The sequence below is a fragment of the Blautia sp. Marseille-P2398 genome, assembly GCF_964240315.1.
GTDB classification, from domain to species: domain Bacteria; phylum Bacillota; class Clostridia; order Lachnospirales; family Lachnospiraceae; genus Blautia_A; species Blautia_A wexlerae.
In genome coordinates this window covers 1-57671 of sequence record NZ_CAXSTD010000005.1, presented here as the reverse complement: position 1 = coordinate 57671, position 57671 = coordinate 1, and the positions used below count along the sequence as shown (strand labels likewise).

Below are 57671 nucleotides of genomic sequence, written 5' to 3'. Positions count from 1 at the left end.
CACCCCAAATACAACACCTTCGGCACCCATTTTCCTGAAATCTTCCACTGCATGCTTTATCATGGAAAATTCTGCATCTGTATAGCAGAAATCTCCAAAACGCGGACGGATCAAAGCATGGATCCTGATATCCGAACGCTTTCTTATTTCATCAAAAAGCCACGGTCCCGGAGTGGTTCCGCCGATGATCAGGTTACCGCAAAGTTCCAGTCTGTCTGCGCCTCCTTCAACCGCTGCCATAGCAGATTCTACAGAATCTACACAGGCTTCCAAAATATATTCTTTCACGTACTTGCCTCCATCTTTTTTCATTTAAGCCAGACAGATCATCCTTTCTGCTGACTGATTTAACCAGATCAGATAAGTCCCCCGAAGACTTACCTGCATCAGAACAATTTCACCCCGGCTCTCTCCAGTGTACTCACGATCGTATCATCTGGAAATTCATCCGTAACAATTCCGCTGATATCATCAAAGTATGCATATTTATAAGAATCATTGAAATAGAATTTATCCCTTTCCATAACAACATATTTATGTCTGCTGCTGTGCACGGCTGCTTTCTTTGTCAATCCGTCCTCTACCCCCAATGTAGTAATTGCACAATCAGTCATATCCACACCGCAGCTTCCTATAAATGCACGGTCAAAGCTATACTGTTTGATCACTTCTATCGTTGCAGCTCCCATAAATCCGTTTACTGTCTGATACATTGTTCCCCCTGTACCGATTGCAGTAATGGACGGATTTGTGGCAAGGATCTGCAGGATATCTATCATATTGCTCACCACTACCACACGCATATTTGACGCAGCAAGAAGCTTTGCCAGCTCGATATTTGTGGTAGAAATATCAAGGAAAATCGTTTCGTTATTCTTAATCAGTTTAAATGCTTTGGCTGCAATTGTTCTCTTTTTGTCAAGGTTAAACTGGCGTCTGTCTACTACGTCTCTTTTCAGCGGATAATCCTGTGAAAGGATTGCGCCGCCGTAGGTTCTCTTTAACTTACCGGCGTTTTCAAGAATCTTAAGATCTTTTCGGATACAGTCTTCTGTGACCTGAAACATTTCACTCAATTCCTTAACCTTGACTTTTCCGTTTTCACGAAGACATTTCTCTATTGCGCTCTGTCTTTCCTCAGTAAACATAGCCCCCTCTTTCCTCATCCATTCATGATAACCTGTATCTTTCAGTGAATCCTGTTTTCTTCACTGTTCATCTTCAGGTGTAATATTGTTATTTCGGAATTCCTATTCTGTAAGTTTTGGATAATGACATTTTACAATATGACCCGGTGCAATTTCAACAGGTGTCGGCACCTGTGTCTTACATTTTTCTGTACAATGTGGGCAGCGTGTATGGAACAGACATCCGCTTGGCGGATTACTCGGACTTGGAAGATCACCTTTTAATGTAATACGCTCTTTCTTCACTTCCGGATCCGGGATCGGAACTGCGGAAAGAAGTGCTCTTGTATATGGATGTCTCGGGTTTGCATACAGTTCTTTCTTTGGAGCTGTCTCTACGATCGTACCCAGATACATAACACCGATCCTGTCCGAAATCATCTCAACGACACTCAGGTCATGGGAAATGAACAGATAGGTAAGATTAAAGTCTTTCTGTAACTGCTGCAGAAGATTTAATACCTGCGCCTGGATAGAAACATCAAGGGCAGATACCGGTTCATCTGCAATGATCAGCTTTGGCTGCACTGTCAGTGCTCTGGCAATTCCGATACGCTGGCGCTGACCACCGGAGAATTCATGTGGATAACGCTCTCCATGAGACGGACTTAATCCTACAGTGCCGAGAAGTTCATGTACTTTCTTAAGACGCTCTCCTGCGCTCATGTTTGTGTGGATCAGAAGTGGCTCACCGATGAGATCCTGAACTTTCATTCTCGGATTCAGGGAACCGTACGGATCCTGGAAAACCATCTGAATATCAGAACGCAGCGGACGCATTTCTTTCTCGGAAAGTCTGGAGATTTCTTTTCCTTCAAACCAGATCTCACCGGAATCCGGTGTGATCAGATGATCGATCAGTTTACCTGTAGTAGATTTCCCGCATCCGGACTCACCTACCAGAGAGAAAGTTTCACCCGGATAGATATCGAATGATACATCATTTACAGCATGGACAAATTTCTTTTTGCTGAACATTCCTCCGTTTGCCTGGAATGTTTTCTTCATATTCTTTACTGATAATAACGGCTCGCTCACAGGTTACGCCTCCTTTCCAGTTTTGTTGAGCAGATGACATCTGCATTTTCTGGTGCCTGCTTCGTTGATATCTGCAAGCTCCGGCTCCTGCTGATGACAGATATCCATTGCATATTTACATCTCGGTGCAAACTTACATCCTTTCGGCATTACGGACAGATCCGGTACGCTTCCCGGAATGGACGGAAGAGATTCCACACCACTTCCAAGTTTCGGTACAGAACCGATCAGCCCCTGTGTATATGGATGTTTCGGATCTGCAAAAAGTTCCTGCACAGGCGCTTCTTCTACAATTCGGCCGGCATACATAACAACAACTCTGGAACACATTTCAGCAACAACACCAAGGTCATGTGTAATCATCAGAATACCTGTATTCTTCTTTGCCCTGATGTCCTCCATCAGCTCCAGGATCTGTGCCTGAATGGTAACGTCAAGGGCTGTAGTCGGCTCATCTGCGATGAGAAGCTCCGGCTCACAGGACATTGCCATAGCGATCATAACACGCTGACACATACCTCCTGAAAGCTGGTGCGGATAACTCTTTAATGTCATATCCGGTTCAGGGATACCTACTGATCTCAGTACTTCGAATGCTCTGTTGTGCGCTTCTTCTTTTGAGAAATTGTTATGGAGCAGGATTGCTTCTGTCATCTGTTTCTCAATTCTCATACATGGGTTCAGAGAGTTCATCGGCTCCTGGAAGATCATGGCAACTTCACGTCCTCTGATCTTTCTCATGCCTTTTTTATCTTCTTTGAGAAGATCCTTGCCATTAAGCAGGATCTCACCGTTAGAAATCTTACTGTTACGCGCCAGAAGTTTCATAATGGAAAGGGAAGTTACGGATTTACCGCATCCGGACTCTCCTACCAGACCAAGAATCTCACCCGGCTGAATGGAGAAACTTACATTATTAACTGCTGTCACCCATGTTTTATCTCTTTTAAACTCCGTACGGAGATTCTTTACTTCTAATAATTTTTCTGCCATGGTTTCTTCCTCCTAGTTCATCTTTGGATCCAGGGTATCTCTGAGACCGTCGCCCAGCAGGTTGAATGCCAGAACTGTAAGGAAAATCAGAATACCAGGGAACAGTACCATGTGAGGAGCTGTATTCAGATAGTTACGTCCTGTGGAAAGCATGGAACCCCAGTCAGGCTCTGTAACGTTTGCACCGAATCCCAGGAAGCTTAAGGATGATGCAGCAAGGATTGCAGTACCTACACGCATGGTAAAGTTAACGATCATAGACTGGATCGTACCAGGGAAAATATGTACAAACAGGATTCTTGTGTTTGAACATCCCAGGGAACGGGCAACCTCTACATAAGGAGCCTGCTTTACGGAAATCGTCGCGCTTCGTATGATTCGTGCGAAGGACGGCACTGTAAATACCGCAACTGCGATCATAACGTTTACCATACCCTGTCCGATGATGGCAACAACTGCGATAGCCAGCAGGATATCAGGGAAAGCGAAAAGTACATCACAGCATCTCATAATCAGGGAATCGATAATTCCGCCGTAGAAACCTGCGATCAGTCCAAGAACAACACCGATAGCCGTACCAATGATCGTCGCTGTCAGCGCGCATGTAAGAGAAAGTCTGGTACCAACCATCAGACGGGAGAAAACATCCTGTCCGTATTCATTGGTTCCCCAGATGTGGGCTGCGCTTGGCCCCTGCATCATAGCTGTGTAATCCGGTGCCTGTGGATCATACGGAACTACATATGGTCCGATGATTGCCATTAAGATAATAAATACTATAAATGCCAGAGAAATCACTGCTGTTTTTCTCTTCATGAATTTCTTGACAAATTCTTTGAACTTGCTCTGTGCCTTAGGGAGTTCTTCGGCAGCAGCAAGGTTAATGTTTGATGTTGTGTTCTTATCTGCCATCTTCTCTCCTCCTCTACTCATAACGTACTCTTGGGTTAATCACGCCATAAAGAACATCTACGATCAGGTTGATCAGGATATATTCTGTAGCAAAGAACAGAAGTAATGCCTGAACAACTTTGTAATCTCTCATCTGGATGGAGTCTACCAGAAGACGTCCAAGTCCGGGAATGGAGAATACTGTCTCTGCCATAACAGATCCGGAAAGGAGACCACCGATCTGAAGTCCGGCTACTGTTACGATCTCGATCAGAGAGTTCTTAAATGCATGGCGCATAACAACCAGTGATTCAGAAAGACCTTTGGCACGTGCGGTACGCACATAGTCCTCACGCATGGTCTCAAGCATGGAAGACCTGGAGAATCTGGCAAGTACAGCCATGATTCCTGCTCCCATTGTAAGTGATGGAAGAATATAGCTCTTCCAGGTTTCCAGTCCACTGGTCGGAAGCCATCCCAGGCTTACTGAGAAAAGCTGGATTAATTCCAGACCTAACCAGAAACTTGGAACAGATATACCTGCGATTGCTATGATCATACCTACATAATCAAGAATTCTGCCATGAAATACGGCAGCGATAATACCGATTGCAATACCGATGATCGCAGCCCATATCATGGATGAAAATGTCAGCATGATAGTTGGTTTCAGTCTTGGTGCGATTGTCTCTGCTACGGTTTTACCGTTTTTGATAGAGCTTCCCAGATCTCCTGTAAAAAGACCTTTCATATATTTACCATACTGTACAAGTAATGGCTCATCCAGTCCCAGCTGTTCACGTACAACTGCCACATCTTCCTTTGTTGCATCCTGACCGGCTACCAGTCTTGCCGGATCACCTGGAATCATATGGATAAACATAAATACTACGAATGAGATAACCAGAAGCAGCGGGATCGTGCTTGCCAAACGTTTACCTAAATAACGTCCCATATTTTTCCTCCTTATCATTTTCTTACCTGTTGTTTATATTTGATGCTTTATAGTCAGAGAACTGCCATAGTAAATCTTATGGCAGTTCTCCGGTTTGAACATCTTTGTCCTGTATTCACACTGCTGTATCGGCAGTATTTTTATGGAATTGCTGCAATTTCAGATCAGGCAGCCAGATTTATGTTCTTCGCAGCCTGTTCTCAAACAAATTACTACTGTGCTAAAGTTGCATTTGCGAAGTTAAATGCTCCATCCGGAGATACATATACGCCAGACAGATAAGATTTTGTAGAATAGATGATCTGGTCATTGCCAAGGAATAACCATGGGCATGCTTCCCATGCGATCTTCTGAGCATCGCCGTAGTATTTAGCCTGCTCTTCTTCGTTAGCTGTTGCAAGACCTTCGTCCATATCTTTATCAAAATCAGCATCGTTGAAGTATGCTGTATTTGCACTTGTAGGAGGGCACATTGTGCTGTAAAGCAGGGAACGTAAAGAACCATCCATTGTGAAGTCAGATGCAGACCAGTTTACATACCACATATTGATCTCGGCATCTTCTTTGTCAACATAAATCTTGTCACTTACAGTTGCAGGCTCCATTGGCTGAACGTCAACTTCGATACCGATCTGAGCAAGCTGCTGGGAAATAAATGTCATACCTTTGATTTCCTGTGTTGTGTTATCACCCCACAGAGTAAGTTTGAATCCGTCTTCGTATCCGGCTTCTTTCATAAGTTCTTTTGCTTTGTCTACATCATATGTGTAAGCTTCCTGCTCTTCATATCCGCCGATGATAGATGGAACTACAGATGTAGCCGGTTTTCCGTATCCGGAATACATTAACTGGATGTATGCATCTTTGTCGATCGCATAGTTCATAGCCTGACGTACTTTTACATCAGAAAGCTGTTCCAGATCCATGTTCAGAGTTACATATCTCATGATGTTGGAGTCTGTTGTAAGGATATTTACATCGTCTGTTCCTTTGATTGCTTCGATCTGGTCAGACGGTGTAGGATAGATGAAATCTGCTTCACCTGTCTGAAGCATAGCTGTACGTGCACCTGCTTCCGGAACCTCTTTGATTGTTACAGTGTCAACGCCCGGTTTGTCTCCCCAGTAATCATCATTGCGCTTAAAGCTTGTGTGGTCTCCCTCTTCCCATTCTGTACATACATATGGGCCGGTTCCGCATGGATGGTTCATGATATCATTGCCATACTCTTCAAGAGCTGCAGGGCTGATGATACAGAACTGTGTCAGACGGTTGATAAATGGTGCCCATGCCTGTGTCAGTTTGATAACCAGTGTGTAATCATCCGGTGTTTCAATGCTGTCTACACGAGGTGTTTCAGATCCGTCTTCGTTAGTTACGATAAATGTTCTTCTCTGACGAAGATTGTTGTCTTTGTTAACTACACGATCGTAGTTTGCTTTAACTGCTGCTGCATTGAAGTCTGTTCCGTCCTGGAATTTAACGCCCTGACGAAGTTTGAAAGTATAAGTAAGAGAGTCATCGGAAACTTCCCATGATTCAGCAAGTTTGCCTGTTAATTCCTGGTTCTCGTCAAAAGAAACCAGTGTCTCGTATACACCACGTGTAGCAGAGATTGCGTTTGTATCCGGAATGTTTGCCGGGTCCATGGAGCTTACGCTTCCTTCGATTGCGATCACCAGATCATTGTCGGATGATTTGGAATCTTCATTTGTGGCTTTGAGAATATAGCCGTCATCATCTGCTGCAAATGCTGTAGCGGACATGGAAACTGTCATTACTCCTGCAAGAGCTGCTGCCATAACTTTTTTGTACATTTTCATAGTTTTCTCTCCTTTTCTTTCTGTACATTGTTACTTAGTTACAATCACGAAGTTAATTTTGGGTACAAAAAAAGTGTTTTTATATTTTTGCGTCTTTGCAATGTATAAAAATCGTGTAGCAATCCATTTACTTACATGCGCCTTTGCATCTTCATAAAAACACTTTGTTGTTTAACTTGACTCCAGTATAGCAATCTATTGTCGCATTGTCAATTATTTTATCGTATTTTATATTATTTTAGTGGTATTATACCAATATTCGACAATGAAATTGGTATAAATCACTATGAATCAAAGATTATTTATTCTTGTTTGGTATTATTTGGCTATAATCTGTACAAACAATAAGTCCTCTAAACCTTATAGTTGGTTCAGAGGGCTTATGTTGTTATCATATCTGTTTCTTCACATGAACCTGCAGCTGATTGTACGGGATTTCAATTCCGTTTGCATCAAACGCTTCTTTGATCAGTTCATTAAGCCGCCACCTGGCAGGCCAGTATTTCTCCGTAGCCACCCACACACGCAGGCCCATGACCACTGCGCTCTCTCCAAGCTCATCTACAAACACCACCATTCCCTGGTCGTCTTTCGTATCTTCATCATTATGAAGAATTTCTTCCAGGATTGCTTTTGCTTTCTTAATGTCTGAATCATAAGAAATTCCTACTTTGATCTCCAGCTTACGAAGATCTCTGGCAGTTACGTTTGTAATAATGCTGCCGGACAGCGTTCCATTTGGGATTACAATATGTTTGTTATCTATGGAAATCAGAGTTGTATAACAGATTTCTATTTTGTATACAGTTCCTTCGCACCCATTCTGCTGTGCAATAATGATATAATCCCCAACCTGAAATGGTTTGAAGATCAGAAGCATGATCCCGCCTGCGATATTTGCAAGACCGCCCTGCAATGCAAGACCTACCGTTACACCGGCAGTACCAAGCAGTGCTGCAATAGAGGATTCCTTTACACCAAAATGAGTGGCAATGCTAAATACCAGCAAAATGTAAAGTACAATTCTCAACAGCGACCCTGTAAACTGGATCACACCTTTGTCTACAGACGCACGCTCCATGGACTTCTTTATGAAAGAAACAAACCACTGGATCACTTTGCGCCCGCCCACAAATACCAGCAATGCCATTACTACTTTCAACCCCAGTTTCGTCAAAGCCGGAAGATAGTCTGAAAAATACTGCTTATAGCTGTAATATAAACTTTTTGCCTCCTGAATTTCCTGTTCCAATATTTTTCACCTGCTCTCTTATATTTTTGTCATGTATTATTTTTCTGCCCTTCTTTCATTTAACAGGCAGCTTTTCATATAATATCAGGGTTAAAAGATGTCTTTCCCCTGACTTGGTATCTACGAATTACTCCGCTACTTTGCAGATCCCGCAATTCTCATATAAGAGTAGCATAACATACCTCATTCTCTGTAACAATCAATTTTATTCGGGCAAAAAAAGAAAGCGGACAATATATCCGCTTTACTGACACAGGATTTCACGCTCTGATGAGCTAAAATCAATATGCGTTATTTATAAGAATTGCTATAAGCGCAGAATAATCCCCTCATTTCCCGAAAACAGAAAATAAATAATTAGTTGAATAATCAGTATCGCCGGAACTCCTGTCTTAAATTTCGGCTTTCTTGTTTTATGATGAAATACCTTCATACCGGCCAGAGCTCCCACCGACCCTCCGATCACCGCCAGAAATATCAGCTGCGCTTCCGGTATGCGCCACTGTCCGGCTTTTGCCCTGCTTTTATCCAAGCCATAGATAAAAAATGTGACTACATTAATGATAATCACATAAATATATAGAAGATTTGTAGATGTCATCTGCACCTGCGAATTCCTTTCTTTAATCTTAACATGCCAGACCTGCGATCACTGATTCAAAATCCTCATCATAACCATCATATTTAAGTTCCAGAGGTTCTTCCACATCAAGGCTTAATACTCCGAGAATAGATTTGGCATCAATAAAAATTTTTCCTTTAGATACAATGTCAATATCAAATGGACATCTGACTGCCGCACAGACCAGTTTCTTTGCTGCCTCTACGTCATTAATCTTAATTGTCTTATTTGCTGTTGTCATATTCGGTAATCTCCCTTCCCTTTTGGTCTCCGTCCTATTGTCAGGACTTTTATATTGATTTTTTGACCCAGTCGTATTATACTGATTCACACATTGATATACAAACGTTATTTTTCTATATCAGATATTCTATTTTTATATAGCATAAGGAGCCGACTGTATCATGATTCTTGATTATTATCGTATTTTTTACTATGTTGCCCAGTATAAGAGTTTTTCCAAAGCAGCCGACGTTATGGGAAACAATCAGCCTAACATTACCCGGTGTATGAATATTCTGGAGAATGAGCTGGGATGTAAACTTTTTATCCGTTCCAATCGCGGAGTACAGCTGACCATTGAAGGAGAAAGACTTTTTGAACATGTATCAATTGCAATAGAACAGCTTGTATCAGGAGAAAATGAACTTCTCAAAGATAAAGGTCTGGAAAGCGGACTTGTAAATATTGGTGCCAGTGAAATCGCACTGCGTTTATTCCTGCTGAACGAACTGGAAGTCTTTCATCACCGTTATCCACATGTGAAGCTGAGGATTTCTAATCATTCCACACCACAGGCAGTTCAGGCACTGGAAAACGGTCTGGTAGACTTTGCAGTAGTTACCACACCTGTCGCTCTGAAAAAACCACTTCAGAGAATTCCCCTCTATTCTTTCCGCGAGATCCTTATAGGTGGAGAGGAATATGCGGAAACAGCTTCCAACAAACACTGTCTTCAGGATCTGCAGGATATCCCTCTGATCGGGATTGCTCCCGGAAGCAGTACAAGAGAATTATATACACAGTATTTTATGCGCCATAACCTTCCCTTCTCACCTGATATGGAAGTGGCAACTACTGACCAGATCTTCCCTATGGTGCAGCACAACCTGGGAATCGGATTCTTCCCTGAAGAGCTTGCTGCTGAACATATTGCTCAGGGGAAAATCGTCCAGATTCCCATTGAAGAGCCTCTTCCTGAACGAAAGATCTGTCTGATCCGCAATGTAAAAAGGCCACAGAGCATTGCAGCACGCAGCCTTGAAGAACACCTCACATCACACCGGGAAACAGAATAACTGTTACTGCAGACAGCAGTACCCCCAAAAACAGGGATCACTCCTGCAGATATCCGGTCTGCAGTGGTAATCCCTGTTTTATTGATGTTATTTATTTAATCCTTTCATGGATAAGCTGATACGTTTTTTCTTCATATCAACTCCGATTACTCTTACATCTACGATATCCCCTACACTCACCGCTTCCAGAGGATGTTTGATAAATCTCTCTGTCATCTCGGAAATGTGCACCAGACCGTCCTGATGTACACCGATATCTACAAATGCACCGAAATCAATAACATTACGGACAGTTCCCTTCAGCACCATTCCTTCTTTCAGATCTTTCATTTCAAGAACGTCTGAACGAAGGATCGGTTTCGGCATGTCATCACGAGGATCTCTTGCCGGTTTCTCCAGTTCCTTTACAATATCACGAAGTGTGATCTCACCGATTCCCAGTTCTGCTGCCATCTTCTTATAGTCTTTTACCTGCAGGGAAAGTCCAAGGAGATTTCCTGCCACAACATCATTTGGCTTATATCCAAGTTTTGAAAGAAGTGCAGATGCTGCTTCATAGCTCTCAGGATGTACACTTGTTGCATCCAGAGGATTCTTTCCACCGGAAATACGCATGAAACCTGCACACTGTTCAAATGCCTTCGGTCCTAATTTCGCTACTTTGAGAAGTTCTTTTCTGTCTGTAAACTGACCGTTCTCTTCTCTGTAAGCTACGATATTTTTGGCAATTGCTTTGCTGATACCGGAAATATACTCAAGCAGAGATGCAGATGCTGTATTTAAATCTACACCAACTTTATTTACGCTGTCTTCTACAACGCCGCTTAATGCTTCATCCAGTTTCTTCTGGTTCATATCATGCTGATACTGACCCACACCGATAGATTTCGGATCGATCTTAACCAGTTCTGCAAGCGGATCCTGTACACGTCTTGCAATGGAAGCCGCACTTCTCTGTCCTACATCAAAATTCGGGAATTCCTCTGTAGCCAGTTTGCTTGCAGAATACACAGATGCTCCTGCCTCATTTGTGATAACATACTGCACCTTTTTTTCCGGGATTTCTTTGAGCATATCTACGATCACCTGCTCGGATTCACGACATGCTGTACCGTTTCCTACTGAAATAAGGGATACACCGTATTTTTCGATCATACCTTCCACTGTATCCTTGGCAGCACGGATCTTTTTCTCAGTAGTCGGAGCTGTGGGATAAACAACTGTTGTATCCAGAACTTTACCTGTTGCATCTACAACTGCCAGCTTACAGCCTGTACGGAACGCAGGGTCCCATCCAAGTACGACTTTGCCTGCGATTGGAGGCTGCATCAGAAGCTGTTCCAGATTCTTGCCGAATACATGGATCGCGCCGTCTTCTGCCTTATCAGTAAGATCACTGCGGATTTCTCGCTCGATAGCCGGTCCGATCAGACGTTTGTAACTGTCTTCTACAACTGCTTTCAGAATCGGAGTTGTATTCGGGTTGTCTTTTTTGATCACTCTCTTATTTAAATAACGAAGGATGTCTTCCTCCGGTGCATTTACTTTAACAGTGATAAATTTCTCTTTCTCACCACGGTTTAACGCAAGAATACGGTGTCCTGCCAATTTCCTGACCGGCTCCTCAAATTCATAATACATCTCATATACAGACTGAGTTTCCGCATTCTTTGCTGTGGAAGAAATACTTCCGTTCTTTGTTGTCAGGTTACGGATGTAGATACGATAGTCTGCTTCATCGGAAATACGCTCTGCAATAATATCTTTAGCTCCGTTCAATGCTTCTGCAACATTCTTAACACCCTTTTCTTCGGAGACATACGCCCTGGCTTCCTCTTCTACCGGCTTGTCTGTCATCTGCAGAAGAATGATATCTGCCAGTGGTTCCAGCCCTTTCTCTTTGGCAATTGTCGCACGGGTACGACGTTTCGGGCGATATGGTCTGTATAAGTCCTCTACTACAACCAGTGTCTGGGCATCCAGAATCTGTTTCTTCAGTTCCTCAGTCAGCTTGCCCTGGTCTTCGATGCTCTTTAATACCTGATTCTTCTTATCTTCCAGATTTCTCAGATACGTCAGTCTCTCAAAGAGTGTACGAAGCTGCTCATCATTAAGGGAACCTGTTGCTTCTTTTCTGTATCGGGAAATGAATGGGATGGTGTTGCCTTCGTCAATTAATTTGACTGCGGCTTCTACCTGCCATTTCTCCACTTTCAATTCCTGTGTGATTACCTGAATAATATCCATTAATTTTTTATCTCCTCTTGTTGCTTTTCAGAATGCAGATACGTGTAATCGACCCTTGCATCCACATTGTTTTTCTTCTATAGCATAAAAAACGCTCTTGTGATAGGGTATCAATCTGGCGTTCATTTGTCAAGTGTGGGATTGATTCTGCCAATATGATACATACTGCCGGAATAACATTAGCCAAAATATTCATCCAGTTGTCTGATAAACTCTTCCGGCACTTTCCGTTCAAACGGAAAAATTTCGATGTTTCCCAGTCTGTCCGCGATATGCCCCAGTAAAATCGCGCTTCTCTCCAACGACCAGTCCGACAGCAGTGCAATGGTATCATGACGTGTATGCATGCCAAATCCATCCCTGTTTAATGTCATAGCCGGAATACCTTTCCACGCAAAGGTGTTAGAATCGCTTCCCCAGATCTGATTCTTTGTAGACATGCCGATTCCTGTCTCATGAGCCATATATGTGATCATATTGCAGATTGACGCATCACCTGTCACTCCTACAACCGTTCCGCCCACAAGCTGTCCTGCGAGGTCTACATTCATATTGAAACGATGAGCCGGAAGTTCTGTTTCATGTTCTTTAATATAGTTCCGACTTCCAAGCAGACCTTTCTCTTCTGCACCAAACCATACGAATTCCATTGTTCTGCGTGGTCTGTGTTCTTTGAAATATCTGCAAAGTTCCATGATGATCGCGGCACCGGACATATTATCGTAAGCACCAGGTCCCTCCGGTACTGAATCATAGTGTGCAGTAAGAGTCAGGATCTCCTCTGCTTTATCTGTTCCTTTGATTCGTGCCACTACATTTCGGGATGTACGTGTCACTGTCTCCTGTTCTACGGACAGGCAAGCCTTAGCTGCCCCTCTTGTCACTAGTTCGACAGCATCTTTATAATGAATGCTTACACCCGGAATTCTGTTATCGTAATTTGCCGCTTCTATCCCGGCTGCTTTTTTCTCTTCACCTGGCAGATTCTTCGGTAAGCTGTATGCACGCGGTGTCAAATCTACGCCCTCGTCCAATGGGGAACCGGCAATACTGATAAAACCGGCTACACCTGCTTTCACCAGTTTCTGGTACAGTTCCTTTCTTACCGGGTCATTTACCATAACAATTTTTCCTCTGGCATTTGCGAGGCTGATCTCATCAGCATTCTCCACATACAAAAAAGATTCATTCCGTCCATTCTCATCTGTATTGGCACATCTTCCATATCCGGTTACGATGTATTCTTTTGCATATGGTTCCGTTATCGTAAGCTTCGCCTTTTTTACCTGAAAAGTTTCAAAACAAAACTCTTCCAGATGGTTCTCCACACCAAAACTATTCAATGTTTCCTGAATAATCGTTGCTGCTTTTTCCTCTCCTACAGTTCCTGCCTCTCTGATATAATCAAACTCCGCCAGAAACTCCATCTGACGTTTTCCACTGATTTCATTTGTGTTCATAATTGTAAAAACCTTCCTCAAATATATTTATGCTACCAGCAATTATTCCTATTATACCATTTACGTATAAGCTTTTTCCACCATTATAAATGAGAAAATTCAGTAAAACCAAATTAATAAAAATAAAAAAGACCTTTATCAACATTTTTACATTGTGTCAGTTAAAGGTCTTTCATATTATGATTTTATTTCAAGCTATTGAAGTATTCATCCCATGGTTTTGGTTCGTTATCTTCTTCCTCTTCCGGAATTGTCTGACTCTGCAGGCCGTCCTGTACTTCTTTACTCTCTGAAGAATCATATGGGTTATCCTGTGTCGTTCTATTATTTTCCACAGAACCATACAAACTATCCTGGGTATTCTCACTTGCTGCATTATTCTGCACTTCTTTGTTCTCATCCGAAGCCACTGATGAATCACCTGTCACACTCCAGAACTGCTGCGGATGCGTCTGATCTTCCTGTGGCTGTTCGTTCTGTGAATAGCTGTCAAACATGGGATTCACATAGTCTCGTGCCACACGTTCTTCTTCCTCTTTCTGCACTTTAAGCTCCCCTGTCAGATCACGATAGAACATTACTTCTGTCATAGCCATATATGGAAATATCCACAAGAGTGCAATATAGAACGTAAAAACAGAAAGAAACATCAATGGGATAAAGCTTATCTTCAGCATCAGATATCTTCCGAAGTTTCCATGCATCATCTCCAGACTCTCCTTCATAGCCTCTGTACTTTTCAATTCCGGCTTATCTGCCAGAATATAATAAGTCATCTCCAGAGGAATGACCAGAATCTGATAAACAATCATTCCTACGATCATCAGAACAGCACCTGTATACAGCCAGGTGATCAGCACCTCCACAGAAGCATCTTCACCCGGAAGATTCGCATTACTGTAAATCGTATAGGGCAGCATGGTAAGCAGATTCAGTACTGCCATAAAAAATCCGGCAACGATCACTCTGTCCGGGTGATGTCTGTAAAAATAAAACAGATCATTTAATGAGTATGCTTTCCCTCTGGCAATATTCAGATACATATAATTCATACCTGCCGCTACCACATTGATCAGCAGAGTCAGAATAAATGTAAATGCATACGACAACACAATATCAATTGTTTCCTCTCCCGGAAATAAAGCCGAGGATATCATGCTGCTGATCAGAGCCAGTGCCTGAACTGCAACAAATGCCAAGATTAGTATCCCATATTTTCCTGACATGGCCTGCTTCGCATAGTTTTTTAATTCACGTCTCGATGTCATGTAATTCTCCTAAATCAGTCTGCCAGACCAAAGGCATCATGTACTGCATTCATTGCGCGCACGCCGTCCTTTTCATTGATCAGAACTGTCACACGAATCTCGGATGTAGAAATCATGTTGATGTTTACGCCCTCATTATAGAGGCTCTCAAACATCTTTGCAGCTACTCCGGGATTACTCATCATTCCTGCACCTACGATGGAAAGCTTCGCAATATTTCTCTCAGAATGAAGCTCTGCAAATCCAAGTCTTGCCTGATTTGCATCCAGAACTGCAACTGCATCATCCAGATCATTTCCATCTACTGTGAAGGAAATGTCCTTTCTGCCCGCACGTCCGATAGACTGCAGGATCACATCTACATTAATATTCTTCTTCGCAAGGGTATCAAATAATTTAAAAGCTACACCCGGCTCATCCTTTAATCCGATTACCGCAATTCTCACTGCATCTGTATCCAGCGCAACACCGCTGATCAACATTCTCTCCACTGTAACTTCCTCCTTTACCACAGTTCCTTCACTGTTGTTTAAACTTGAACGTACCACAAGCGGCACGCCATATTTCTTCGCCATCTCCACAGAACGGTTGTGAAGCACACCTGCCCCGAGAGTCGCAAGGTCAAGCATTTCATCGTAAGTGATCTCTTTGAGCTTTCTTGCTTTCGGAACCTTACGCGGATCTGCTGTGTAAACACCATCTACATCTGTATAGATTTCACAGGCATCTGCATGAAGAGCAGCCGCAAGAGCAACCGCTGTTGTGTCAGAACCGCCTCTTCCAAGAGTCGTATAATCATCATACTTGTCAACTCCCTGAAAGCCGGTAACTATTACAATCTTTTTGCTGTCCAGCTCTCTTCTGATACGCTCTGTATCAATTCTTTTTAAACGTGCATTTCCATGACTGCTTGTCGTATGCATGGAAACCTGAAAAGCATTCAGGGAAACCGCAGGAACTCCCAGTTTATCCATCGCCATTGCCATCAGTGCAACAGACATCTGTTCTCCAATGGTAAAGAGCATATCCATCTCTCTTTTCGGCGGTTTCTCATTGACATCCCTTGCCATAGTGATCAGTTCATCCGTATATTTCCCCATTGCGGACAGAACGACAACCACGTCATTTCCTTTTCTGTACTCTTCTATACAGCGGTTGGCAACATTAAAGATACGTTCTTTATTTGCAACCGATGTACCGCCAAATTTCTTGACAATCAACATTGTTTTACTTCCTCCATAATAAGTTTACAGGAAAGAGAAGATTCTCATATCTTCCCTTTCCTGTTCTGTTTACAGTAATCACTGTACAAATATTTATCTGAAGTATTGTATCAGTGTCCACCTTATCAGGCACACTATATGATACACGAAATCTGTCAGTTTATCAATCTTTAACTCGAATCTTTGCAAGTACCTGATCTCCGATCTGAGCCAGTTTCTCTTCAAATGCTCCCTGTGTCATTTCATCAGTGATAAATGCACATTCCTGTGGAAGCTGTCCCAGGCTGATGATCTCAACATCACCAAATACCTTCTTCGCTTCTTCTGCTGCTTCTTTTTTAATTCTCACAAAAAATCTTCCTGTCACTTCATCCAGTGGTTTCAGTACTGCCGGAGTGCTGTTCCAGTTTGTCACAATGTTAACATGGAGATGTTTTGCGGCATCCACAATATCACCAACTACAGCACTTGCTGTAGGCAGTTTACCTGCACCGCTTCCATAGAACATGGCATCTCCAAGCATATTTCCATGTACAAATACTGCATTAAACACATCATTTACACTGTAAAGAGGGCTGTTCTGGCCGAGCATAAACGGTGCTACCATTGCATAACAGGTTCCGTCTGCCAGTCTGCGGCTGGTTCCAAGAAGTTTGATGGTTCTGCCAAGCTTCGCAGCATACTCCATATCTTCAGGTGTGATCTTTGTAATTCCCTCTGTATAAATATCTTCAAAATCAAAATATCTCTCATAAGCAAGAGAGGAAAGGATTGCGATCTTACGGCATGCATCGTATCCTGCCACGTCGGCGGTAGGATCTGCCTCTGCATAACCCTTCTGCTGTGCTTCCTTTAATACAGTGTCAAATTCACAGCCTTCTGTGCTCATCTTATAAAGCATGTAGTTGGTAGTTCCGTTCAGGATACCGGTTACTTCGTCAATCTCATCTCCTGTAAGGGAAGAATTGATGACACGAATGATCGGGATTCCGCCGCCACAGCTTGCTTCAAATAAGAAGTTAATGCTCTTTTCCTTTGCAATATCCATCAGCTCGCGGCCATGCTTTGCAACCAGAGCCTTATTGGAAGTGCAGACATTTTTTCCTGCCAGAAGTGCCTTCTTTACAAAAGTATAAGCAGGCTCCACACCGCCCATAACCTCTACTACAATATCTACTTCCGGATCACTGACGATCTGTTCATAATCATGGACCAGAACCTTCTCTACCGGCTGTCCCGGAAAATCACGAAGATCCAGAACATATTTTACATGAAGTTCCTGTCCGGCACGTCTGGAAATGCTCTCTTTATTTTCATTTAATACTTCAAATACACCGCTTCCAACTGTGCCATATCCTAAAATTGCTACATTGATCATTTTCTTTTACTCCCTGCCTAATATTTTCAGATAATGAATTCCTTCATTCTGTTCAATCGTCTCTACCATTGCTTCTGCATCCCCCTCGCCCGGAAGAATGTCCACACTCAGAGTAAGTGTGGCAACCCCATTGATAGGAATACTCTGATGAATGGTGAGAATGTTTCCATGAAACCGTGCAATCGTCTGCAGGACAACCGACAAAAGCCCCGGTTCATCGTCCATCTGGATAATAAAGGTGATCGTCTTTCCCCTTGTCTCTTCATGAAATGGAAAAATATCATCTTTGTATTTGTAGAAAGAGCTTCTGCTGATTCCTGTGCGCTCTGCTGCATCCTGTACAGTGTCCACTTTGCCGGAGTCCAGAAGCTTCTTTGCCTCCACAACCTTCAGCAGGACTTCCGGAACCGCACGTTCCCTCACTACAAAATATTTCTTTTTCTCTGTTACTGGTTTCTGCATATCAATTTACCTGTCCGTTCTTTAAAGACATTTGTTTTTACACACTGGATATATTATCACACCACACAAAAATACGCAAGAAATATATTCTGCTGAATCATTGTGTAAAATCATTATGCCTCAACACGAAAAAGGCTGTCCTGATTTCAGACAGCCTTTTTTATTCTTTTATTTCTTCAGTGCAATCCATTTCAGATATGCATTGATGAAAATATCAATTCCTCCGTCAAGTACTGCATCCACATTTCCGGTCTCCTCGTTTGTACGATGATCCTTTACCATGGTATATGGCTGCATAACATAAGAACGGATCTGATTTCCCCATCCGATATCTGTCACCTCACCGCGGATACCGGAGAGTTTTTCCTCTGCCTCCTGCTGCTTGAGAAGATACAGCTTGGCTTTCAGCATCTGCATGGCTTTATCTTTATTCATGTGCTGAGAACGTTCATTCTGACACTGTACCACGATTCCGGTAGGATAATGTGTGATACGGATGGCAGATGATGTCTTGTTGATATGCTGACCGCCGGCACCACTGCTTCGATAAGTATCAATACGGATCTCATCGTCATTGATCTCTACATCCAGATCCTTCTTGATATCCGGCATAACATCACAGGATACAAAAGATGTCTGTCGCTTACCTGCTGCATTGAAAGGAGAAATACGCACCAGACGGTGAACTCCCTTCTCTGATTTCAGATAACCGTAAGCATTTGTTCCGTTTACCTGGAAAGTAACAGATTTGATACCTGCCTCATCGCCGTCCAGATAATCCAGCACTTCCAGGGTAAATCCTTTCTTATCTGCCCAGCGGCTGTACATACGGTAAAGCATACCGCACCAGTCACAGGCCTCTGTTCCGCCTGCTCCTGCATTCAGCTTAATGATAGCATTCTCACTGTCATATTCTCCAGAAAGAAGTGTCTTGATACGGATATTGTCAAAATCCTTCTGAAACTCATCCAGCATTTCCTGAATCTCAGGAATCAGTGCAGGATCGTTCTCCTCATATCCCATCTCGATCATGGTTTCCATATCTTCCATCTGTGTAACCAGATTCTGATAGGTCTCCATATCATCTTTCATGTCTTTTAATTCTTTCATTTTCTTCTGGGAAACTTCTGCATCATCCCAGAAATCAGGCGCTTCCATTTCGCGCTCTAATTCTTCGACCTTCTGCTCTTTATTAGCCAGGTCAAAGTGAATCCCTCACTTCCACTAATGGTTCTGTATAAGTCGCAAGAATGCTCTTGAACTGGTCTAATTCAACCACAGCTTCACCCACTTTCTTATTATAAATATTCTCTGTCGGACTCCCTGTGGATAACCGACTGAATTGCTATAGATTATAGCAGTCCTAGTAAATAATTCGTTTAAAATAATACCATATCTTTAAGCAAATTACAAACAAAGAATTACCCACAGTGTGAAATGATCATTTATCGTTACATTTCACACTGTGGGTAATCATACTTTACACTGAATTGCGCATAAAGCCTGTATAATTTACGAGAAGAAGCTCTCTGCAACACTGATATCTGCAATATATCCCACTGTTCCTGTCATATAGATAGTTCCGTCCTCTTCCATATCGATCTGTATCATTCCGCCCGGCTGATTTACATTAATACGGGATTCTACCAGCCCCAGCTTATAGGCTGCCGCTGCTGCCGCACAGCTTCCTGTTCCGGAAGCCTTTGTATATCCGGAACCTCTTTCCCAGATTTCAATCTCCAGATTTCCCTTGTCGACCTGACGGCAGATCTGCAGGTTCATTCTCTCCGGAAATTCATCTGCATTTTCCACATAAGGTCCCAGATTCTTTACAGCTTCTGCACTTACATTGTCAGTAAAAATAATGCAGTGTGGATTACCAACTGTCAGGCAGGTAGCCTTGTATTCTTTTCCATGGAATACGAAATTCTCCTTAATTACTTCACGAACTTCACCGGAAACAGGGATATCGCTGGAGATAAAAGATGGTTTTCCCATGTTTACTTTAAATTCCGTTGCCCGGCTGTTCAGACATTCCACATGAATCGTGCCTGACATAGCTTCAATGTCAAATTTTTTCTCAGTAATATATCCATTGTCCATCAGATATTTGGCAAAAATACGCACGCCGTTTCCACTGATGGCAGATTCACTTCCGTCTGCGTTAAAAATACGCACACCCAATTTCCCATCAATTTCTACCGGTCCATAGAGCACACCGTCAGCGCCAAGCCCAAATCCTCTCTGGCAGAGAAGTGCAATCTTCTTTCCCTGAAGCTGTACCTGATTTTTCTTCGGATCAAGAATCAGATAATCGTTTCCAAGTCCCTGATATTTACTCATAATAATTGTATTTGCCATAACCATATCTCTCCTTCTGATTTATAATCCCGGATACTTCCCGCTTTTGTATCTGCATCGATAATCAATTGTCGGGCAATCTTTCCAACTCACTTCACCACTTGTCTGAGTCCCCACCCACTGCTTATTGCTCTTCGCAATTGAAGCAGGGGGCTTACTTGATTCGGTTAAATTTTGTGTCAGGTAATTTTCTCATATCACATCCTGACTTTATATTCATTATATTTTATTATTTTTACCATGTATATAGAGTAAAATGCTTGAAATATTGCAAAAAATGCTCTGTAAGTGTTACAAAAAAGACCATTATATCAGTTCTCTGATATAACAGTCTTACAACAACATCACTCCTCTCTGTTCAGTTTTCTATTTCTTTACCCTATTTCGAAATAGTTACAAAGTTTTTACGATTACTTTGTAATTGTATGATACTATTATCGTGTAATAATGTCAATATCTTTGTAGCATATTTTCTCAGAAATTATAAAATATATTCGTTACTATTTATTACATTCTTAGTAATAATTGTACATTTGCGCATTAAATGATATGATTATACCATGAATCAAACTTTTCCCTCCGCTTATTGCTTTCCACTGCTTATTTCTTTTCACAATCTCCACAGAGGACTTGCTTGATTCGATTAAATAATCATTGCAGATATCGGAGGCAGATATGTTATTATCAGAACAGTTCTATCAGACAGAAAAAACAGGATACCTGAACGAACAATTCCGACTTTTTCATCTTAAAGACCAGACCAGAAAGGAATTCTCTTACCATTATCATGATTTTCACAAGGTAGTTATCTTCATCTCCGGCAAGGCTGCTTATCATATAGAAGGAAAAGCTTATCAACTGAAACCATGGGACATTCTTCTGGTAAACCGCCATGCCATCCACCGCCCGGAGATTGATCCATCTGTTCCATATGAACGTTTTATTCTCTGGATCCAAAACGATATTCCCTGGCAGGAACTGCTGAAATGCTTCCAGAAAGCAAATGACCGAAGCTATAATCTGGTACGTCTGAACTCTGCTCTTCAGGAAAAGATGAAAGACATCCTGTTTGAACTGGAAAATTCTGCAAAATCCGATGAATATGGAAGAGAAATCCTGACACAGTCACTTTTTCTTCAGTTTATGGTTTATCTGAACCGTATCTTTCTGGAAAAGCAGTACATTTTTGATAAAAAATCCTACACCTTTGACTCGCAGATTGCCAGTATCCTTCAGTATATCAACCACAATCTGAAAGAAGATCTATCTGTAGAAACGCTTTCTGCCAGATATTATGTAAGCAAGTACCATCTGATGCGGAAGTTCAAACAAGAAACCGGCTATACCCTTCATAATTATATTGTAAACAAGCGGCTTCTTATGGCACGTACTCTGATCTCAAATGGAATGCCTGTGACAAAAGCAGCACAGGAAAGCGGGTTCGCAGAATACAGCACTTTTTCCCGGGCATACCGTAAACAGTTCAAAACCAACCCCAGCGAAGAACTGCCTCATTATAGCAATCCTCTAAAATAATGCATCCACTACCTTTACACAACAATTCCATAACACAAAAAAGATGTAACCATGTCTGAAAGAATCTTTCTTCCCAGACATAATTACATCTTTTATTGTTCTCAGGTCGGGCAGATATTCGCGCTCCGCTTACTGTTTCACTTTCTTCTTCGCTGTCGCACAGTAGAATACGAATCCCAGCAGTACCAGTGCCACGATCATCCATCCGGCCAGTGCTGCTGTTCCCAGACCTGCAAATTTATCATAGTAACCTTTCAGATAGATCACAATGATAATCGCCGGAATTCCATAGGCAACATAATTTTTCAGACATTTCGGAAATTTCATGCCTGTACCGGCATTCACCTCTGCAATAAAATTGTCCCATCCCCATCCGTTCTTTCTGGTACAAAACAGAAGGTAACCAAGACTTCCAAGAGGAAGAAAGTTATTAGAAACAATAAAATCTTCCAGATCCATGATGTTGCTTCCATCTCCGAATGGCTGGAATCCGGAAAGTACATTGAATCCAAGTACACATGGAATGCTTAAGATCACAACAAGAACTGCGCAGACAACAACACTCTTTTTACGGTTCCAGCCAAACAGTTCCATATTAAACACGATCAGGTTCTCAAATACAGCAATGATCGTTGAAACCGCAGCAAATGTCAGAAACAGGAAGAACAGACTTCCCCACAAAGCCCCTCCGCTCATCTTTGCAAAAATATTGGGCAGAGTGATAAAGATAAGGCTTGGACCTGCATCCGGCTGGATTCCATAGGAGAAGCATGCCGGAATAATGATAAATCCTGCTGTCAGCGCAACAAAAGTATCGAGTACGGTGATGCTTACCGCCTCTCCGGTAAGGCTTCTGGATTTGTCCAGATAACTTCCGAAGATCAGCATGGCACCAATACCAATGGATAATGTAAAGAATGACTGACTCAATGCCGCAAATACTACATTACCAACTCCTGCTTCCTTAATCTTCTGAAAATCAGGAACCAGATAGAAGCGGATTCCTTCTCCCGCACCTTCCATCATTACTGAATGAACCGCAAGGATCACCATAATGATAAGCAGTGCACTCATCATTACTTTGGAGATTTTTTCAATACCATTCTGCAATCCCATGAAACAGACTGCAAATCCGATCAGACAGATGATCACCATCCATAACATCATCGTCGGTGCATTTCCCAGCATATCGGAAAAAGACTGTGTTACTGCTTCCGGAGTCGCTCCAACGAAATCTCCCCGCAGACTCTTCACACAATAGTAGATCATCCATCCTCCTACTGTTGTGTAAAACATCATCAGCATATAACATCCAATAATACCAATAAATTTCAATGGCTTCCAGCAGTTTCCTGCAGGTGCCAGTTTGTCAAAACATTTCGCAACACTTGTGTGGCTTCCCCGTCCTACCGCAAATTCTGCTACCAGAACCGGAATACCGAGAATAACCAGAAAACATAAGTAGATCAGGATAAAGGCTGCGCCTCCATATGCCCCGCAGATATACGGAAACTTCCACACGTTTCCAATACCGATGGCACATCCTGCTGACACCAGGATAAAACCAAGGCGTGAGCCGAAAGACTCTCTTTTCATACTGTTTTTCCCCCTTTATGGAATTGTTATGTGACTGTTCATCAATCATAATCACATAGCTGTGGATGTACTGAACAGTTCAGACAGATATTCACAATCTGCCAATTCAACGCGCTAACGTGTTTTTGCGCACGATAAAAGGGCCTCATGATTCAGCCCTTTTATTTTGCAGCAGACATGATCTGCTCACAATGTTCTTTTTACAAAATCATTACTGCCCGCTCTGTAGTAATGAACTCACCACATACAGAAATGGGAGTCTTCTCAACTGAGATAAACGAGTCAGACCTTATTCTTACGTCCACAGCACTGTTTGTATTTCTTACCGCTTCCACATGGGCAGGGATCGTTCGGATATACTTTGATTTCTTTTCTCTGAACCGGTTTCTTAGGACCGGCACTGTCATCCTTGTTTGTTCCGGTAACTTTAGCTACCTGTTCACGCTCGATCTTCTGCTCTACATGTACATGGTACAGCATACGAAGAGTATCTTCCTGAATGGATGTGATCATCTCGTTGAACATATCAAATGCACTCATTTTATATTCAACAACCGGATCTCTCTGTCCATAAGCAGCAAGTCCGATACCCTGACGAAGGATTTCCATATCATCAATGTGATCCATCCACTTGCTGTCAATGCATTTCAGAAGTACAACTCGCTCTAATTCACGAAGCTGCTCCGGTTCCGGGAACTCTGCTTCTTTTTCTTCATAGAGCTTCACTGCCTCTTCTTTCAGTTCATGTCTGATCTCATCGCGTTTCTTGCCTTTTACACTCTCAGCTGTAAGCGGTCTGATCGGAATGATCGGAGTAAGAACACCGTTAAATTCATTCAGATCCCACTCTTCAGAATCTACATCATCAGAGAAACACATATCAACATAGGTATCCACTGTATCCTGGATCATCTTATAGATTGCTTCACGCATATTCTCACCGTCGAGAACCTGACGACGTTCTTTGTAGATGATCTCACGCTGTTCATTGTTTACCTGATCATAATCAAGAAGATTCTTACGGATACCAAAGTTGTTAAACTCAATCTTCTCCTGAGCTTTCTCAATTGCATTGGAAAGCATCTTGTGCTCAATCTGTTCATTCTCTGCAACACCAAGAGATGTAAAGATCTTCATCAGTCTCTCAGAACCGAACAGACGCATCAGGTCATCTTCCAGGGAAATATAGAAACGGGATTCACCCGGATCTCCCTGACGTCCGGAACGTCCGCGAAGCTGATTATCAATACGTCTGGACTCATGACGTTCTGTACCGATGATCATCAGACCACCTGCATTTCTTGCCACATCATCCAGCTTGATATCTGTACCACGACCAGCCATGTTAGTGGCGATCGTAACTGCTCCTGCCTGACCTGCCTGTGAGACAATCTCTGCCTCAAGTTCATGGAACTTGGCATTCAATACATTATGTTTGATTCCCTGTCTCTTCAGCATACGGCTGAGAAGCTCGGAAGTTTCAATCGTAATGGTACCGACCAGTACAGGCTGCTGTTTCGCATGAGCTTCCACTACAGCATTGACAACTGCGTTGAATTTCTCTTTCTTTGTCATATAAACAGCATCTTCATGGTCAACTCGGATAACCGGTCTGTTAGTCGGGATCTCTACAACGTCCATTGCATAGATATCACGGAATTCTTTCTCCTCTGTGACAGCTGTACCGGTCATACCGCCCTTCTTATCATATTTATTAAAGAAGTTCTGGAAAGTGATGGTTGCCAGAGTCTTGCTCTCACGTTTAATCTTAACATGCTCTTTCGCTTCGATTGCCTGATGAAGACCATCTGAATAACGGCGTCCCGGCATGATACGTCCGGTGAATTCATCAACAATAAGGATTTCATCATCTTTAACTACATAATCCTGATCCTTATGCATCAGGTTATGGGCACGAAGTGCAAGTGTAATATTATGCTGAATCTCCAGATTCTCCGGATCTGCCAGGTTTTCAATATGGAAAAATTTCTCAACCTTATGAACGCCCTGCTCTGTAAGGTTTACGATCTTATCTTTTTCATTTACAACGAAGTCACCTGTCTCGATAACTTCTTCACCCATGATGGCTGCCATCTTGGTCATCTCATGGCTGGCTTCACCGCGCTCTAACTGCTGAGCAAGGATATCGCAGGCCTCGTATAACTTGGTTGACTTACCGCTCTGTCCGGAAATGATCAGAGGGGTACGTGCCTCGTCGATGAGAATGGAGTCGACCTCATCGATGATACAGTAGTGCAGATCTCTCTGTACCAGCTGTTCTTTATAGATAACCATGTTGTCACGCAGATAATCGAAACCGAGTTCGTTGTTCGTAACATAGGTAACATCACAGTTATATGCAGCACGACGCTCATCCTGCTTCATATCATTTAAAACAACACCGACTGTCAGGCCAAGAAACTCATGGATCTTTCCCATTTCTTCCGCATCTCGTTTAGCCAGGTAATCGTTGACTGTTACGACATGCACACCTTTGCCTTCCAGTGCATTTAAATATGACGGAAGTGTGGCGACAAGTGTTTTACCTTCACCTGTTCTCATCTCTGCGATACGTCCCTGATGGAGAATGATACCACCGATAAGCTGCACACGGAAATGTTCCATTCCAAGAACACGCTTGCCTGCTTCACGTACAACCGCAAATGCCTCAGGAAGCAGATCATCCAGTGTCTCTCCCTCTTCAAGACGTTTCTTAAATTCTCTTGTTTTTCCTCTGAGTTCTTCGTCGCTTAACTTCTGCATGTCCGGGCGCAGGCTCTCAATTTTCTCAACCAGAGGCATGATACGCTTAACCTCTCGCTGGCTGCGGGTCCCGAATACTTTTGAAAACATATTCATATTAGGTTTTACTCCTGTTTATTTCTTTTTTATACAAGCATTGCTGCCATATAACAATTGCTACTGTGCGGAATAATTTCTGTTCACTCCGTCCACAGCAGACATGTCAGCAGCATGCGAACATTACAAACGCTTACTATAATACACAATACTTGTATATTCTAACACTTTCCGTTATGGAAAACAATGAATTTTTCATGAACAAACCAAGAAAATTACGGAGTCACCAAAATTTATCGCTTTGTATCCACGATCAGTCTGCCAAATTTCTGCAGTTCCTTTTTGGCCTGTATAAAATCCGGTAAATGCCACTCCCAGTTCGGAGAACCAATGGTTCCCGGTGTGTTGATATGGCCCTCTTTTCCAAGTCCAAGAATATCTGCCAACGGAATGATCGCATATTCTGCCTGATTCTGCATGGTATACTGCAGGAATCTGTCCTTGACAGAGCCCTGTGATACTCCCGCCTTCTTTAACATCCTGCGGATTTTTCTTCTGGCTGCGGCACTCATATTTCCATACCACTGCATGATCGTATCATTGTCATGCGTTCCTGTGTAAAAAATCATGTTTTCCACATCATGGAAGGTATCTCGGGCATGTTTTCCACCTGTTTCTATGGAGAAGATCAGAATCTTCATTCCCTTCAGATGATAATGATCTTTCAGCATCAGAACCTCCGGACGAAGCAGCCCCAGATCCTCTGCTACCAGATCTAATCCCGGAATTTCTTTCTGAAGTGTATCAATGACCTCATATCCCGGTGCCTCGATCCATTCACCGTCAATAGCAGTCGGGCAGTCTGCCGGAATTTTCCAGTATGTATCAAATGCCCGGAAATGGTCGATCCTTATAATATCAAACAATTTGTTGCTATAGCCGATCCTGTCCACCCAGAATCTGTAATCCTGTTCCTTCATATGCTCCCAGTCATAGATCGGATTTCCCCATCTCTGCCCTGTAGCACTGAAATAATCAGGCGGTACTCCGGCGATGAAGATCGGACGTCCATCTGTATCAAGAAGAAAGTTATCTTTTCCACCCCATACGTCTACAGAATCCTGTCCCACATAGAAAGGAACATCTCCCATAATCTGGATTCCAGCATCGTTTGCAGCCTTCTTCACCTTCATCCACTGTGTGTAGAAAATATACTGAAGAAACATCTGATACTGCGCCTCTGTCTCCACCTCTGCCGGTAACTTCTGTCTGTTCTCCGGCCAGGTTCTATATTCTTCCGGCCAGTCATTCCAGCATTCTCCGTTATTTGCTTTCTTTAATGCGCGGAACACACCATACTCATATACCCATTCCTGTGAAGCAAATTCTTTATATGCTGTTTCTTCCTGTCCCTTTTTCTCTGTAAAAACATCAAACGCAGTTCTTAAGAAAGGCTCTCTGTACTGGCGGACAGCCTCATAATCTACTCTTGTAGCTCTCTCCTGAAATTCCTTTGGATGTTCCTTTAACAGACCTTCCTCTGCAAGCGCATCAAGACTGATATACAACTCATCCCCTGCACAGGAGGAATATGGCTGGTATGGGGAATTACCATAGCCAACCGGATTCAGTGGCAGTATCTGCCATATCTTTACATGATTCTCCTTTAATAACTCGATAAATTGAAATGCAGATTCTCCAAGTTCTCCGGCACCAATACGGGACGGAAGTGCGGAAACTGGCATTAATACTCCGGCTTTTCTCATGATTTTTGTGCTCCTTCCTTCTTTTTACACTTCTTCATTTATAAAATTTCGGTAACTATTCTTCAGCAATCCATTCCAACAGAACATTCCAACAGAATATACAAGTCAATATTCCATTGCCGCAGGCAATCCGGAATGAATTTCAACTTGTAATTTTTTAACTGCTGAACAGTTACAAATTTCATAATATCTTTTGATATTTTAACATATTTAGGCCACTGCGTCAAAGCATTCCTTATGCGCTAAAGGTATATATTTTTCCTGACAAAAAAGCTCCCTTACAGGGGGCATTTTGTCTCTCTGTAAGGAAGCTTTTCTTTATGAAAACTTTTTTATGGCTGTCTATGTTTCATATTTTTGATCTTATAAGCAGATTTAGAATTCCGGTTCGATCAGACCGTAAGTATTGCCTTTACGTTTGTAAACTACATTTACCTGCTCTGTCTCTGCATTGTAGAATACAAAGAAATTATGTCCGAGCAGTTCCATCTGTACGCATGCATCTTCCGGATACATTGGTTTGATTCCGAATTTCTTGGTACGGATGATCTTAACTTCTTCATCCTCATCGTAGTCTTTGTCCAGATATGCTTTCTGGAAGTTGGCTGCTGCCTGCTGTTTGTCTACGATTTTATTTTTGTACTTGCGAAGCTGACGTTCAATGACTTCCTCTACCAGATCGATTGATACATACATGTCATTGCTTACCTGTTCGGAACGAATGATATTTCCTTTTACAGGGATTGTCACTTCAATTTTCTGTCTTTCTTTTTCAACACTTAAAGTTACTACAACTTCGGTGTCAGGAGTGAAATACCTTTCCAGTTTACTGAGCTTGTCCTGGACTGCTGTCTTAAGACCTTCTGTAACTGTAATATTTTTTCCGCTGATGATAAACTTCATGCTTCCATCCCCTTTGCTGTTTGATGAATCTATTATAACACACATTTTCGAATTTTAACACTATTTTATTAAAATTTCACATTTTTTCTGTTTACTTCAGAAATAACTTTAAAGTTCCTTTGTCATTATGGGGAAATAGCAAAAATTCTGTAATTGTTCTGTACATTTTCACTGTGATTCCTGAGATTACTATAAAAATTAGTTAAAGTTTAATCAGTTCTGAGAATGAAATATTTCCGCCAAAAAGATCCAATGCACTGCCTACTGTGACATCCAGTCTGTCTTTTCCATATTTTCGCAGATCCTCAATATCCTTCATGGAGCCAACTCCACCTGCGTAAGTAACCGGATTTCCTTTATACTCCCCCAGCAGAGATACAAGTTCTGTTTCAACTCCGCGTGCCTTTCCCTCCACATCTACTGCATGGACCAGAAACTCATCGCAGTAACTTCCCAGTTCTTTCATAATATCCAGTGTCATAGTGACATCTGTAAATTTCTGCCAGCGGTCTGTCACAATATAGTATTTTCCATCTTTTCTGCGACAGCTCAGGTCAAGAACCAGTTTCTCTTTTCCCACAGTCTCTTTCATTTTGTTCAGATTTTCCCAGGAAATCCTTCCATCTTTAAATACATAAGATGTAACGATTACATGACTGGCACCTGCACTAAGATATTCCCCTGCATTTTCCGGGTTCACTCCTCCGCCGATCTGTAATCCTCCCGGATAAGTATGTAATGCAAGAATCGCCTGTTCTTTTGTTGATTCATAGTATGGGGAATCATGACCATTTAACAGAATTACATGTCCTCCTTTTATCCCTGCCTTTTTATATAATTCTGCATAGAAAGATGCATCCTGCTCTGATACAAAATTCTCACTTGCCTGATCCTGTACGTCCGTAAGGCTCCCACCTACAATCTGCTTTACTTTTCCATTATGTATATCAATACATGGGCGAAATTTCATGAAATCCGTACCTCCATATCCGTTATATGTACTCTCAGAATCTTTTTGTACTTATAGCAAGCCTCTTAAATTAATGCATTTGAGACAGTTCAGCAGAGTGCGAAAGACAAGGAAGCTATCTGCAGGCGTGCTGACGCAGGATTTCAGTTACTGTTCACTCCGTTCACAGTAACGGATTTCACACTCTGATGAGCTGAATCAATATGCATTATTTACAATGATTGCTATAGTTAGATGCAAAAACAAATGCAATAAAAACTTCGGGAGTACACTATTTAAATTTTACCGTTTTAACACGATAATACCATAAATTATTCCTGATGTCTATCTTCCTTCTGCCGCATTGCCAACAGCATCGCCTACATCTTCTACAGCATTACCTACCCCTTCACCCAGATCTTTGACGCTGTTTCCCAGTTCACCGGATACTGTGCCGTCACCGTTGTTGTTTTCATCAATTCTGGTATTATCTGCAGTGTTATCTGTTGCATTGCTATTCTGTTTTGTCTCATTTTCTGCAGCTTCATCCTCTGCGGCAGTTCCATTGTCTGTGACGGTTCCACCATTATTTACATTTTTATCTGCCGCATTGTTTCCTGATGTGCTATTTTCATTTGTATTGTTTTCTCCTGCGTTATTTTCCATGTTATCATCGTTTGCAGCATTATTATCCGTCATATTTTCTTCGTTTGTGTCTGCCTCATCAGCTGCTTTATTTGCATTTCCACATGCTGTGAATATGCACAGTGACATAATAAGTGCTGTACCTGTCAGAATCTTTTTTACCTTTATTCCCATATTCATCTCCTGTTCCCGGAAAGCATTCTGCCGGTCCATGCAGCAGAACCTCTCCGTCTTTTCATGTTTTTATATTATGTTTTTAATATGTACCAAAAACTCAATACTATTCTGGAAAAAATTTACTTTTCATGCTATGATTTAAATAACACAAAATAGATTACTCCGTACATATATACTCCCACAATCTAGCGTACCGACAAGTTGCTATAGCAGGATTTCACTCATTAATGAGATGGATTGACTGCAGTATTTTACGGAATATCTATAACTCATATTTACAGGAGGTTATCATGAAAAGAAAAAGGAACCATTCACTTCGCAGCTCTGTTTTCATATTTCTGGCTGCACTTTTCCTGCTGTTTACCTGCAGTGTTTCTACTATCTATGCATCCACACTTCAGAAACCTGATATCGCAGCATCGGGAAAATTTGTAAAAGACGGCGATTACTGGATTTACCGCTATGATGATAAAACCATCGCCAAAAATGTATTTCTGAAAATTGACAAAAAGACCTATTATTTTAACAAACTCGGACACCGCTGGTGCAGCTGGCATACGATCAAAGGCAAAAATTATTATTTCGGAACCAGATTTCAGGGATATCTGATAAAGAATTCTCTTATCAAATATAAAGGAAATTATTACTATGTCGGTAAAGACGGTACCATGGTTACCGGATGGTACACTGACAAATCCGGAAAGAAATACTATTTTGGCAAAGACGGAAAAGCAGTTACAGGAAAACACAAGATCAAGGGAACTTACTATTACTTTAACCAGAATGGTACTGTCACCCACACCGGATTAAATTATTCCCTTTCCTCTGACTGTGCACTTCTCATGAATGCAGATACCGGTCAGATTATTTATGGCAAAAATGAAAATGTTGCTCATGCCAACGCCAGCACAACCAAGATTATGACCTGTATCCTTGCACTTGAAAACTGCAAATTAAACGAAAAAGTAAAGTTCTCCCCTTACGCAGCATCTATTGAACCCAGCAAGCTTTATGCAAATGCAGGAGAAATATTTTATCTGAAAGATCTGCTTTATTCCCTGATGCTTCCCTCCCACAACGACACAGCAGTTGCCATTGCCGAACACGTCAGCGGTTCCACTGCAAAGTTTGTTAAATTAATGAATAAAAAAGCGGCAGAGATCGGATGTACGAATACACATTTCGCAACCCCAAATGGTCTGGATGCAGGGTATAACCATTACACAACAGCTTCTGACCTGGCAAAAATTGCCCAGTATGCGATCAAAAAGCCTATGTTCCGCAAACTGGTGAGCACCGGCTATTATTCTTTCTCTAATCTCAACACCGGCAGAAGCTATTCTATCGGCACCACCAACGCCCTGCTCGGCAATGTTCCGGGAGTTCAGGGTATGAAAACAGGCTATACCAACAAAGCAGGCTATTGTTTTGTCGGACTTTCTTATTCCGCAAGGGGGAACACCTATATTTCCGTTGTCCTGGGTGCAGATTCATCTTCTGCCCGCTGGCAGGATTCCAGAACATTGCTGACTTACGCATATAATCACTGATCAGAATTATTATAGCAGCATACAGGCCAATATTACAAAAAAGGAAAGTGTTCTGAAACATCAGATACACTTTCCTTTTATATATTTTATTTCACTGCTATGAAGATACTGAAAATTACCAGTTATCAATTTTTACTGCATTCCTGATTATTTTGCACTGATAACATCGCTCATATCATATCTTCCTGCCGGTTTGCCTGCAAGGAATTTTGCAGCTTCAACAGCACCCTTTCCAAATACAGCTTTGGAATATGCAGTATGCTTAAATTCAATCACTTCATCCGGACCTGCGAAGATCACTTCGTGTTCTCCTACGATTGTTCCACCGCGGACTGCTGAGATACCGATTTCCTTATCATCCCGCATCTCACGTCTCTGGCTGCGGTCATAGATATAATGATACTGGTTATCCATTGCCTCATTAATGCTGTCAGCCAGTGCAAGTGCTGTTCCGCTTGGTGCATCCAGTTTCAGTCTGTGATGCTTCTCAACAATCTCCATGTCAAATCCTGCTGTTGCCAGAACCTTTGCCGCATCCTGAAGCAGTTTCATCAGAGTATTGATTCCAAGAGACATATTTGCAGATTTCAGAACTGCGACATTCTTAGATGTCTCTTCCACCTTTGCGAGCTGCTCCTCGCTTAAACCGGTTGTACATAATACAACCGGGAGTTTGCGTTTCTCACAGTAAGCAAGAAGTGCATCTGTTGCTTTTGCAGAAGAGAAGTCGATAAGGGCATCTGCCTCTACCTGGCATTCTTCCATATTTGTATATACAGGGTAGCTGTTCTTTCCCTGATCTGCCACATCGATACCTGCTACGATCTCAGCATCCGGATCCTTCTCCACAAGTCCGGAGATTACCTGACCCATGTGACCGTTACAGCCATGCATAATAATCTTTACCATTTGTCTATTCCTCTCAATTCCAGTATATCGGCAAGTTGATTTTCCGAACAATCCTGCGGTTATATTTATGCAAGTTTAATTCCGAAATTCTTCAGTTCTTCAGCAAGTTTTGCCTTGTTTGCATCTTCCATCTCGGATAATGGCATACGAAGTGGTCCCACTTCTTTACCCATCAGATTCAGAGCTGCTTTCACCGGAATCGGGTTTACTTCACTGAACAGTGCATGAATTAACGGGATTGCCTTTAACTGGATTTCTGCTGCACCCTTTGTATCTCCTTCAAGGAATTTCATAACCATATCATGTGTTTCCTTAGGAGCTACATTAGAAAGTACGGAAATTACTCCAAGTCCGCCAAGTGAAAGGATCGGAAGTACCTGATCATCATTTCCGGAGTAGAGTTCAATGCAGCCATCAGCCATGGACATCATGGTTGCAATCTGTGAAAGATCTCCGCTTGCTGCTTTGATACCAACAATATTCTTAACATTTTTAGCCAGAGCTACTGCTGTTGCAGGCTGAATGTTACAACCTGTACGGCTCGGAACATTGTACATAATGATCGGTGTTTCCGGAACTGCCTCTGCAATAGCTGTATAATGAGCGATCAGTCCTTTCTGAGTCGCCTTGTTATAATATGGAGTCACTATAAGAAGTGCATCTGCACCGTAAGAAGCAGCCTCCTTTGACATCATAATTGCAGTTTCCGTACAGTTGGAACCTGTACCTGCGATAACCGGAACACGTTTGTTTACCTTGTCGATTGCAAACTTAATTGTCTTAAGATGCTCTCCATGCGTCATCGTTGATGATTCTCCTGTTGTTCCGCAGATAATGATCGCATCTGTACTGTTTGCAATCTGATACTCCAGAAGTTCCTCCAGTTTATCATAATTAACCTTGCCATCTTCATACATAGGGGTTACGATTGCAACACCTGCACCTTTAAAAATTGCCATTTGCCTTCCTCCTTTATTCTTCTGTAATTTCCATACAGATTACTGCCCATTCATAAACAATAATCAGGTTTTATACACCTTATACAATCTCTGTTGTCAGTGTAGTTATGCTGTCTGCATATTTACGCAGGCTGTCCGGTAACGTCCGTCCCGTAAGCAAAATATGCATACTCTCGTCCTTCATCTTCAGGATATCACCGATTGCCTCTGCAGTAGTGATCCCATAATCCGGAAGTGCAAGAATCTCATCCAGGAGCAGAAAATCGCATTCCTGCGTTGCGATCACTTTGCGCGCAAAATTCAAAGCATTGAGAATATTGGTTTTCTCCTCTGCCTTCTCCTGCTCATTCAGTTCCTCATATCCTTCATCATGCTTCTCAAAACGGAATATCTTAATATCCAGATTATCCAATTCCTCCAGAAAATCCAGTTCCCTGCGCTCTCTTCCTTTCAGAAACTGAATAATAATGACGCTTTTACCCTGTGCGGAAGCTCTCAGACACTGACCGATCGCCAGAGTTGTCTTTCCCTTTCCCCCGCCACAGTAAACCTCTGTAAATTCTTTTTCCATAACAAACAATTCCTCTTATCGTTATTGAAATTGTACCTTCTTCTCTGTGTCATTACAGACATGATAAACAGCAGTCTGTTTTCGACTTCTGCGATGAGCTTCCGGCATATTCACGCCGGAATGCTTCGTGGAACAGCAGGCTGCCATAGTTATCTGAATACGCTTATATTACCGCAGTTTATGAAGAATTGCAAGTGTTACTGTTTACAGTAACCAATCATCATATATTCCAGGGTGATTGCAGCGTAAACAGACACATGACAGTAATTTTTATGTTACTGTTCATACACCACTATCCCGCGAGGCGTTTTGGCATAAATATGCCAAAATCCCGAGTCATACAAGCCAAAATTCCATTGCCGCAGGCAATCTGGAATGAATTTTGGCTACGTTACTGAGAACGGAGTGAACAGTAACATTTTATTCCATATATTCCAACTTGCTCACAGACACTTCATACGCAACTCTCTTCTCTGTTTCATTTTCCCCGATCCGTTTCATATATTCTCTGCTTTGGATACGTCCCCAGATCAGAACATGACCGCCAACTTCAAACGCAGATGCATAGCGGGCATTTCTGCCCCAGCAGATGCATGGTATGTAATCTGATTTTCCATACGGACGATTTACTGCCAACAGCACATCCGCAATTTCTCTTCCAAGAGGAGTTTTACGGTACACCGGAGGCTTACAGATATATCCGTCCAGAAAAATCTGATTTACCGGAACTGTTTCATCCTCTTCTTCCACAAACTTCAGTTCTCTGCTGAATACTGAAAGCACGAGACGGTTGTGCTTCTCCTCATGGCGGTTATATGAGCGGAACTGTCCATGGATTTCCACATATTCTCCGATATAATCCTGCGTTACATCCACCAGCCGTTCAGAAACCATCACCGGAATCCTGTCTTCCGAATCACTGAGCCTTTTGACCAGCAGCTCAGTCATATAGAAGCCTTCTCCAAAGACCTGATGACTGAATGTAAAGCCTGCTGCAATTTTGCCCATCATAGATACCTGATTGTTTTCAATAATTTTATCTGCCATAATGTGGTTCTCCTTCCCTGTAGAGCACCTGTGTCAGAATCCCTGCCTGCAGTGCAGACCGTAAATCGTCTCTGCTTTTTCAGCGATCCCGCATATGCTCCTCTGTACCTTGTATTGTTCTTTATAAGGTTATGTACAGGCATTCTCATTTAGAACCAGAATCTGCAAAAATAAAAAAAATTATTTTAACACCTTGTAATCTGGCGAAAATGTGGTAAACTGAAAATTCGGGTAACTTATTGAAAAAAACACATAATAATAGGAACAAATTCATCTGCAAGATTATATCGTGCTTGAAAAATGCTTTTGCAGCAAAATAATCCTGCTGATAACACATGAATATTAACAATTCCGGTAACTGTTCAGCCAGTGTGCCGAACAGTTACCCATTCAAAGCCTAAAGAGGAAAGGAAAATCATTTTATGAGAACAAAACGTGAAGATGTCCGTAACGTAGCCATTATCGCACACGTTGACCATGGTAAAACTACTCTGGTTGACCAGCTTCTGAAACAGAGCGGTGTATTCCGTGAGAATCAGGAAGTTCAGGAACGTGTCATGGACTCTAATGATATCGAACGTGAACGTGGTATCACTATTTTATCCAAGAACACAGCTGTTCATTACAAAAATACAAAAATCAACATCATTGACACACCAGGACATGCTGATTTCGGCGGCGAGGTAGAACGTGTACTTAAGATGGTAGACGGTGTTATTCTTCTCGTTGATGCTTTCGAAGGTGCTATGCCTCAGACTAAATTCGTTCTTAAGAAAGCCCTTGAACTTGACCTTCATGTAATCGTATGTATCAACAAGATCGACCGTCCGGAAGCCCGTCCGGATGAAGTTGTAGATGAGGTTCTGGAACTTCTTATGGATCTTGGTGCTTCTGATGAACAGCTTGACTGTCCGTTCCTGTATGCTTCTGCCAAAGCAGGACATGCTGTGATCGACTTAAACGACACTCCTAAGGATATGGCTCCGTTATTTGAAGCAATCCTGAAATATATCCCGGCTCCGGAAGGAGATCCGGAGGCAGATACTCAGGTTCTGATCAGCACGATTGATTACAATGAATACGTTGGACGTATCGGTGTTGGTAAAGTTGAAAACGGTACAATCGCTGTTAACCAGGAACTGACTCTGTTAAACCATCATGATCTGGACAAACGTAAGAAAGTTAAAATCAGCAAGCTCTATGAGTTTGACGGTCTGAATAAGGTTGAAGTAAAGGAAGCTACTATTGGTTCCATCGTTGCTATTTCCGGTATCGCAGACATCCATATCGGTGATACTCTCTGCGGCGGAGAAAACCCGGAGGCAATTCCTTTCCAGAAGATTTCCGAGCCTACTATTGCCATGAACTTCATCGTAAATGACAGTCCGCTGGCCGGTCAGGAAGGTAAATACATTACCTCCCGTCATCTTCGTGACCGTCTCTACCGTGAGCTCAACACAGATGTCAGCCTTCGTGTAGAAGACACTGATACAACTGAGGCATTTAAAGTTTCCGGACGTGGAGAACTTCATCTGTCTGTCCTGATCGAGAACATGAGACGTGAAGGTTATGAATTCGCAGTAAGTAAACCGGAGGTTCTGTACAAAACAGACGAGCGCGGAAAGAAACTTGAACCTATGGAAATCGCTTATGTAGATGTTCCGGAAGAATTTTCCGGTACTGTAATCCAGAAGCTGAGCGAACGTAAAGGTGAACTGCAGGGTATGAGTACTGCCAGTGACGGTACTGTCCGTCTGGAATTCCACATTCCTTCCCGTGGACTGATCGGATTCCGCGGTGAGTTCCTTACTTCCACCAAGGGTACCGGCATCATCAATACCATGTTTGACGGATATGCTCCTTACAAGGGAGATTTCCAGTACAGAAAACAGGGATCTCTGATCGCTTTCGAGGCTGGCGAAGCTGTTACTTATGGTCTGTTCGCAGCCCAGGAGCGTGGTACTCTGTTTATCGGACCTGGTGCAAAGGTTTACAACGGTATGGTTATCGGACAGAATGGTAAAGCCGAAGATATCGAGCTGAACGTATGCAAGACAAAACATCTGACTAACACACGTTCTTCTTCCGCTGATGATGCACTGAAATTAACTCCACCAAGAGTTCTCAGTCTGGAACAGGCCATCGATTTCATCGACCAGGATGAACTCCTTGAGGTTACACCGGAATCTCTCCGTATCCGTAAGAGACTGCTGGATTCCAGAGAACGTAAGAGAGCCGCTTTCAGAAAAGCCTGAAACAAATAGAAATTTAAGAAAAATTAAGCCTCGCAGATTTTGCGGGGCTTAATTTTTCTTAATCATTACTGTTCACTCCGTTCACAGTAACTCTTAATCTCCTGCAAACATATGGAAAAACATAAATCCTCCTGCAAACATATGGAAAAACATAAATCCTCCTGCAAACATATGGAAAAACATAAATCCTTCTACAAATTATATTGTTATATTTTCACGAAATTCCAAGTTAGTATTTGTTAACTTTTTCATATGCTATGTAATTGACAAATGATTAACAAAGTCATATAATAGCATCATCGAGATTGTTAATTTATTAACGTTATTTTTTTAACTTTCTTTCAGTTGTCAACAGAACATATATTGTTAAATTTTTCTCATATATTCTGACAATTGATATTTTATTCACATTATTTACGTGATTATGCACAATTTTCACCATAATATTTCGTTATACTCATATTAATGTTACTGTTGACCGAATAATCAGTTTATTTGTATAATAAAAACATAACAGGTCACGGTAAATACTTTTAACGAAAACACAAACAGGAGGATTCCCAAATGGCAAAAAAAGAGAACACTATCCCAACCATCATCGACACCCCTGAAGCCCTTACTGCAAAGATTGCAGCCATGAAAGAGGCACAGAAGATTTTCGCAACATTTACCCAGGAGCAGGTAGATAAGATTTTTAAAGCTGCCGCTACTGCTGCTGACAAAGCACGTATCCCGCTTGCTAAAGATGCTGTTGAAGAAACAGGAATGGGTATTGTAGAAGATAAGGTTATCAAGAACCATTACGCAGCCGAATATGTATACAACGCATATAAGAATACCAGAACTTGCGGTGTGATTGAAGAAGACACTGCTTACGGTATTAAGAAAATAGCTGAGCCGATTGGTCTGATTGCTGCTGTTATTCCTACAACCAACCCAACATCTACTGCAATCTTCAAAACTCTGATTGCACTGAAAACACGTAATGCAATCATCATCAGTCCGCATCCCCGCGCAAAGAAATGTACCATTGAGGCAGCAAAGGTTGTTCTGGAGGCAGCTGTAGAAGCCGGTGCACCGAAGGGAATCATCGGATGGATTGATGTTCCAAGTCTTGATCTGACAAATCAGGTTATGCGTGAAGCAGACATCATCCTTGCCACAGGTGGTCCCGGAATGGTTAAGGCTGCCTATTCTTCTGGAAAACCTGCTTTAGGTGTAGGTCCCGGAAATACTCCTGTTATCATTGATGACAGTGCAGATATCCGTCTGGCAGTTAACTCCATCATCCATTCCAAGACCTTTGACAATGGTATGATCTGTGCTTCCGAACAGTCTGTAACTGTTCTTGAGAGCATTTATAAGAAAGTAAAAGAAGAATTCCTTTACAGAGGATGTTACTTCCTGAAACCGGATGAATTAGAGAAAGTAAGAAAAACTATCCTTATCAATGGCGCATTGAATGCAAAGATCGTAGGCCAGAAGGCTGCCACTATCGCTGAGATGGCCGGTGTTGCAGTTCCTCCTGAAACAAAGATTCTGATCGGTGAAGTTGAATCTGTAGACATCAGCGAAGAATTCGCACATGAGAAGCTTTCCCCTGTACTTGCCATGTACAAGGCCAAAACTTTTGACGAAGCGATTGCCAAAGCTGAACAGCTTGTAGCTGACGGCGGTTATGGACATACCTCCGCTCTCTACATTGACACAAGAGAGAAGGAAAAGATGGAAAAACACGCAGCAGCTATGAAGACCTGCCGTATCCTCATCAATACTCCATCTTCTCAGGGCGGTATCGGCGACCTTTACAACTTCAAACTTGTTCCGTCCCTGACTCTGGGCTGCGGTTCCTGGGGTGGCAACTCCGTATCTGAGAACGTAGGTGTGAAACATCTTATCAACATCAAGACCGTTGCTGAAAGGAGAGAAAATATGCTCTGGATTAGAACACCGGAAAAAGTTTATTTCAAAAAAGGCTGCCTGCCGGTTGCTCTGGATGAACTTGGCACTGTTATGCACAAGAAACGCTGCTTTATCGTAACAGACTCTTTCCTTTATAAGAATGGATATACTAAAAAGATCGAAGATAAATTAGATCAGATGGGAATCGTACATACCTGCTTTTACGATGTAGAGCCAGATCCATCTCTCGCTTCTGCAAGAGCCGGTGCTGCTGCAATGAGAATGTTCGAGCCTGACTGCATTATCGCAATGGGCGGTGGTTCCGCAATGGATGCCGGCAAGATCATGTGGGTTCTCTATGAAAATCCGGACGCCAACTTTGATGATATGGCTATGGACTTTATGGATATCCGTAAGAGAATCTTTACATTCCCGCATATGGGTAAGAAAGCTTACTTTATAGCTGTTCCAACATCTTCCGGTACAGGTTCCGAGGTAACACCTTTTGCTATCATTACTGATAAGACTACAGGTATCAAATGGCCTCTGGCTGATTATGAATTAATGCCTGACATGGCTATTGTTGATACAGATAATATGATGAGCGCACCTAAGGGACTGACCTGTGCTTCCGGTATCGACGTTATGACTCATGCACTTGAAGCCTATGCTTCCATGATGGCATCTGATTATACAGATGGTCTTGCATTAAATGCCATCAAACTGGTATTTAACTATCTGCCACGTGCATACAAAGATGGTTCTGATGTAGAAGCAAGACAGCATATGGCAAATGCTTCCTGCATGGCTGGTATGGCTTTCGCAAATGCTTTCCTTGGCGTAAACCACTCTCTTGCTCATAAGCTGGGAGCTTTCCATCATCTTCCACATGGTATTGCAAATGCTCTGGTTCTGCTTCATGTTCTGCGCTATAATGCAGCCGAAGTTCCGGCTAAGATGGGTACCTTCCCACAGTATCAGTATCCGCACACACTTGCACGTTACGCTGAGATTGGCCGTTCTGTAGGTCTGACAGGCAAGAACGACAGCGAAGTATTTGAAAAGCTTCTCCAAAAACTGCAGGAACTGATGGATACTATTGAGATCAAACATACGATCAGGGAATACGGCGTAGACGAGAAGTACTTCCTTGAAACTCTGGACGAAATGACCGAACAGGCATTTAACGACCAGTGTACCGGTGCCAATCCAAGATATCCATTAATGTCTGAACTGAAAGAAATCTATCTGAAAGCTTACTATGGTGAGGGAAATATTCCTGAATCCGGGAAAGCCAAAGAGAAAAAAGAAGAGAAATAAGATTTGCTGAAAATAAACCTTTTCCTTTAAAAATATAGTGTTTAAACCAACAAAATGGGGCTGTCAAAAAAAGACAGCCCCTTATTATATTATTTCTTACTGCGATATGCTTCTGCTTCCCAATGTGTGATAAAGTATGTAATATCATCCGTCATATGAAGCGGACCGCCAAAGCTTTCTGCATATACTGCAAGCTTAATGGCATCTTTTACAAGAAGCTGTGCTTTTGCAGCTTTTCCCTTATCATCTTCCATGATAAAGGCACCGACTCCCTGTACCAGGATCAGTCTTGGCTCTTTGTCATTCTCTGCCATAAATGCATCCAGCGCAGCTTTTGCCTGGTCAATATCCTCTACAAATAACGGATATGGTCCGCAATATACAATGTGATCCGGTGTAAACGGCTTCAGAAGCGGTGCAGCCGCTGCTTTATCTTTTACAAAATGATCAGCTTCTGCTACAGGTACAACTTCTACTGCATGTCCCAGTAACCGGGAAAGCTTCTCTGCTGCCTGTTCTTTTTCAGATGTAACAGCATCACTGACATCAGCAGTTCTCTTTACCTGTTTCTCTAATTTACTGCTCACGCCGTCAAATAATGCTCCAATTTCCTCTACAGTATTTGCTGCAACGAAAATTCCATGATTCTGGAGCAGAAGAACCTGAACATCTTTTCCGTATTCTTCTTTATAAGCATTCATTTTCTCATAGCAGATACGTGCAAGCGTATATCCGGGTTTGCAGATATCGATCCAGAGTACATCTTTTCCAAGGAGCTGTTCGCTGAGTTCCTTTGCGCCTTTTCCGCAGGTCAGTCCATTGACAAGTGTAGGATGAACATGCAGTACATAAGTATAGGCAAATAAGTTATGAAGCAGTGCTTCTACACTTGGACGTTTTGTTTTGTCAGCATCTGTTACTGCAGCCATAACATCTGCAAGATACAGCGATTCACGTTTGACATCGTCTTCCGGATAATCTGTTTTCATGATCTCATTCAAACGTGCTCTGCTCATTTCCACAAATTCCTCTGCCTTAATTGTGGCAAGCTGTGTACCGGAGCCTTTTACATACAATGTGGTGTCATCTTTTACAGAAGTATTGCCACCGCCTGCAAGAACATAGGCAGGGTTGCTTCCATAAGTATTTGACATTTTTACTAAGGTTGAAAGATCCATAGTTAAAATTCCTCCCATATTTATAATAGTTTTGCTGTTCCCCATTCCATTGTACACGATATTCTGCTTTTTTCCAAGTGTTATAATAATCCCGCAAATAACCTCATAAACAGCTGTCCCAATCGCAGATATGCGCTGCGTCCGGTACTGTACTGTTCTGTGACTTCACGGCATTCATCCATTGTTGCTGCAAGATCATTTCGGATATCCAGAACTGCCTGGCAGTCTGCCATAAAGCAGCCGTTTTCAAAATGATGATACAGACTTCTGTAATCCAGATTTATGGTTCCGCAGGTTGCCATACAGTCATCTGCCACACTTATCTTTGCATGACAGAAACCAGGTGTCCATTCATAGATACGCACTCCATGCTTCACCAGTCCATGGTAAAAGGATCGTGTGATATTGTAGATCATCTTTTTATCCGGAATACCAGGTGTGATGATTCTCACGTCTACCCCGCGCTTGGCAGCCAGACACAGAGCATGGCTCATTTCATCTGTGATGATCAGGTACGGAGTCATAAACCAGCAATATTTTTCTGCTTTGTTCACCATACTGATATACACCTCTTCGCCTACCTGTTCATGGTCCATAGGACTGTCCGCATAAGGCTGGATAAAGCCTGTCTGCTTTGCCTGATAATCTGTCTGAACCAGAAATCCGGTAAAATCACTGTCATTTTTATCCTTATCACTGACAGCATTCCACATCTCCAAGAATGTTACTGTTAGGGAACGGACTGCCTCCCCCTCCAGACGGATACCTGTATCCTTCCACTGTCCATAAGGATGTGTGAAATTAAAATATTCGTTGGCAAGGTTGTAACCGCCGGTAAATCCCACTTTTCCATCGATCACTGTGATCTTGCGGTGATCCCGGTTATTCAGGAACACATTCAGACCCGGAGTAAAAGGGTTGAACACTCTGCAATGGATTCCCACATTTTCCATTTTCTTAATGAAGTCTGTATTGATAAACCCAATGGAACCCATGTCGTCATAAAATACTCTGACTTCTACGCCTGCCTTTACGCGGTCTTCCAGAACTCTCTGGATTTTATGCCAGGCCTGTGCATCCTCAATGGCATGATATTCCATAAAAATGAATTTCTCTGCCTTTGCCAGATCTGCCAGCTGAGCCTCCAGCCCTTTGACTGCCTCATCATAATAAATAACATCTGTATTCTGATAGACCGGATAGGAGGCATTTTTCTGTATATAATCAGAAATATTGCCTGCCTTCGGGATTTTCCTGCCAAGCGTTTCCCTGCACTCACTGTCATTGGGAAGCAACGGCAGAAGTTCCCTGTCGATCTGGTCATAACGCTCCCGCATTTTACGGGTACCGCCATTGAGACCAATCAGTAAGTACAATCCCACTCCCAGGATAGGGAATACAAGGATTAAAATAACCCAGGGCATTTTCATAGATGAAGTCTGGTCTGACGCATACAGCTTAAGAACCAGTACACCTGCAAGAAGCCTTGTCATCAGATTGATAATCTCCGCATATTGATTCAGCTTTGTGATCATAGCAATGATAAAAGCTGCTTCCAGTAAAATACATACTGCGGAAAAGCATAATCGTTTTACACCATTTTTCGTTTTCGCCCTGCCTTCCAGGGTATCCTGTTTCATATTCTTTCTCTCTCCCTCTGTCATTGTACGTTAATATTCACTCTATTCCCAGAACACATATCAGACGGATAAAATCATCCGCTTTTTTACTTGCTTATAACCGCTCCGCAGTTTCAGTCAGGAAAGATTTTCTGCACATTTATTTGTGCCTATATACTCTGCTACTTTATCTGTTACTTTATTGCAGATTACCGTATAAGCTGCTCCCAGAACATTGGCGCCTATACGAAGTGCTATTGCTGCCGGCATTCCGAAGATCCCTGCTGCAATAGACAACGCTCCAAATGTATTAAATGCAGTCTGCCACGGATATCCTGCTGAATATCCAACTCCGATCCCTCCGATCATTCCAATATACGGATACATGGATTTAGGAAGTACCAGATACAGCACAATAAACAGCAGACAGCCCACAACATTAAACATTCCTCTGCTCACAGACCTTGGGATACAGTCCTCTGTAAAAGGCAGACATACGGACATACAGGCGATTCCTGCCCACATTGCTCTGGGAAGTCCCAGAAGATTCATAAACAGCATTGCGCTGGATACAATCAGTGTCAGTTTCACATACCATCTGCTTCTTGCTGACTTAAGATCAAATTCCCGGAACAAATCCAGGAAGGTTCTTCGATAGGCTCTGTTTCTCTGGTTCTTATAGAAGACGATCATACAGATCACCATTCCCACCAACAAGCCGATCACACGGAAGGTGTATTCCTTTCCTGTCACATCATAGCCCAGAAGCAGCAAATAGCCCAGAACAAAGGTAGAATGATTGTACATGATCACATTATGACAGCCCAGTATCATCAGCAGTAAAATACACACAGCATTCACTGCAAACGCGGCTAACGGAGGCACTATATTTGCCAGACGGGGTCCTGCCATAAGAATACCGAAGATCCCTGCAATGGAAAGCAGTCCATGTGTTGTCCTGATCCCGAAATCTGCCTGCCGCAGCACAAGCACTGCCAACAGAACAGTAACACCAACTACACTGTTGCTGCTCCCTGTAAGCTTACTGTACATGCTCACCACTGCTACGCAAAAAGCCATAACCAGATACACTTTAAAATTATAGATTAAAATGTGCCGTCTTTTCTCTTTGGGATCTGTGGTGCTTCTGATCAGCTGTTTGGAGCCGGTCGAACTCAATTGTAATTCCTGATAAAATGTCATGTCTCGTTACCTCTCTTTCGTGAAAATTTATAAAAATTTATGAATTACCTTTTTTAGTAACGAGCACTATACCGCAGTTCCCTCTGTTAGTCAAGACTTAATTATTTTTCCAGGTCTCTTCTGATTATTTCTTCAAGTCTCTCCAGATCCTCATTATCAGGATGAGATAACGCCCTGTCAAAATTCTGGATCAGTTCATCCAGGTTCGGCGCATGATCCGGCTTCTCTTTCATCTTTACGTATCTGTCCCTAACTGACTGGGGCATTTTCCCCTGACACATAAATTCTCCGATTACTGTATTACTCTCATCCACAGATTCTTTAACTTTCCCGAGAACCTGCTGGAAATAGGCTTCACTGCCTCCGAAACCTGCTGTTCCAAACAGAAAGATCTTCTTGTTTTTCAGACTCTTTAACAGTTCAAGTGTTGCAGGATCTGCATTCCCTATATCTGTCCAGAATCCAATGTATAATATGTCGGAAGAGAGAGCCTTCGCTCCTTCTGTTCCAAAATAATCACAGTTTTCCTCAGGCAGTACCTCCCTGATCTTCTCCGCAAGTTTTTTTGTATTTCCTGTTTTACTGCTGTACAGAATTGAGTATCTTTGTGTTCCCATGCTGTCTTGCTCCTTTTTGGTTTTATGCACTCTTAGAGTCTTCCTTGTTTCTGCTTTTGTAAGAAGATTTTTTTTAATTCCGAAAATACATTTTTGTCTGCATTATTTATATTGCTTATTCCTTCCAACTGATACATAAGCACATTCGTTCTACCGTAACCGAATTCGGTAAAACATTTTAAAAATCTTCCTCTGATTCATTTACAGTTCTATCCCGGAACATTTTCAGCAGCTCTTCCAGACTTTCTCTCAGCTTCTCATTCTTATTATACTGAATCAGTACCACCGTAACAATGGCAGACAGGATCATGCATCTGCGGATCAGTTTTCGGATGCGGATACATCTCTTTACATCTTTTCGTCCCTTTTCATAGAGTTTCTCTGCCATCCTGTCAGCTCTGGCATCTTTGCAGGCAATATAATCATCAATCACCTGCTTATCCTCCTCACAGATATCCAGATTCTCATACTGACTCCTCAGTTCCTCGAGTTCTGCATTATTCTGTCTGATCACGGTATCTTTGCGGTTGATTCTCTCAGCTGCACTCCGGCTCATTCTTTCTGTTCGTTTACTCATGATAAAAACTCCTTTCGTTTATTTTTTATTATTTTCTATTTTAAACTTTTCTCAGGCTTTTCTCAATAAAATATTGAAAACAAAAAGCACCTGCTTTGACAGATGCTTTTTCTCGCTGAATTTAACCGCCTGACTTTATAAGTACTGACTGAACTCAACCTTCTCTTTATTCGGTCCCTCAATTGTAAAAAACTTTACCCCGTTTTCCCAGAAGGGAAGAAAATGAACAATATCATTGGTCGGAATTCCAATATGCTGTTTTTTTAAATTCATTTTCATTTTCCTCCTGAAAGTCAGTTATAATATCCATCTGATGAAAATCATCCAACATATTTATGTATTGTTGCTCTTACAGCTCCAGGTCCTGCAATCATCTCACGGAACATATCCTCAACCTTCTCTCCCACACCGTCTTTGTAAAGGTCAGTGAAGAACAGACGCTCATTGGAAAGAATTGGTTTTAACTGATCTTTGAGTGTTTCAGGTTTACCTACTACAATATCCTTAAATTGTTCCTGCAGTTCCTCATTCATTGGATCCGGTGCAAGTTCAAATTTATTTCCTTCATCATCTACACCAAGCATATATCTGAGCCATCCTGCAATTCCCAGCGGAATAGCTGTCAGTCTGGAAGCATCTCCGAATTTCTGTACATATGCTTTGATTGTTTCGCCGAAACGGATGCCAACCATCTGAGATACATCTACTGCCAGACGAAGGTTGGTGTCTCCCAGATATTCATTTGGAAAACGATCATTAAAAAGCTCATCCACAAATGCCTGAGGCGAAAGGATTCCAGGGTCAGCAACTACCGGAAGACCTTCATCATAAGCAATCATACGTGCCATTTTCATCATATCTTCATTTGTATTAAGCATATGCGCAAACAGCTCATATCCAAGAACTACTCCCAGCGGACCTGTAGCAGAATGAACCGGATTCAGACATACGGTTACTTTCATACGTTCAGAAAGGTTAACTGTATTTCTGTCTGCCATATATACACCGAAACCTTTTTCCAGAGCCGGACGTCCGTTAGGGAAGCTGTCCTCTATTACAAGATACTGTGGTTTCTCAGCATTGACAAATGGTGCAATGTATGTCTTCTTACCTGTGATCACCGGCTGCATGTTCTCAACACCCAGATTCTCAAGATCTGCTGCAATCTGCTCGCTTGGACGAGGTGTGATCTTATCGATCATTGTCCATGGAAAAGCAACTACTTTCTCATCGCTTACATAGTTTACAAATCCCTCATCAACAAATCCGGCTTTCTTCCACTCTTCTGTCATTGTCAGTACTGACTCACGAAGCTTTGCACCGTTCTGTGAGCAGTTATCCATGGAAACCAGTGCGATGGGATATTTTCCTGCTTTATATCTTTCATAAAGCATTGCAACCAGAACTGCCATGGCACCAACTGCTTTATCCGGACCATTCTTGATATCTGCCTCTACAAACGGGAACCATGTTCCGTCAGCTTTCTGTAATGCATAGCCTTTCTCTGTGATCGTAAAGGAAACCATCTGCAGGGATTTGCTTGTGAAGATTTCTTTCAGGCGTTTCCACTGTGCTACATTAGAAGACTGTGCCTTCACTGCTTCTGCAAAAGCTCCGACTACTTTATACTCACGGGTTCCATCCCCATGCAGGATCACGCTTAATCCCAGATTGTCATATGGATCATAAATCTTGTCTGCTACATCATAATCAAAGGTTTCCACACAGGTAATCCCACGATCCAGAACTCCCTCTTCCAGAAGACCATCTGCAATTCCACCGATAAACACACGGAAAATATTTCCGATACCAAAGTGAACCCATACCGGATTCTCCTTTGCATTCTCAGAGGCAGCCTCTACATCATAACCCGGAAGAGCGATTCCTGCCTTTTTCCATGCTTCCTGTTCCTTGATTCCATTGATTGATAATTTCATGTTATATCCTCCTTGTTTGTCTTATTCGATACTTATTGTTTGTTGTTATGTTCTTTACTTACGTTTATATCTTAACTGTAAGTTGAGTATATATCTTTTCTTTTAAAAAATCCATTGACAGAAATTCTAATTTTCAAACAACTTTTTTGTCTATTTTACTATAGTGTGCTGACAAATTGATGTTGCTGATCGTGCCGGATATTTTTATTGTTTTTTTTTCGTTCTATGCTACAATAAAACTGAAACTTAACATTATCTTGTAACATAATCAGGAGAATATTATGAGTGAAAAGGGATTGACCAACATTAGTCTCAAGAAAATAAATAAATCAAAGGTTTACCAGTACATTTACAGAAAAAAAACGACCTCCAAGCTGCAGATCGTTCAGGAACTGCAGATGGGTTTATCCACTGTCAGTCAGAACCTGAATCTTCTGGAACAGGAAGGTCTTATTGAAAAAAATGGTTTCTTTGAATCCACCGGTGGAAGAAAGGCAAACGCCCTTCAGATTGTATCAGATTTTAAAATTTCCATTGGCATCGGTATTTTAAAAGGGATGTTTCATATTACTGCTGTAGATTTATATGGAAATGCTTTCTATACGGATACCATTCCGCTTCCATATTCCAACACACCGGATTACTATAAACAAGTTACTGACGCAGTAAAAGAATTCATCTCATCGCGCCAGTATGACAATGACAAAGTTCTTGGCATCTCCATTGCCACACAGGGTATCACATCCCCGGATCATACCACTGTACTATATGGAGATATCATGAATAACGCAGGCATGAAACTGGATGATTTTTCCAGATATCTTCCATATCCCTGTTATCTGGAACATGATTCGAAATCAGCTGCATTCCTTGAATTATGGAATCATCCGGAGCTTGACAGTGCTGTTATCATCCTGCTGAACCGAAATCTGGGCGGCGGCATCATTACCAATCATCAGATTCATCAGGGGATCTCCATGCACAGCGGAACTCTTGAACATATATGTATTAATCCCGACGGCCCACTTTGCTACTGCGGCAGCCGTGGCTGCCTGGAAACCTACTGTTCTGCCAATGCACTGGAACAGGCTGCAGATATGCCTGCCAAAGAATTTTTCCCTCTTCTGCGCGAAAAAAAATCTCCCCAGATCATACAGATCTGGAAAGATTTTTTAAACCATCTGGCATTTGCCATGAAGAATCTTAACCTTGTTATCGATGCACCGATCATCCTCAGCGGATATCTGGCACCTTATTTTACAGAAGAAGATATTGAATATCTGACAGAACATCTCCATACAGCCGCCCCATTCATACTGAATAAAACACAGATTCTGGTCGGTACCAACGGACAATATACACCGGCAATCGGAGCGGCTCTGCATTATGTAGAGAAATTTATTCAATCCATTTAACTATAGCAATTCTTATAAATAATGCAATCAAGACAGTTCAGCAGAGTGCGAAAGACAAGAAAGATATCTGATGCAGGACTTCACACTATGATGGGCTGGATTGCTTGCAGTATTTTATGGAATTGCTATAGATTGCTATAAATCAGATAAGCTTCCTGCTATTCATACTTTCATATATCGCTGATTTCTGCTATTCGGTTTATCTGGTAATGTCATTTGGATCAAATTCATCTCAAGTGCGGGTTGCAAATAATTTCTGCGGAATCCATCTCTGGACTTTAACCCCAGTTTTTCCATAAGTGTTTTTCTTGTATAAGGCGTATCATACTCCATGATTTCAAGCATTTTCCTGACAGTTTCTGAAAACTGCTCATTTTCTTCATTCATCTGAAGCGAAATATCTTCCAAAATCCTGTCTATCTGCGACAACATAAACTCTATAAAAATGGTAGATTCTCCCGAAACATGACATCTGGCAATCGCATCATAATATTCATCCTGAAATTTTTCAATCTGGCTTTCGATTGGAATATACTCAAATACAGGTTTCCATTTAGACAAAATCGCAGTGTGCCATAATCTTGCCATTCTTCCATTACCATCAGCAAATGGATGAATAAAGACAAACTCATAATGAAATACACTGCTCATAATCAATGGATGAACACTATTCCTTGATTTCTTCATCCATTCAAACAGTTCATCCATAAGCTGCGGTACAAATTGCGCCGGAGGTGCCATAAAAATACATTCATCTCCATTAAAGACTCCCTCTTCTCCATGGCGAAACTCCCCACATTCTTCCACAAGATATTTTGTCATAATCCCATGAAATTTCTTTAAATCTTTTATACTATAGGGATTAATTTCCGAAAGGCTTTCATACGCCGCATATGCATTTTTAACTTCCTGTATTTCTTTCTGTTCCCCCAGTACAAGCCTGCCATTAATTACATCCCTAACCTGCCCCAGAGAAAGAGAATTCGCTTCTATTTTTAAAGATGAATGAATAGATTTAATTCGGTTATTCTTTCTCAGGTGCGGTTTTGTTTCCAGACTTCTGATTGCCGTGATTCGCCCTATTTTTTCAGAAATTGAAGACACATATGATAATATCTCATTTGTTATTGTAAATGGCGGTTTATATTCTCCCACAAAACACCTCCAGGATTTCCGTTATCTTGCACATTATCTTGCACACTTTTTTGCATACTTTCTTCTTCAGGATAGATTCCGTCTACTTCAGTGCTGTCAGAATCTCCATTACATTGTCGTAATCTTTCTCTCCGACCATGATTTCATACAATGTTTTATCTGTTCCGAAGTTCCCACCCATGCTGCGGGCAGTTCCCCTGCCCGGGGCTATCATTTTTTCTTCGTGGTTAACTCTCTTTGTTTTGTATTTGATTTTCTCTGAATCTAAGGCTTTACAATACTGCTCATATTTGTCCCTGGATGCACCGAGATAAACTGTTCTGCTGTCGAATAACATAATTACTTCCTCCTTTGGGTGTTATGTTTGCACAATTTCCGCCTGCTATAACTGATCCAGTCTACAGGAAGAATCTCTGCCTGAATGAATATATTTGATTTACAAAAATGATCCTGCCTGCTGGCTCGTCAGTCTGCACACTCCGGAACGTATTCAAAAAATCATTCCTACAATCTTGCATGCCCAGTAATATAATAGAAAACAGCAGACATCCGTTTCCAGATCATCTGCTGTCATTATATCATATATATTTATTGCTTTGTAGTATAAAAGTATTATTCTACCTCTTCCGGTTCCATGCTTCGCATGTGTTCCTCGTTCTTTACGATTTCATACTTCTGGCGATATTCCTTGAAGTATGTATAATATTCCACGCTGTCAGATGGGTAAATCTTGGAATCATGGATATGCATATCCGGATTCTCGTCTCCACTCTTAAGGAGAGCTACCATTGCACTTGCACAATGTGCTGCAATACGGTTGAAGCTGTTGAGAATGTCTGTATATACAGTTCCCTCTTCCAGTCCGCAGTTGCCATTACTCAGACGCTCTACATGATGCATCTTCAGCTCATTGCATAAGGATGTGATAATCATTCCAAGCGGTGCAACTCTCTGTGCCATCTCTTTGTCATCATTGAGGAATGCACGACAGGTAAGGTTGATCTCCTCGCGAACTGCTTCCATTACTACATTCAGTTCATCCCAGGCTTCCTGTGAGAAATTAGTGTGATTATCATGCATTTCACTGGACATATAGGCAATGTAGGATGCATGGTCACCGATTCTCTCAAAGTCATTGATGGTATGAAGATAAAGGGATGCCTGCCTTGTCTGGGCACTGTTCATCTCATGCTTTGTGAGCTTCATCAGATATTCCCCAAGACGGCTTTCGTATTTATCGATCAGGTTCTCTTTTCTCTGTACCTTATCAAATTTATCCTGCTGATATTCATTCAGAAGGTTCATGGCACGGTTGACATTCTTGCGAAGCTTCCTTGCCATACCGCTCATGGCACGATGACACTGTCCAATAGCAAGTGCCGGATAATTCAGAAGACGTTCTTCCAGAAGATCAAAGTCTGCTTCATCTTCCAGTTCCTCTGCACTGTCTTTTACAAGCCAGCACACCAGCTGCTCGATCTTCGGTATGAACGGGAAAAGAACACATACTGTTGCTACACGGAATACAGTATTCAGTAAAGCAATTGCAACCGGTGACATAATCATATCCATAAATCCGAAATGCACAACAGCATTTACAGTGTAGAAGATCACTGACCAGAGGATAAGACCAAACAGGTCATTGATCAGATAAACAAGTGCTGTACGTTTACCATTCTTATTCGCACCGATTGCTGAAATCAGAACCGGACAGGCAGCACCTACACCGATACCAAGAACGATCGGGAATGCACTGGAGAATGTCAGGATACCTGTTACAGATAACGCCTGCAATACACCGACTGTGGCAGATGCACTCTGCAGCACTGCGGTAAATGCAATACCTACCAGAATACCTATCAGCGGGTTGGAAAACATTGTCAGCATGTTTGTAAATGTGGGGCTGTCCTTCAGTGGTGAAACAGCACCGCTCATTGTCTGCATACCTGTCATCAGGATTGCAAAACCAAGCATGATATTACCGATATTTTTATGCACGGAACGCTTACATGCCATGCGAAGGATAATACCAATAATCGCTACTACTGCTGAAATTGTTGCTGTAGATAAAATCTTCGCAATTCCGTTCTTTCCGTCAATATAAGAAAGACAGAGGATCCATCCGGTAATACTGGTTCCGATATTGGCTCCCATGATAATACCGATGGCCTGTTTCAGTTTCATCATACCTGAGTTAACAAAACCAATGACCATAACGGTTGTGGCAGAAGAAGACTGAATCACGCTGGTAACACCAGTACCCAGAGCAACTCCCTTCAGCGGTGTGTTTGTCATTCGATACAGGAAAGCTTCCAGCTTATTTCCGGCAACCATTTTCAGGCCGTCGCCCATCAATGACATACCGAACAGGAATAACGCTACTCCGCTCAGTAATGACAATATCATTGAAAAAATTCCCATTATTTTCTCCTTTGTCGTCTGCCTGATTTCCCACCTCATCTCAGAAAATCGGCGCATAATGTAAGCAGGTTATTTTACCTGTTTCTAATCAGAATTTAACCTGCTTTTTACTTTTCCATTCTTATTATGTCACGTCCGGGAGATTATTACAATAATTGTTTTTTCAAAAATTGCATTTTTTCCATAGCGTTTAAAATGCTGTCTTTTTTTTCCTGATTTTTTTTGCAGTTTTCATAAAATTTTCCGGCATGCTCCAAAATATATCTGAACATGTCGAAAAATAACATACAATAAATCGGACAGTAAAGAAGGAGCTGTCTATTTTCAGGACAGCCCCTTTCCTCAAATTCCAGTATTAAAATCAATTGGTTATTCACAATCCGCTTCACTGCTTCATTTTATTATCTGGGGGAATTGATATAGTTATACATACTACTACTCATTGCTGCCCCTGTCGCAGCTTCCTCTTCACATTCTGCCAGAACAAGTTCTGCCTTGAACATATCCGCAATAATTTCACACAGTACCGGATTTTTTCTCAGTCCATTCCCTGAACCAATCATGCGTCTGATTTTTATACCAGTTCCTTTCTGAATAGTCATATACATCTGATACAATTCTGTGCTCATTCCCTTCAGAACACCATAGCAGAAATCTTCAGGTGTAAAGTTTTCGGAATATACCTGAGTAATACTGCCGCTTTTTTCCGGATTCACCCGCGTACCATCAAATGTTGTTTCAACTTTAATCTTTCGGCTTTCAGTTCTTTCACTATTCTGGTCTCTCCCTGTTCTTGCCATCTTTTCCATTACTTTGTATAATGGCTGCTCCTGTCCGGTCGCTTCTTTTACAATTTTCCGGAAAAACTGTTCCAAGAGCGCATACGCCTTGCCACCACACAGAGATGCTCCCGCAAGCAGATACTTCCCATTCAGGAAAGGTCTCGCCTCAATTCCATCTCCCGAAAAATACTGACCGGAAAGAACAGAAATCTGTCCACCGGTTCCCATATTGACCAGTAATGTATTCTCCTCATCACCTGCTGCTCCAAGGAAGCTTGCCTGATTGTCTCCGATTGCTGTTGTAACTGTCCTTCCTCTGTATGTACCCAGTTTTTCTATTTCCGTACAGACATCCGGCAGCCAGTTTACGTCCACTCCCATTTCAGCCAGTTTTTCTTTCTCAAAGCACATCTTACGACTGTCAAAGAATCCCAAACCTGCTGCATTGCTTACATGTATCAGAGGTTTTTTTCGTCCCGTTAAATACATTCCAAAATAATCCATGATTGTACAGAAACTCAACGCCGAATCCGGAACCAGATTATGCCTGATATTATAAATGTGTGTAACAAGCCCATATCCTGAAGCAGCATGGATTTGACATCTTTCCCGGATTTCTTCTGTTAAAGGAATCTGATCCCCATCGCAGATACTTCCTCTGGCATCCTGCCATGTATATAACGGACTGACACAATTTCCTTCTTTGTCAACATAGACAATTCCATGCATCTGCCCTGTGAGCCCAATCCGCTCAACATGCGGATACTTCTCCAGGAAATAATCCAGCAGATTCACTGCTCTTTCTACAATTTCTTTTGCATACTGTATTCTTTCCCATTCATTTCCGGTTTCGATAAAGCAACCGTTCTCTACAGTTTTTGCCTCCAGAATCTTTGCCTGTCCGTTTTCCTCTTTTTCCAGAACAACACCGCTTATCGTTGTTGTCCCAATGTCAATCCCCGCTGTTTTCACAGTCCAAACTCTTCTGCCAGTTTCTTAAACTCCGGCAGGGAATTAATAATAGTATCATAAGATACACAATAAGCCAGTCTCACATAACCCGGGCAGGCAAAGGAACTTCCCGGAACCATGAGAATATTATATTTCTTTCCAGCTTCGCAGAACGCTTTTTCATCTGCTACCGGTGATTTCACAAAGAGGTAGAATGCGCCTTGCGGTTTAATGCACTCGAATCCGCATTCCTTCAGTCCGTTATATAATGCCAGACGGTTCTTGTCATATGCAGCTACATCCACTTCTGCATCTACACATTTGGCAATCACCTTCTGCATCAGGGATGGGGCGTTGACACATCCGATAGTACGGTTGGCAATAGCCGCAGCAGTGATAAGTTCTTCACTGCCATCTGCTTCATCCGGAATTACCAGATAACCGATACGCTCTCCCGGAAGGGACAGAGATTTACTGTAAGAATAGCCAACAATGGTATTGTCATAATATTTTGTCAAATACGGAACCTCTACACCGTCATAAGCCAGCTCTCTATATGGCTCATCAGAGATCAGATAAATCACACTGCCGAATTCCTGCTGCTTTTTCTCAAGAATTGCAGCCAGCTTCTTAATGGTTTCTTCGGAATATACAACACCAGTGGGATTGTGAGGTGTATTTACGATCACTGCTCTTGTCTTTGCTGTAATCTTCTGCTCAAACTCCTCAAGATTCGGTTGGAATGTGGTTGTATCCGGAGAGATTTCCACAAGCTTGCCATCAAAATTGCGCACATATGCACCATATTCCAGAAAGTACGGTGCAAAAACAATCACTTCTTCCTCAGGATTCAGGATTGTCTTAAAAATCACATTCAGACCACTGGCTGCTCCAACTGTCATAATCAGATTCTTCGCTGCAAATTTAGTTCCAAAGCGGTGGTTCAGAGATTCCGCAATCGTCTGGCGCACATCCTCAAATCCTGCATTACTCATATAACCATGCAGCACTGTCGGCTCCACTTCATTCACCAGATCAATAATAGCCTCCTTCACACACTCCGGCGCCGGAACGCTCGGATTCCCAAGACTGAAATCATAAACTTTGTCCGCACCGTAAATGGCTCTGAGACGATTTCCCTCCTCAAACATCATACGGATGGCTGAATTATTTTTTACATAAGGTTTCATTTTTTCTGCTATCATAACATATTCGCTCCTGTCCAAATAATCCCGGCAAACCGCCGAAATTCAGAATAATATTGCAACTGTCCAATTTCTCTTGCAGTGCATAATTTATCTTTATTTTAACCTTATCATGGTAAAGTGTCAATGTGCGACAATATACTATATTCCATCTTTTTAGCCGAAGTCAAGTAAGTCCCCTGCTTTAATTGCGAAAAGCAATAAGCAGGGGGTGGGAACTTGCTTGTATCAGAAGGAATCTTTGCGCTCCTCCAGTAACAAAATGTCAATAGTTTTTTAATCACTTTTTTCAAAAAAGGCAAAAAGAATAGAACGTATAGTTAATTTCCATACGCTCTATCTCACATTTCATATTAAATTTTTGAATTCTACAAACTGAAATCTGTCTGTTAATTTGAAACAGATGTAGCACTTACTTTCTTGTCGATAACAAAATATGTAACCACCATTAAAATAGAAATTATCAAACCAATATAAAACTCTGGGAATGCAAATCTAATGCTTTTATGGATACTTACTTCGCCCGTTATATTCATTACGTGCCATGTGAAGAACTTATATATCTCAGAAACAACAATACCAATTGTGCCTAATGCACCTAAACTTTTGCCAACAACCTGTTCCTTGAAGGGAAACCATACACCCACAGCAAACAAAATAACAGACACCATTCCAATGGGATTGAGCAAATTTATTAAACCTGTGATTTCCTGTACGCCTTTTAGCTCACCATATTGATTAAGGAACATTGGTAATAAACTGATAATAAATGCTATTGATAGAATAATTTTCTTTTTCATATAATCGCACTCCTATGTCAAATACCGATTGAGATTTCACCTGTTTTAAGCGATTTAATAACTGTTATATTTTGTTATTAAATTCTCTGCAAACCCTTGAAAACGCTGAATTTTACTTTGTAATTATGACTTTTCCTTCAGAGTCCAGAAGAGGTGTAATACCAGCCCCGTATCCAGATTTCCAACAAAGATAATTAACTCCAGTCTCCTTATCTACAAGAATTTGGCGAATCCCTTCGTCCTTAAGCGAACTTCCATCTCTAAATATAACTTCAAATCTTTCTTCTTTTTTTGCCATGTTTATTCCTCCTCGTTAAGCGTTAAATTCCGATTTCTCAGTTTCAAAAAGCTGAAATTGTTCGAGCTTTTCAAATACTAACGTACCTAATTCCGTTCAATAATTGATTTATAGTAGTTACCAAAGTCAGCAAGTGAATTAACAATTGGAAGCATTTTTGTTCCGAGTTCC

The 57671-nt window shown here is 41.9% G+C and carries 48 protein-coding genes and 2 pseudogenes (1 of these 50 running past the window's edge); 6 read left to right on the top strand and 44 right to left on the bottom strand.

Translation table 11 applies throughout. The features are described 5' to 3' along the window. The 10 genes from ACESZG_RS07350 to ACESZG_RS07305 all read right to left on the bottom strand — a co-directional run. On the bottom strand, nt 1-288 hold the 5' portion of the coding sequence (locus tag ACESZG_RS07350) for a copper homeostasis protein CutC (RefSeq protein WP_008706301.1). The gene continues 459 nt to the left of window position 1, outside the view; the window shows 288 of its 747 coding nt (coding positions 1-288); the start codon lies at nt 286-288; the stop codon falls past the left edge of the window. A 98-nt stretch (nt 289-386) separates the two neighbouring features. After that, nucleotides 387-1148 carry a DeoR/GlpR family DNA-binding transcription regulator gene (locus ACESZG_RS07345; RefSeq protein WP_025578860.1) on the bottom strand — a complete coding sequence of 254 codons (762 nt, stop codon included), beginning with the start codon at nt 1146-1148 and terminating at the stop codon, nt 387-389. A gap of 102 nt (nt 1149-1250) precedes the next feature. Further along, nucleotides 1251-2225: an ABC transporter ATP-binding protein gene (locus ACESZG_RS07340; protein WP_081018937.1), complete on the bottom strand. Its 975-nt coding sequence runs from the start codon at nt 2223-2225 to the stop codon at nt 1251-1253. Between the two features lie 3 nt (nt 2226-2228). Further along, nucleotides 2229-3218, bottom strand: a complete 990-nt coding sequence (locus tag ACESZG_RS07335) for an ABC transporter ATP-binding protein (RefSeq protein WP_373217861.1) — start codon at nt 3216-3218, stop codon at nt 2229-2231. Between the two features lie 12 nt (nt 3219-3230). Beyond that, nucleotides 3231-4130, bottom strand: a complete 900-nt coding sequence (locus ACESZG_RS07330; protein ID WP_020993648.1) for an ABC transporter permease — start codon at nt 4128-4130, stop codon at nt 3231-3233. Nucleotides 4131-4143: 13 nt separating this feature from the next. Then, complete coding sequence (locus ACESZG_RS07325) at nt 4144-5064, bottom strand: ABC transporter permease (protein ID WP_055150720.1); 921 nt, start codon at nt 5062-5064, stop codon at nt 4144-4146. A 212-nt stretch (nt 5065-5276) separates the two neighbouring features. Beyond that, the gene (locus ACESZG_RS07320) at nt 5277-6887 is read right to left on the bottom strand and encodes a glutathione ABC transporter substrate-binding protein (protein ID WP_022380018.1); all 1611 of its coding nucleotides are present in this window, start codon (nt 6885-6887) and stop codon (nt 5277-5279) included. A gap of 391 nt (nt 6888-7278) precedes the next feature. Next, nucleotides 7279-8139, bottom strand: a complete 861-nt coding sequence (locus ACESZG_RS07315) for a mechanosensitive ion channel family protein (RefSeq protein WP_008706292.1) — start codon at nt 8137-8139, stop codon at nt 7279-7281. A gap of 307 nt (nt 8140-8446) precedes the next feature. Then, nucleotides 8447-8740 (bottom strand): DUF1294 domain-containing protein, encoded by a 294-nt coding sequence (locus ACESZG_RS07310; protein WP_020993650.1) that lies wholly within the window; start codon nt 8738-8740, stop codon nt 8447-8449. 28 nt (nt 8741-8768) lie between these two features. Further along, complete coding sequence (locus ACESZG_RS07305) at nt 8769-9002, bottom strand: HPr family phosphocarrier protein (protein WP_020993651.1); 234 nt, start codon at nt 9000-9002, stop codon at nt 8769-8771. Nucleotides 9003-9165: 163 nt separating this feature from the next. Between ACESZG_RS07305 and ACESZG_RS07300 the strand changes: the two genes are divergently transcribed. Then, nucleotides 9166-10059, top strand: coding sequence for a LysR family transcriptional regulator (locus ACESZG_RS07300; RefSeq protein WP_008706289.1), 894 nt, complete (start codon nt 9166-9168; stop codon nt 10057-10059). 87 nt (nt 10060-10146) lie between these two features. Here the strand turns inward: ACESZG_RS07300 and ACESZG_RS07295 are convergent, their stop codons facing one another. The 8 genes from ACESZG_RS07295 to dapF form a co-directional block, all read right to left on the bottom strand. Continuing rightward, nucleotides 10147-12306, bottom strand: a complete 2160-nt coding sequence (locus ACESZG_RS07295) for a Tex family protein (RefSeq protein WP_022380016.1) — start codon at nt 12304-12306, stop codon at nt 10147-10149. A gap of 179 nt (nt 12307-12485) precedes the next feature. Continuing rightward, complete coding sequence (locus ACESZG_RS07290; RefSeq protein ID WP_055201029.1) at nt 12486-13766, bottom strand: M28 family metallopeptidase; 1281 nt, start codon at nt 13764-13766, stop codon at nt 12486-12488. A gap of 185 nt (nt 13767-13951) precedes the next feature. Further along, a complete protein-coding gene (locus ACESZG_RS07285; protein ID WP_215679977.1) occupies nt 13952-15034 on the bottom strand; it encodes a DUF975 family protein in 1083 nt (360 codons plus the stop codon). Between the two features lie 14 nt (nt 15035-15048). Then, complete coding sequence (locus ACESZG_RS07280) at nt 15049-16257, bottom strand: aspartate kinase (RefSeq protein WP_062808119.1); 1209 nt, start codon at nt 16255-16257, stop codon at nt 15049-15051. A gap of 163 nt (nt 16258-16420) precedes the next feature. Continuing rightward, a complete protein-coding gene (locus tag ACESZG_RS07275; protein WP_373217856.1) occupies nt 16421-17635 on the bottom strand; it encodes a homoserine dehydrogenase in 1215 nt (404 codons plus the stop codon). 6 nt (nt 17636-17641) lie between these two features. Continuing rightward, nucleotides 17642-18097, bottom strand: coding sequence for an ACT domain-containing protein (locus ACESZG_RS07270; RefSeq protein ID WP_022380012.1), 456 nt, complete (start codon nt 18095-18097; stop codon nt 17642-17644). A 168-nt stretch (nt 18098-18265) separates the two neighbouring features. Next, a protein-coding gene (gene prfB, locus ACESZG_RS07265) for a peptide chain release factor 2 (RefSeq protein WP_096788358.1) occupies nt 18266-19376 on the bottom strand; the annotation gives its coding sequence in 2 pieces (ribosomal slippage) (nt 18266-19300 and nt 19302-19376; 1110 coding nt in all). Nucleotides 19377-19609: 233 nt separating this feature from the next. Then, entirely contained in the window at nt 19610-20458 is an 849-nt protein-coding gene (gene dapF / locus ACESZG_RS07260) for a diaminopimelate epimerase (RefSeq protein WP_330597476.1), read from the bottom strand. 675 nt (nt 20459-21133) lie between these two features. Here dapF and ACESZG_RS07255 point away from each other — a divergent pair. Continuing rightward, nucleotides 21134-21994, top strand: coding sequence for an AraC family transcriptional regulator (locus tag ACESZG_RS07255; RefSeq protein WP_008706276.1), 861 nt, complete (start codon nt 21134-21136; stop codon nt 21992-21994). 129 nt (nt 21995-22123) lie between these two features. On the opposite strand, the gene ACESZG_RS07250 is transcribed toward ACESZG_RS07255, so the two are convergent. The 6 genes from ACESZG_RS07250 to ACESZG_RS07225 form a co-directional block, all read right to left on the bottom strand. Continuing rightward, a complete protein-coding gene (locus ACESZG_RS07250; protein ID WP_373217853.1) occupies nt 22124-23590 on the bottom strand; it encodes a sodium-dependent transporter in 1467 nt (488 codons plus the stop codon). Between the two features lie 282 nt (nt 23591-23872). Continuing rightward, nucleotides 23873-26449 (bottom strand): preprotein translocase subunit SecA, encoded by a 2577-nt coding sequence (secA, locus tag ACESZG_RS07245; RefSeq protein ID WP_008706273.1) that lies wholly within the window; start codon nt 26447-26449, stop codon nt 23873-23875. 233 nt (nt 26450-26682) lie between these two features. Continuing rightward, the gene (gene malQ / locus ACESZG_RS07240; RefSeq protein ID WP_373217851.1) at nt 26683-28155 is read right to left on the bottom strand and encodes a 4-alpha-glucanotransferase; all 1473 of its coding nucleotides are present in this window, start codon (nt 28153-28155) and stop codon (nt 26683-26685) included. 375 nt (nt 28156-28530) lie between these two features. Continuing rightward, nucleotides 28531-29058: a ribosome hibernation-promoting factor, HPF/YfiA family gene (gene hpf, locus ACESZG_RS07235; RefSeq protein WP_008706266.1), complete on the bottom strand. Its 528-nt coding sequence runs from the start codon at nt 29056-29058 to the stop codon at nt 28531-28533. A gap of 202 nt (nt 29059-29260) precedes the next feature. Beyond that, a complete protein-coding gene (gene hisA / locus ACESZG_RS07230; protein ID WP_373217848.1) occupies nt 29261-30028 on the bottom strand; it encodes a phosphoribosylformimino-5-aminoimidazole carboxamide ribotide isomerase in 768 nt (255 codons plus the stop codon). 324 nt (nt 30029-30352) lie between these two features. After that, entirely contained in the window at nt 30353-30826 is a 474-nt protein-coding gene (locus tag ACESZG_RS07225) for a hypothetical protein (protein ID WP_173682384.1), read from the bottom strand. Nucleotides 30827-31119: 293 nt separating this feature from the next. On the opposite strand from ACESZG_RS07225, the gene ACESZG_RS07220 reads away from it, so the two are divergent. Further along, complete coding sequence (locus ACESZG_RS07220; RefSeq protein WP_008706260.1) at nt 31120-32379, top strand: serine-type D-Ala-D-Ala carboxypeptidase; 1260 nt, start codon at nt 31120-31122, stop codon at nt 32377-32379. A gap of 147 nt (nt 32380-32526) precedes the next feature. Here the strand turns inward: ACESZG_RS07220 and dapB are convergent, their stop codons facing one another. The 4 genes from dapB to ACESZG_RS07200 form a co-directional block, all read right to left on the bottom strand. Beyond that, a complete protein-coding gene (gene dapB, locus ACESZG_RS07215) occupies nt 32527-33288 on the bottom strand; it encodes a 4-hydroxy-tetrahydrodipicolinate reductase (RefSeq protein WP_008706259.1) in 762 nt (253 codons plus the stop codon). A 65-nt stretch (nt 33289-33353) separates the two neighbouring features. Continuing rightward, the gene (gene dapA, locus ACESZG_RS07210; protein WP_008706258.1) at nt 33354-34247 is read right to left on the bottom strand and encodes a 4-hydroxy-tetrahydrodipicolinate synthase; all 894 of its coding nucleotides are present in this window, start codon (nt 34245-34247) and stop codon (nt 33354-33356) included. 79 nt (nt 34248-34326) lie between these two features. After that, the gene (locus ACESZG_RS07205) at nt 34327-34818 is read right to left on the bottom strand and encodes a cob(I)yrinic acid a,c-diamide adenosyltransferase (RefSeq protein WP_020993654.1); all 492 of its coding nucleotides are present in this window, start codon (nt 34816-34818) and stop codon (nt 34327-34329) included. Nucleotides 34819-35238: 420 nt separating this feature from the next. Further along, on the bottom strand, nt 35239-35865 hold the full coding sequence (locus ACESZG_RS07200; RefSeq protein ID WP_008706256.1) for a single-stranded DNA-binding protein: 627 nt from the start codon (nt 35863-35865) through the stop codon (nt 35239-35241). A gap of 422 nt (nt 35866-36287) precedes the next feature. Between ACESZG_RS07200 and typA the strand changes: the two genes are divergently transcribed. Both typA and adhE read left to right on the top strand, forming a co-directional pair. Beyond that, nucleotides 36288-38120, top strand: coding sequence for a translational GTPase TypA (typA, locus tag ACESZG_RS07195; RefSeq protein ID WP_373217843.1), 1833 nt, complete (start codon nt 36288-36290; stop codon nt 38118-38120). Nucleotides 38121-38684: 564 nt separating this feature from the next. Beyond that, entirely contained in the window at nt 38685-41342 is a 2658-nt protein-coding gene (adhE, locus tag ACESZG_RS07190) for a bifunctional acetaldehyde-CoA/alcohol dehydrogenase (RefSeq protein ID WP_055057894.1), read from the top strand. Nucleotides 41343-41431: 89 nt separating this feature from the next. On the opposite strand, the gene ACESZG_RS07185 is transcribed toward adhE, so the two are convergent. The 7 genes and pseudogenes from ACESZG_RS07185 to ACESZG_RS07155 form a co-directional block, all read right to left on the bottom strand. Further along, complete coding sequence (locus ACESZG_RS07185; RefSeq protein ID WP_173702001.1) at nt 41432-42520, bottom strand: class II aldolase/adducin family protein; 1089 nt, start codon at nt 42518-42520, stop codon at nt 41432-41434. An 80-nt stretch (nt 42521-42600) separates the two neighbouring features. After that, nucleotides 42601-44160, bottom strand: a complete 1560-nt coding sequence (cls, locus tag ACESZG_RS07180) for a cardiolipin synthase (protein WP_025579271.1) — start codon at nt 44158-44160, stop codon at nt 42601-42603. Nucleotides 44161-44277: 117 nt separating this feature from the next. Continuing rightward, a complete protein-coding gene (locus ACESZG_RS07175) occupies nt 44278-45342 on the bottom strand; it encodes an FUSC family protein (RefSeq protein ID WP_008706250.1) in 1065 nt (354 codons plus the stop codon). Nucleotides 45343-45443: 101 nt separating this feature from the next. After that, entirely contained in the window at nt 45444-45959 is a 516-nt protein-coding gene (bilS, locus tag ACESZG_RS07170) for a flavodoxin family protein BilS (protein WP_173701999.1), read from the bottom strand. Nucleotides 45960-46137: 178 nt separating this feature from the next. Then, nucleotides 46138-46536, bottom strand: coding sequence for a hypothetical protein (locus tag ACESZG_RS07165; RefSeq protein WP_055057898.1), 399 nt, complete (start codon nt 46534-46536; stop codon nt 46138-46140). Between the two features lie 135 nt (nt 46537-46671). After that, nucleotides 46672-46776 (bottom strand): annotated as a pseudogene (locus tag ACESZG_RS07160) (VOC family protein); the annotation flags it as partial. 80 nt (nt 46777-46856) lie between these two features. After that, nucleotides 46857-48473 (bottom strand): mannitol dehydrogenase family protein, encoded by a 1617-nt coding sequence (locus ACESZG_RS07155; protein ID WP_195303483.1) that lies wholly within the window; start codon nt 48471-48473, stop codon nt 46857-46859. 281 nt (nt 48474-48754) lie between these two features. Between ACESZG_RS07155 and ACESZG_RS07150 the strand changes: the two genes are divergently transcribed. Further along, on the top strand, nt 48755-49888 hold the full coding sequence (locus ACESZG_RS07150; RefSeq protein WP_177975649.1) for an ROK family transcriptional regulator: 1134 nt from the start codon (nt 48755-48757) through the stop codon (nt 49886-49888). 162 nt (nt 49889-50050) lie between these two features. Here the strand turns inward: ACESZG_RS07150 and ACESZG_RS07145 are convergent, their stop codons facing one another. The 9 genes and pseudogenes from ACESZG_RS07145 to ACESZG_RS07105 form a co-directional block, all read right to left on the bottom strand. Further along, a complete protein-coding gene (locus ACESZG_RS07145) occupies nt 50051-51043 on the bottom strand; it encodes a Fic family protein (RefSeq protein WP_119245985.1) in 993 nt (330 codons plus the stop codon). A gap of 82 nt (nt 51044-51125) precedes the next feature. Further along, nucleotides 51126-51380: a hypothetical protein gene (locus tag ACESZG_RS07140; RefSeq protein WP_119245984.1), complete on the bottom strand. Its 255-nt coding sequence runs from the start codon at nt 51378-51380 to the stop codon at nt 51126-51128. Between the two features lie 275 nt (nt 51381-51655). Beyond that, nucleotides 51656-53464, bottom strand: a complete 1809-nt coding sequence (locus ACESZG_RS07135) for a Na/Pi cotransporter family protein (protein ID WP_008706243.1) — start codon at nt 53462-53464, stop codon at nt 51656-51658. A gap of 146 nt (nt 53465-53610) precedes the next feature. Continuing rightward, on the bottom strand, nt 53611-53841 hold the full coding sequence (locus ACESZG_RS07130) for a hypothetical protein (protein WP_161275851.1): 231 nt from the start codon (nt 53839-53841) through the stop codon (nt 53611-53613). Nucleotides 53842-53865: 24 nt separating this feature from the next. After that, entirely contained in the window at nt 53866-55218 is a 1353-nt protein-coding gene (locus ACESZG_RS07125) for a sedoheptulokinase (RefSeq protein ID WP_173698412.1), read from the bottom strand. After that, nucleotides 55215-56402, bottom strand: coding sequence for a pyridoxal phosphate-dependent aminotransferase (locus tag ACESZG_RS07120; RefSeq protein WP_022380876.1), 1188 nt, complete (start codon nt 56400-56402; stop codon nt 55215-55217). The genes ACESZG_RS07125 and ACESZG_RS07120 overlap by 4 nt, the downstream gene beginning before the upstream one ends. A 389-nt stretch (nt 56403-56791) precedes the next feature. After that, nucleotides 56792-57202 (bottom strand): hypothetical protein, encoded by a 411-nt coding sequence (locus ACESZG_RS07115; protein ID WP_055053782.1) that lies wholly within the window; start codon nt 57200-57202, stop codon nt 56792-56794. A 112-nt stretch (nt 57203-57314) separates the two neighbouring features. Continuing rightward, complete coding sequence (locus ACESZG_RS07110) at nt 57315-57500, bottom strand: DUF6440 family protein (RefSeq protein ID WP_019161960.1); 186 nt, start codon at nt 57498-57500, stop codon at nt 57315-57317. 86 nt (nt 57501-57586) lie between these two features. Then, nucleotides 57587-57671, bottom strand: a pseudogene (locus tag ACESZG_RS07105) (transcriptional regulator); the annotation flags it as partial.

What these genes read in the sequence shown, in the direction of transcription:
- ACESZG_RS07345 (WP_025578860.1), bottom strand. Translation starts at nt 1,148, where the DNA reads ATGTTTACTGAGGAAAGACAGAGCGCAATAGAGAAATGTCTTCGTGAA.
- ACESZG_RS07335 (WP_373217861.1), bottom strand. Translation starts at nt 3,218, where the DNA reads ATGGCAGAAAAATTATTAGAAGTAAAGAATCTCCGTACGGAGTTTAAA.
- ACESZG_RS07330 (WP_020993648.1), bottom strand. Translation starts at nt 4,130, where the DNA reads ATGGCAGATAAGAACACAACATCAAACATTAACCTTGCTGCTGCCGAA.
- ACESZG_RS07325 (WP_055150720.1), bottom strand. Translation starts at nt 5,064, where the DNA reads ATGGGACGTTATTTAGGTAAACGTTTGGCAAGCACGATCCCGCTGCTT.
- ACESZG_RS07320 (WP_022380018.1), bottom strand. Translation starts at nt 6,887, where the DNA reads ATGAAAATGTACAAAAAAGTTATGGCAGCAGCTCTTGCAGGAGTAATG.
- ACESZG_RS07310 (WP_020993650.1), bottom strand. Translation starts at nt 8,740, where the DNA reads ATGACATCTACAAATCTTCTATATATTTATGTGATTATCATTAATGTA.
- ACESZG_RS07305 (WP_020993651.1), bottom strand. Translation starts at nt 9,002, where the DNA reads ATGACAACAGCAAATAAGACAATTAAGATTAATGACGTAGAGGCAGCA.
- ACESZG_RS07300 (WP_008706289.1), top strand. Translation starts at nt 9,166, where the DNA reads ATGATTCTTGATTATTATCGTATTTTTTACTATGTTGCCCAGTATAAG.
- ACESZG_RS07295 (WP_022380016.1), bottom strand. Translation starts at nt 12,306, where the DNA reads ATGGATATTATTCAGGTAATCACACAGGAATTGAAAGTGGAGAAATGG.
- ACESZG_RS07290 (WP_055201029.1), bottom strand. Translation starts at nt 13,766, where the DNA reads ATGAACACAAATGAAATCAGTGGAAAACGTCAGATGGAGTTTCTGGCG.
- ACESZG_RS07285 (WP_215679977.1), bottom strand. Translation starts at nt 15,034, where the DNA reads ATGACATCGAGACGTGAATTAAAAAACTATGCGAAGCAGGCCATGTCA.
- ACESZG_RS07280 (WP_062808119.1), bottom strand. Translation starts at nt 16,257, where the DNA reads ATGTTGATTGTCAAGAAATTTGGCGGTACATCGGTTGCAAATAAAGAA.
- ACESZG_RS07275 (WP_373217856.1), bottom strand. Translation starts at nt 17,635, where the DNA reads ATGATCAATGTAGCAATTTTAGGATATGGCACAGTTGGAAGCGGTGTA.
- ACESZG_RS07270 (WP_022380012.1), bottom strand. Translation starts at nt 18,097, where the DNA reads ATGCAGAAACCAGTAACAGAGAAAAAGAAATATTTTGTAGTGAGGGAA.
- dapF (WP_330597476.1), bottom strand. Translation starts at nt 20,458, where the DNA reads ATGGCAAATACAATTATTATGAGTAAATATCAGGGACTTGGAAACGAT.
- ACESZG_RS07255 (WP_008706276.1), top strand. Translation starts at nt 21,134, where the DNA reads ATGTTATTATCAGAACAGTTCTATCAGACAGAAAAAACAGGATACCTG.
- ACESZG_RS07250 (WP_373217853.1), bottom strand. Translation starts at nt 23,590, where the DNA reads ATGAAAAGAGAGTCTTTCGGCTCACGCCTTGGTTTTATCCTGGTGTCA.
- secA (WP_008706273.1), bottom strand. Translation starts at nt 26,449, where the DNA reads ATGAATATGTTTTCAAAAGTATTCGGGACCCGCAGCCAGCGAGAGGTT.
- malQ (WP_373217851.1), bottom strand. Translation starts at nt 28,155, where the DNA reads ATGAGAAAAGCCGGAGTATTAATGCCAGTTTCCGCACTTCCGTCCCGT.
- hpf (WP_008706266.1), bottom strand. Translation starts at nt 29,058, where the DNA reads ATGAAGTTTATCATCAGCGGAAAAAATATTACAGTTACAGAAGGTCTT.
- hisA (WP_373217848.1), bottom strand. Translation starts at nt 30,028, where the DNA reads ATGAAATTTCGCCCATGTATTGATATACATAATGGAAAAGTAAAGCAG.
- ACESZG_RS07225 (WP_173682384.1), bottom strand. Translation starts at nt 30,826, where the DNA reads ATGGGAATAAAGGTAAAAAAGATTCTGACAGGTACAGCACTTATTATG.
- ACESZG_RS07220 (WP_008706260.1), top strand. Translation starts at nt 31,120, where the DNA reads ATGAAAAGAAAAAGGAACCATTCACTTCGCAGCTCTGTTTTCATATTT.
- dapB (WP_008706259.1), bottom strand. Translation starts at nt 33,288, where the DNA reads ATGGTAAAGATTATTATGCATGGCTGTAACGGTCACATGGGTCAGGTA.
- dapA (WP_008706258.1), bottom strand. Translation starts at nt 34,247, where the DNA reads ATGGCAATTTTTAAAGGTGCAGGTGTTGCAATCGTAACCCCTATGTAT.
- ACESZG_RS07205 (WP_020993654.1), bottom strand. Translation starts at nt 34,818, where the DNA reads ATGGAAAAAGAATTTACAGAGGTTTACTGTGGCGGGGGAAAGGGAAAG.
- ACESZG_RS07200 (WP_008706256.1), bottom strand. Translation starts at nt 35,865, where the DNA reads ATGGCAGATAAAATTATTGAAAACAATCAGGTATCTATGATGGGCAAA.
- typA (WP_373217843.1), top strand. Translation starts at nt 36,288, where the DNA reads ATGAGAACAAAACGTGAAGATGTCCGTAACGTAGCCATTATCGCACAC.
- adhE (WP_055057894.1), top strand. Translation starts at nt 38,685, where the DNA reads ATGGCAAAAAAAGAGAACACTATCCCAACCATCATCGACACCCCTGAA.
- ACESZG_RS07185 (WP_173702001.1), bottom strand. Translation starts at nt 42,520, where the DNA reads ATGGATCTTTCAACCTTAGTAAAAATGTCAAATACTTATGGAAGCAAC.
- cls (WP_025579271.1), bottom strand. Translation starts at nt 44,160, where the DNA reads ATGAAACAGGATACCCTGGAAGGCAGGGCGAAAACGAAAAATGGTGTA.
- ACESZG_RS07175 (WP_008706250.1), bottom strand. Translation starts at nt 45,342, where the DNA reads ATGACATTTTATCAGGAATTACAATTGAGTTCGACCGGCTCCAAACAG.
- bilS (WP_173701999.1), bottom strand. Translation starts at nt 45,959, where the DNA reads ATGGGAACACAAAGATACTCAATTCTGTACAGCAGTAAAACAGGAAAT.
- ACESZG_RS07165 (WP_055057898.1), bottom strand. Translation starts at nt 46,536, where the DNA reads ATGAGTAAACGAACAGAAAGAATGAGCCGGAGTGCAGCTGAGAGAATC.
- ACESZG_RS07155 (WP_195303483.1), bottom strand. Translation starts at nt 48,473, where the DNA reads ATGAAATTATCAATCAATGGAATCAAGGAACAGGAAGCATGGAAAAAG.
- ACESZG_RS07150 (WP_177975649.1), top strand. Translation starts at nt 48,755, where the DNA reads ATGAGTGAAAAGGGATTGACCAACATTAGTCTCAAGAAAATAAATAAA.
- ACESZG_RS07140 (WP_119245984.1), bottom strand. Translation starts at nt 51,380, where the DNA reads ATGTTATTCGACAGCAGAACAGTTTATCTCGGTGCATCCAGGGACAAA.
- ACESZG_RS07135 (WP_008706243.1), bottom strand. Translation starts at nt 53,464, where the DNA reads ATGGGAATTTTTTCAATGATATTGTCATTACTGAGCGGAGTAGCGTTA.
- ACESZG_RS07120 (WP_022380876.1), bottom strand. Translation starts at nt 56,402, where the DNA reads ATGATAGCAGAAAAAATGAAACCTTATGTAAAAAATAATTCAGCCATC.
- ACESZG_RS07115 (WP_055053782.1), bottom strand. Translation starts at nt 57,202, where the DNA reads ATGAAAAAGAAAATTATTCTATCAATAGCATTTATTATCAGTTTATTA.
- ACESZG_RS07110 (WP_019161960.1), bottom strand. Translation starts at nt 57,500, where the DNA reads ATGGCAAAAAAAGAAGAAAGATTTGAAGTTATATTTAGAGATGGAAGT.